We start from the raw sequence: 57671 nt of genomic DNA on the forward strand, positions 1-57671 counted from the left end.
GGGGTTGATCAGCCCGCGTCCGCACCGGAACGCGGCCATGCGGGCGGCTGCAAAAGGAAGGCGGCCCGTGCCCGGCACCCTGCTCGCGACCAGTGACCTGCACATCGGATACGCCGAGAACCGCGAGCACCTCGCGGCCCTCACCCCGGACGACCCGGCCGACTGGCTGATCGTCGCGGGCGACGTGGCCGAGCGCGCCGCGGACGTCGAGTGGGCGCTGAGCACGCTCGCCGAGCGGTTCGCGACCGTGGTGTGGGCGCCCGGCAACCACGAGCTGTGGACGCCGCGCGACGACCCCGACCAGCGCCGCGGCGAGGAGCGCTACCTGCACCTGGTGGAGGTGTGCCGCCGCCTCGGCGTGCACACGCCCGAGGACCCGTACCCGGTGTGGCGCGGCGCAGGCGGCCCGGTGCAGCTGGTGCCGCTGTTCCTGCTGTACGACTACACCTTCCGTCCGGACGGCGCGTCCACCAAGGAGGAGGCGCTGGAGATCGCGCACAAGGCCGGGATCGTGTGCACCGACGAGTACCTGCTGCACCCGGACCCGTACACCGGGCGGGACGAGTGGTGCCGCGCCCGCGTCGCCTACTCCGCGCGGCGGCTGGCGACCCGCGACACCGACCTGCCGACCGTGCTGATCAACCACTGGCCGCTCGTCCGGGAGCCGACGCGCGTGCTGCGCTACCCCGAGTTCGCGCAGTGGTGCGGGACCGAGCTGACGGCCGACTGGCACCTGAAGTACGACGCGGCGGCCGTGGTGTACGGGCACCTGCACATCCCCCGGACGACCGTGTACGACGGCGTCCGGTTCGAGGAGGTGTCGGTGGGCTACCCGCGCGAGTGGAAGCACCGGGGCGGGCCCGCCAGGCCGCGTCCGGTGTTCCCCGGCGCCCTCTCCTAGGCGGACGGGCATGATCGAGAAGTTGCTGCCGGACGCCGTGGCGGTCGTGGAGGAGTTCGGCGCCCCCGAGGACGCGCCGCTGCTCCCGGGCGAGGAGGCCGCGGTCGCGCGGGCCGTGGACAAGCGGCGGCGCGAGTACGCGTCGGTGCGGGCGTGCGCGCGCCAGGCCATGGCCGGCATCGGCCTGCCGCCGGCCGCGCTGCCGCCCGGTGAACGCGGAGCGCCGACCTGGCCGGCGGACGTCGTGGGCAGCATGACGCACTGCGACGGGTACCGGGCGGCGGCGGTGGCGCATGCGGCGGCGGTCGCGGCCGTCGGCATCGACGCCGAGCCGCACGCGCCGCTTCCGGACGGCGTGTTCGAGGCGATCGCGCTGCCGTCCGAGGCGTCCCGGCACGCGGCGCTGAGCCGCACGAGCCCCGGCGTCTACTGGGACCGGTTGCTGTTCAGCGCGAAAGAGGCCGTCTACAAGGCGTGGTTCCCGAAGACGCGGCTCTGGCTGGACTTCGAAGGGGCCGACATCACGCTCGTCCCGGACGGGACGTTCGCCGTCCGCATCGTGCGCCCGGCCGGGCCCGGCGAGGGTCCGCTGCCGGTCGGCTACTCCGGCCGCTGGCTGGTCGCGGACGGCCTGGTCGCCACGGCGATCGCCGAACTCGCATAACGGACCCGAAAACGCCGATTCGCGCCCGTCTCCTCGGATGCGGTAACCGCCCATCGACACTTTCCGCGCGCCCCGGAGGCGTCCGCGTTAACGCCGAATAAAATTGCGAAACAAGTTCATGTCGGCGTGGCGCACATCACAGTCGCCGATCTTACAATTAACCCGACCCATGTTGGGCGACGGTAACATCCGGCGGTACTTCCCCGCGCACCCCCGGCCACGTGCGGCTGATCACCGACCGTGCCGCCACCGGCACGCGCCTTTCGTTGCCGGAATGCGGACCGGGCGCGCCGCAGTGGTCGGCACGGTTAACCACTGTTGCGGTCAGCGGACTTGACCACTGGGCGACAAGGGGCCGCTAGGGGTGACCCCCCGCCCCCTAGGGGTACCCGGAGCACAACGCGGCGAATAATCTGCTCCCGGAGCGACAAAAGAATGGCCTTGTCCCTCAGTTGAATGACAGGTTCGATGTCCGGATCCGGCCACCACCGGAATTCGGCTCCCGGTTCGCGATCCGGCAAGGGGTAGCGCAGCGGTGTTGGTGGAGCGCACAGGAATTCTGGAACGACTCGACGAACTGATGGACCGGTCCGCGGCCGGCCGCGGCGCCCTCGCCACCGTCACCGGGGCGACCGCGATGGGGAAGACCGCCCTGCTGCACGCCCTCGCGGAACGCGCCACCGCCGCCGGACGGACCGTCCTCGGCGCGGCGGGCTCGCCGCACGAGGCCGGCGTCCCGCACGGCGTGCTCAGCCAACTCCTGCACCCGGCGCACGTCCACGACCTCGGCGATCCGGCCGATCCCGCCGGTCCCGCCGGTCCTACCGGTCCCGCCGAGGACGAGGCGGCCGTCGCGGCCCGCGCGCACCGGATCATCGCCGGGCTGGCCGCCGAGCGGCCCGTCCTGATCACCGTGGACGACGTCCAGCACGCCGACCCCGCGTCCCTGCTCGGCCTGCTGCACCTGGCGCAGCGGCTCCCCCGGCTGCCGGTCACGCTGGTGGTCGCGCTCGGCGAGACCGTGGACGAGGAGCCGCCGCGCGTCCTGCACGACCTGCTGTCCCGGCCGAACGCCCAGCGCTTCCACCTGGAGCCGCTGTCCCGCGCGGGCGTGCGCGACCTGGTCGCCGCGCGGGTCTCGGGCGTCCCGGCCGACCGGTACGTCGCCGAGGTGCACCGGCTGAGCGGCGGCAACCCGCTGCTCGCGCGCACGCTCGTGGACGAGGGGATGCCGACCGGGCACGTCTTCCACCAGACGATCCTGGCGTGCCTGCACCGGCTCGGCCCGAGCGCGCTGCGCGTCGCGCGCAGCGCCGCCCTGCTCGACGCCCCCGCGCGGCCCGCCCTGGTCGGCCGGCTCAGCGGCCTCGACCCCGTCCTGGCGGGCCGGTTCCTGCGGCTGCTGACCGGCGTCGGGGTGCTGGACGGCGGGCTGTTCCGCAGCCCGGGCGTCCGGCAGGCGGTGCTGGCCGAGACCCCGCACGAGGAGGCGACGCTGCTGCGGCACCGCGCGGCCCGGCTGCTGCACGACGACGGCGCGGGCACCCCCGCCGTCGCCGAGCACCTGCTGCAGGCGGGCCCGCTGCGCGAGGACTGGGTGCCGCGCACCCTGCGGGACGCCGCCGGCCGCGCCCTCGCCGAGGGCGACGTCGCGCGCGGCCTGCGCTGCCTGGAGCTGGCCGAGGAGAGCTGCTCGCGGGACGCGCAGCGCGCGTCGGTGCGGGCGCAGCGGACGGCCGTCCGGTGGCAGTCGCGGCCCGCCGAGTCGGCGCGGCACTTCCTCGCGCTCAAGCAGCCGGTCGCGTCCGGGCTGCTGTCCGGACCCGAGGCGCTGCCGGTCGCCGAGGGCCTGCTGTTCCACCTGCACTTCGACGACGCGATGGAGGTCGTCGACCGGGTCGAGGGCCGCGCGGGCGAGCCGGGCGCGGCCGACGGCGAGCTGGCCGAGACGCTGGACAACACCCGCCAGCTCCTCGCGTCCGACTTCCCCGGCGTGAACGAGCGGGCCGGACGGTCCCAGCCGTCCGCGCCGCCGCTGGTCACGGCCGCCTCGTCCGCGCGCGCCCGCAACGCCCTCAACCTGGTGCTGGAGCGCGGCGCCGACGAGTACGCCGTCGCCGTCGCCGTCCGGGCGCTGCAGGACAGCCTGACCCGGCCGTCCTGGACGCCGCGCGGCTTCCCGTCGGCGCTGCTGGCGCTGTGCTACGCAGAGCGCATCGAGGACGCCGCCGAGTGGTACGAGCGGTTCCAGGCCGACATGGAGCGCCGCGACGCGCCCGCCTGGCGCGCGATCCTGGACTGCATCGGCGCGCTGATCGCGCTGCGCCGGGGGCGGCTCGCCGACGCCGTCCGGCTGGCGGAGGCGGCGCACGCCCGGCTGTCCGGGCCGCGCTGGAACCTCGGCGCCGCCGCCGCGGTCGCCGTGCTGGCCGAGGCGCACACGGCGATCGGCGACCACCAGGCCGCCGCGCGGCGGCTGGCGGAGGAGCCCCCGCCGGAGCTGTTCCTGACCCGCACCGGCCTGCACTACCTGTACGCGCGCGGACGCCACCACCTCGCCACCGGCGACACCGCCATGGCGCTGTCGGACTTCCTGGAGTGCGGCGCGCTGATGCGCCGCTGGAACCTCGACACCCCCGCGATCGCGCCCTGGCGGCTCGGCGCCGCCGAGGCGTGGCTGCGGCTCGGCGACCGCGACCGGGCCGCCCGGCTCGTCGAGGAGCAGCTCGCCGAACCCGACACCGGGCTCGTCCGCTCGCGCGGGATGGCGCTGCACGCGCTGGCGTCCGTCCGCCCGGCGGCCGAGCGGCCCGCCCTCCTGCAGGAGGCGCTCCGGCTGGTGGAGGCGGCCGGAGCGCGGTACGAGGCGGCGGCCGTCCTCGCCGACATGAGCCGCACCTACCAGCGGCTCGGGGAGAAGGGACGCGCCAGGACGACCTCGCGGCGCGCCTGGCGGATCGCCAAGAGCTGCCATGCCGAGGCCATGTGCCAGGCGCTGCTGCCATCCGCCTCGCCGCGCAGCGTCGGCGCGGGACGCACCGGACCCGGCCGCTCGCAGGGCGGCCCGCGCGGCGCCGCGGCGCGCGCCGAGCAGAGCACGTTCGCCAAGCTCAGCGACTCCGAGCGGCGGGTCGCGGTGCTCGCCGCGCAGGGCTACACCAACCGCGAGATCGCCGACCGGCTGTTCATCACGGTCAGCACGGTCGAGCAGCACCTCACCCGCGTGTACCGCAAGATGGGCATCCGCAACCGCGAGCAGCTGCTCGAAGGCGCGCACGCCGACAGCTCGGAGGCGGTGTGAGCCGCGGGACGAGCGCGGCACGCTAGCCGAGCGGCTCGGGCTCGGGCCCGCCCGGGTCCAGGACGCCGCCGACGATCACGGGCAGGAGGAAGTCGGTCACCGCGTTCGCCACGTGCGGGAGGTGCTCGTGCAGGATGCGCGGCCCGCCGGGGAAGATCCTGAACTCGAACGCCCCGGTGGTGTGCCCGGCCCACGCCAGGACGTCCGCGACCCGCGCCCTGGGGTCGCGACTGGCGCCGAGCGCGAGAATCCCCGCCCGCACCTTGTCGTCCTCACCGCAGGTGTAGAGGTCTGCCGGCGCGCGCGGCGCCCGAACAAGCTCCAGGTGCCGCTCCGCCTCGTGGACCTCGGCCTCATGGCAGCAGTCCGCCTCGCTATGGCCGGGGTCGTGCCGACACTCCGCATCGCGATGGCCGGGGTCGTGGCGGCACTCCGCATCGCGATGCCCGGGCTCGTGGCGGCAGTCCGCGTCGCGGTGGCCGGGGGCATGGGGGGCGGGGGTGTGGTGGCATTCGGCGCCGGTGAAGCGGGTGCGGCGGCCGCGTGCGCGCAGGGGGACGACGTCGGCGAGCGGCCCGGCGGCCTCGTCGTCCGCCCCTGGGAGGTGCGGTCCTTCGGGGACGTCCAGGCGGAAGAGGGACGGGGCGCGGCAGCCCGCCGCGAACACCGCGACCGGTCCGGCGCCCGGGCCGCGCTCCAGGCGGCGGGCGATCTCGAAGGCCAGCACCGCTTCCGTCCCGTGCCCGAACAGGACCAGCGGACGGTCGGTCAGGCCGCGCAGCGCCGCCGCGGCCCGGTCCGCGCGCTCGGCCGTGCCGCGCATGGGCGGGCCGCCGATCCGGTGGTCGGCGTCCGGTTCGTCCACGGCCGCCACGTCGATCGAGGGCGCGAGCATCTCGGCGAGCGCGCGCAGCCGCTCCGGGCACAGGTCCCGGTCGGGCAGGCACACCAGCAGCACCTTGCCGCGTGAGTCGCCGCGCAGCCCGCGGACGACGGCGCGATCGGGCGGGCCAGGCCGATCCGGGACGCCGGGCTGATCGGGGACGCCGGGCCGGTCGGGGTGGTCGGGGGCGTTCGGGGCCATCGGGCGGGGTCCTTCACATGCGCGGGGCTGGGGCGGCTCGCGTGGTCGGCGAGCCCCAGGCCCCGGGCGGACGGTACGACCGGGGCCGCACCCAGCCCGGCGCCGGCGGGGACGCCGCGCCGTCGGGCGCACCGCCCGCATTCCGCGCCCGGACGACGGCCAGCACCGCAACGGTCAACGCCGCCAGCTCCTCGTCGCTGGGCGCGCCGCGCACCACCCGCAGCAGGGGCTCGTCCGCCCGCGCGGCTCCCGTCACCGGCGCGGCTCCTGTCCTCGGCGCGGCTTCCGGCATCGGCGCGGCGCTCACAGCGGCAGGTTGCCGTGCTTGCGGGACGGCAGCGGCGCGTCCTTGGTGCGGAGCATCGCCAGCGACCGGATCAGCACCCGGCGCGTGTCGGCGGGGTCGATCACGTCGTCCACCAGGCCGCGCTCGGCGGCGTAGTAGGAGTGCATCAGCTCCTGCTTGTACTCCTTGATGCGCTGCGCGCGGGCCTCGTCCGGGTCGGGCGCGGCGGCGATCTCGCGGCGGAACACCACGTTCGCCGCGCCCTCGGCGCCCATCACCGCGATCTCGTTGGTGGGCCACGCGAACGACAGGTCGCAGCCGATCGACCGGGAGTCCATCACGATGTACGCGCCGCCGTACGCCTTCCGCATGATGACCTGGACGCGCGGGACGGTCGCGTTGCAGTAGGCGTACAGCAGCTTGGCGCCGTGCCGGATGATGCCGCCGTACTCCTGGTCCTTGCCGGGCAGGAAGCCCGGGACGTCCACGAGGGTCACCAGCGGGATGCTGAACGCGTCGCAGAACTGGACGAACCGCGCGCCCTTCTCGCTCGCCGGGATGTCCAGCACCCCCGCGTACACCGACGGCTGGTTCGCGACGACGCCGACGACGTGGCCGTCCAGCCGGGCGAGCGCGCAGACCAGGTTGGTGGCCCAGCGCGCGTGCACCTCGAACACCTCGCCGTCGTCGACGATCTCGCGGATCACGTCCCGCACGTCGTAGGACTGCTTGGGGTTGGGCGGGACGAGGTCGAGCAGCGCGTCGCAGCTCCGGTCGGCCGGGTCGGCGGTGAACGCGACGGGCGCCAGCTCGCGGTTGTTGGCCGGCAGCATCGACAGCAGGTAGCGGACCTCGGCGAGGCACTCGGCCTCGTCGTCGCAGACGATCGCCGCGACGCCGGAGACCGTGCCGTGCATCTCCGCGCCGCCCAGCTCCTCGTGCGTGATGCTCTCGCCGGTGACGGCCCCGACGACGTCCGGGCCGGTGATGTACATCTGCGCGGTCTCCCGCACCATGAACACGAAGTCGGTCAGCGCCGGGGAGTAGGTCGCGCCGCCCGCGCACGGGCCGAGCACCACGCTGATCTGCGGGATCACCCCGGACGCCTTGACGCTGCGGCGAAAGATCCCGCCGTACCCGGCAAGCGCGGTGACGCCCTCCTGGATCCGCGCGCCCGCGCCGTCGTTCAGCCCGACCAGCGGCGCGCCCGCCGCCTCGGCCAGGTCCATCAGCTTGTGGATCTTGGCGGCGTGCGCCTCGCCGAGCGAGCCGCCGAACACCCGGAAGTCGTGCGCGTAGGCGAACACCGTCCGGCCGTTGACCAGGCCCCAGCCGGTGACCACGCCGTCGGTGGCGGGGCGGCGGTCCTCCAGGCCGAACCCGGTCGCGCGGTGCCGGCGCAGCTGCTCGACCTCCTGGAAGCTGCCCGGGTCGAACAGCAGCTCCAGCCGCTCGCGGACGGTCAGCTTCCCCTTGGCGTGCTGCCGCCGGGTCGCCTCGGGCGACGGGCCGCGCTCGGCCTCGGCCTTCATCTCGCGCAGCTCGGCGACGCCCGACCGCATGTCGGCCGGACTCCCCGCCCCGGCGGCCGGGGCGCCCGCCTTCAGGGCGTCCGCCTCCGGCGCGTCCGCACCAGCGACCATCGTCATGCGGCTCCTCCTCACGTGGCGTGACCCGGGCCCCGGACGGCGTCGCCGGGCGGATCGGTCGATCGAGGTCCACCGTCGCCGCGCGTCCCGCGCCCGCACAACCCCTCTGAGCACGGGTTAGGGGAGGCTAGGGGTCACCTCCCCGCACGGCGGCGCCGGGCGCGCGAGCACGCCGGGGGACGTGGACGGGCCTAGGGGGCGCTACGGGTAGCGACCGGAGCGCGGCGGGGCCGACGATCGGCCTTCGGGGCGCGTTCCCGCGCCGTCCCATCTCGCCCGCTTCCATCCCGTCCTGCCATCGGCTCGTCCTTTCACCATCCCGTTCCGTCACCATTCGCGCGAGGGAGGCGCTCGCCGCCATGTCGAGTGATCTTGTCCACGGCTCCGGGCCCGTCCCCGGCGCACAGGCCGAACCGGCCGCCACGGGCGCACGGCCCGGCCAGGGCGCCGTCGCGATCGTCGGCATCGCGTGCCGGCTGCCGCAGGCCGCCGGGACCGGCGCGTTCTGGGAGCTGCTGCGCGACGGCCGGAACGCGGTCACCGAGGTCCCGCCGGACCGCTGGGACCCGGACGCGGTGCTGCCGGACGCGCCCGAGCGGCACCGCGCCGGGCTGCGGCACGGCGGCTTCCTGGACCGGGTGGACGGCTTCGACGCGGCGTTCTTCGGGATGTCCCCGCGCGAGGCCGTGGCGACCGACCCGCAGCAGCGGCTGTTCGCCGAGCTGGCCTGGGAGGCGCTCGAAGACGCCGGGATCGTCCCGTCCGCGCTGCGCGACAGCGCGACGGGCGTGTTCGCGGGCGCGATCGCCGCGGACTACATGGCGCTCGCGCGGCGCGGCGGCGCGGTCACCCACCACTCGCTGCCCGGCCTGAACCGCGGTGTCATCGCCAACCGCGTCTCCTACGCGCTGGGCCTGCGCGGGCCGAGCCTCGCGATCGACTCGGCGCAGTCGTCCTCGCTGGTCGCGGTGCACCTGGCCGCCGAGAGCCTGCGCAAGGGCGAGACGACGCTGGCGCTGGCGGGCGGCGTCGCGCTGAACCTCGCGCCCGAGGGCGCGGAGATCGCCGGACGGTTCGGCGGGCTGTCCCCCGACGGCCGCTGCCACACCTTCGACGCCCGCGCCAACGGCTACGTGCGCGGCGAGGGCGGCGGCGTGGTCGTGCTGAAGCCCCTGGCGGCCGCGCTGGAGGACGGCGACCCGGTGTACGGGGTGATCCTCGGCAGCGCGGTCAACAACGACGGCGCGACCGACGGGCTGACCGTCCCGAGCGCGGAGGCGCAGGCGGAGGTGCTGCGCGCGGCCTGCGCGGACGCGGGCGTGGACCCGGCGTCGGTCCCCTACGTCGAGCTGCACGGCACCGGCACCCCGACCGGCGACCCGCTGGAGGCGGCCGGGGTCGGCGCGGTGTACGGCGCGGCGCGCCCGGCCGGATCGCCGGTGCTGGTCGGCTCGGCGAAGACGAACGTCGGGCACCTGGAGGGCGCGGCTGGCATCGTCGGGCTGATCAAGACCGCGCTGAGCGTCCGGCACCGGGAGATCCCGCCGAGCCTCAACTACGAGACGCCGAACCCGCGCATCGACCCCGAGGCGCTGAACCTGCGCGTCCAGACCTCGCACGGCCCGTGGCCGGACGGCGCGCCCGTGCTGGCCGGCGTCAGCTCGTTCGGCGTCGGCGGGACGAACTGCCACATCGTCCTCGGCGGCACCCCGGAAGCCGCGGACCAGGCGCCGGAAGGCGCGCGCGGTGCTGCGGAAAGCGTGGGTGTGGACGCGTCGGACGAGGCACCGCGGGTGCCTTGGACGGTCTCGGGGCGCACGGCCGCCGCGCTGCGGGAGCAGGCGGCCCGGCTCGGCGAGGTCGCGTCGCGGCACCCCGCTTACGACACCGCGTGGTCGCTGGCCACCACGCGCACGCACTTCGAGCACCGCGCGGTCGTCCTCGGCCCGGACCACGCCGCGCAGCTCGCCGCGCTCCGGGCCGGGGACGAGGCGCCGGGCCTGGTCACCGGCGTCGTCCGCGACCGCGGCAAGGTCGCGTTCGTCTTCCCCGGCCAGGGCTCGCAGTGGGAGGAGATGGCCCGCGAGCTGCTGCGCACGTCGGCGGTCTTCCGCGCGTCGGTCGAGGCGTGCGACGCCGCGCTCCTCCCGCACACCGGCTGGTCGCTGACCGCCCTGCTCGAAGGGGACGCGGACGCGCCGTCGCTGGACCGCGCGGACGTCGTCCAGCCCGCGCTGTTCGCGATGATGGTGTCGCTCGCGCGGGTGTGGGAGTCGCTGGGCGTCCGGCCGGACGCGGTCGTCGGGCACTCGCAGGGCGAGATCGCCGCCGCGCACGTCGCCGGCGCGCTCGGCCTGGCCGACGCGGCCCGGATCGTGGCGCTCCGCAGCCGGACGATCATGGCGCTGGCGGGCACCGGCGCGATGGCGTCGGTGCCGCTGCCCGCCGCCGAGGTCGCCGCGCTGATCGCGCCCTACGGCGACCGGCTGAGCGTCGCGGCCGTCAACGGCCCCGGCACGTCGGTCGTCGCCGGGACCCCGGACGCCGTCTCCGAGCTGCTGGCCTCGTGCGAGGCGTCCGGCGTGCGCGCCAAGGCCGTCCCGGCCGTGGACTTCGCCTCGCACTCGCCCGCCGTTGAGGCGATCCGGGACGAGCTGCTCGACCAGCTCGCCGAAGTGACACCGCTGCCGTCGGACGTAGCGTTCTACTCGACGGTCACCGGCACGGCCGTGGACACGACCACCCTCGACGCCGAGTACTGGTACTCCAACCTGCGGCAGCCGGTGCTGTTCGAGCCGACCGTGCGAGCCCTCGCGGACGCCGGTTTCGGCACGTTCGTGGAGTCCAGCCCGCATCCGGTCCTGACGCTCGGCCTCGGGCAGACGCTGCCGGACGCGCTGATCGTCGGTTCGCTGCGGCGGCGCGAGGAGTCCTGGCCCGCCCTGCACACCTCGCTCGCGCAGCTGCACGTCAACGGCGTGGACGTGGACTGGACGGGGCTGTTCACCGCCGGTCCGGCCCGCCGCGTGCCGCTGCCGACGTACGCTTTCCAGCGCGAGAGCTACTGGCCGGACGTGACGTCCGACTACGAGGCGGTCGCGCCCCGCGTCGAGGGCGTGCCGCGCGTCGGGGTCGCGTCGCGCGTCGGGGTCGAGGCCGTGCAGGCGGCCGAAACCGGTCCGACCTGGGCCGAGCGGCTGGCGGCGCTTCCGGAGGACGAGCGGCGGCGCGAGGCGCGCGAGCTGGTCCGGCTCCGCACGGCGATCGTCCTCGGGCACCTGAGCGCCGACACCGTGGACGCCGACCGGGCGTTCCGCGACCTCGGCATGGACTCGTCCATGGCCGTGCAGCTGCGCGACCGGCTGGCCGACGCGACCGGCCTGGCGCTGCCCGACACCCTGGTCTACGACCACCCGAGCCCGGACGCGCTGGCCCGGCGGCTGTGCGAGCTGGTCGTCGCGTCGGGCCCTGCCGCCCCGCTCGCCGCCGCGCCCGCCGCGGACGAGGCCGACCCGATCGTGATCGTCGGGATGGCGTGCCGCTACCCCGGCGGCGCGCGCTCGCCCGAGGACCTGTGGCGGCTCGTCGCGGACGGCGCGGACGTCGTCGGCGGCTTCCCCGAGGACCGCGGCTGGGACCTGGACGCCCTCTACTCCCCCGAGCCCGGCGTCCCCGGACGCACCTACACCCGCCACGGCGGCTTCCTGGACGGCGCCGCCGACTTCGACGCCGAGTTCTTCGGCCTGAACCCGCGCGAGGCCGCGGCCATGGACCCGCAGCAGCGGATGCTGCTCACGGTCGCGTGGGAGGCGTTCGAGCGCGCCGGGATCGACCCGTCCGGGCTGCGCGGCAGCCCGACCGGCGTGTTCGTCGGCGCGATGGCCCAGGAGTACGGCCCGCGGCTGGCCGAGGGCGGCGACGGCCTCGGCGGCTACCTGCTCACGGGCAGCACGGTCAGCGTGGCGTCGGGGCGGATCTCCTACGCGTTCGGGCTGGAGGGCCCGGCGGTCACGATCGACACGGCCTGCTCGTCGTCGCTGGTCGCGCTGCACCAGGCCGCGCAGGCGCTGCGGAGCGGCGAGTGCTCGCTGGCGCTGGCGGGCGGTGTGACCGTGATGTCCACGCCGGGGATGTTCGTGGAGTTCGCTCAGCAGCGCGGGCTGTCGCCGGACGGCCGCTGCAAGTCGTTCTCCGCTTCGGCGGACGGCACCGGCTGGTCCGAAGGCGCTGGCCTGCTGCTCCTGGAACGCCTGTCGGACGCGCAGCGCAACGGGCACCGCGTGCTCGCGGTCGTGCGCGGCTCGGCGATCAATCAGGACGGCGCGTCCAACGGGCTGACCGCGCCGAACGGACCGTCCCAGGAGCGGGTGATCCGCCAGGCGCTCGCGAACGCCGGCCTGTCGCCCGCCGACGTGGACGCGGTCGAAGCGCACGGGACGGGCACGACGCTGGGCGACCCGATCGAGGCCCAAGCGCTGCTCGCCACCTACGGACGCGATCGCGAAGAGCCGCTGCGCCTCGGGTCGATCAAGTCGAACATCGGGCACACGCAGGCCGCCGCGGGTGTCGCCGGGATCATCAAGATGGTCGAGGCGATGCGGCACGGCGTCCTGCCGCGCACGCTGCACCTCGACGAGCCGTCGCCGCGCGTGGACTGGACGTCCGGCCGGGTCGCGCTCCTCGCCGGGGCCGAGGCGTGGCCGGAGGCGGACCGTCCGCGGCGGGCGGCCGTGTCGTCCTTCGGCATCTCCGGGACGAACGCCCACGTCATCATCGAGCAGCCCGCCGAGGACGACCCGGCTGAGGAGCCGCGTTTCGACGGGCCCGTCCCGTGGACGCTGTCGGCGAAGACGCCGGAAGCCCTGCGCGAGCAGGCTCAGCGCCTCCGCGACCACGTGGACGCGCGGCCCTCGCTGCACCCGGCGGACGTCGCGCGTTCCCTGGACGTCACGCGCGCCACGTTCGAGCAGCGCGCGACCGTCGTCGGCGCTTCCCGCGAGGAGCTGCTCGACGGCCTGGCGGCGCTGGCCCAGGGGCAGCCGTCCCCGGCGGTCGTTTCGAGCGTCACGTCCGGGAAGGTCGCGTTCGTCTACACCGGTCAGGGCTCGCAGCGCTCGGGCATGGGACGCGGGCTGTACGAGGCGTTCCCCGCGTTCGCCGCCGCCCTGGACGAGGTGTGCGAGCACATCGACCTGCCGGTCAAGCAGATCATGTTCGCCGCCGACGACGCGCGGATCAACGACACCCTGTACACGCAGACCACGCTGTTCGCGCTCCAGACCGCGCTGACCCGGCTGCTCGCCGGGTTCGGCGTCACGCCGTCGCACGTGGCCGGGCACTCGATCGGCGAGATCGCCGCCGCGCACACCGCCGGCGTCCTGTCTCTGCGGGACGCGGCGCGGCTGATCACCGCTCGGGCGTCGCTCATGCAGGAGTTGCCGTCCGGCGGAGCGATGGTCGCCGTCCGGGCGTCCGAGGCGGAGGTCGCGCCGCGGCTCACCGCGCGGGTCGCGATCGCCGCGGTGAACGGCCCGGACTCGGTCGTCCTGTCGGGCGCGGAGGACGAGGTGGCGGCCATCGCGGACGGCTTCGCGGCCGAAGGACGCCGTGTCCGGCGCCTCACGGTCTCGCACGCGTTCCACTCGCCGCTGATGGACCCGATGCTGGAGTCGTTCCGGGCCGAGATCGAAGGGTTTGAGTACGGCGAGCCGCATATCCCGTTCGTTTCGACGCTGGCCACCGACCGCGCTTTCGACGCGTCCTACTGGACCGACCACGTTCGCGGGACCGTCCGGTTCCATGACGGTGTGGAGGCGCTGGGCGCGCTCGGTGTCACGTCGTTCATCGAGATCGGGCCGGATGCCGTGCTGACGGCGCTCGTCCGTTCGGCGCTGCCCGAGGCGGACGCCGTCCCCGTCCTGCGCCGCGACCGTTCCGAGCCGCTGTCCCTGGTCACCGCGCTCGCGCACCGCGCCGAGACCGACTGGACGCCGCTGCTGACCGGCGCGCGCGTGGTCGATCTGCCGACGTATGCGTTCCAGACGCGCCGCTTCTGGTTGGACGCGCCGTCTTCGTCCGGTTCGGTGGCGGGTCTCGGGGCGGACGCGGCCGGGCATCCGCTGCTCGCGGCCGTCAACGACCTTCCGGACGGCGGTCGCCTGTTCACCGGACGGCTCGCCGCGTCCACGCACGGCTGGCTGTCCGACCACACCGTCCTCGGCAACGTCCTGCTGCCGGGCACCGCGTTCGTCGATCTCGCGCTTCACGCGGCGGGCGCCGACGGCGAGGTGTCCGAGCTGACGCTGCACGCGCCGCTACCGGTTCCGGCGCGCGGTGGTGTCCGGGTGCAGGTGGCGGTCGGCGCCGACGACGCCGGACGGCGCGAGTTCACCGTCCACTCCCGTCCGGAGGGTGCGGAGGGCACGTGGACGAACCACGCGTCCGGCACGCTCGTCCCCCGGAGCGCGGCTGAGGCCGAGGCGCTCCCGGCGGCCTGGCCTCCGGCCGACGCCGTCGAGGTGAACCTGTCCGACGCGTACGAGCTGCTCGCCGACCGCGGCTACGAGTACGGGCCGGTATTCCAGGGGTTGCGGGGGTTGTGGCGCCGCGGCGACGAGCTGTTCGCCGAGGTGCACGGGCCGGAGGCGGACGCTTCGTTCGGCGTCCACCCCGCCTTGCTGGACGCCGCGCTGCACGCGCTCCTGCTGGACGAGGCGCCGGACGCGCCGGTTCGCGTCCCGTTCTCGTGGCGGGACGTCCGGCTCGACGCGTCCGGCGCGAGCGTGCTGCGGGCGCGCCTCACCCGGACCGGGCCCGACTCCGTGGCCGTCCGCGGTTTCGACGCGTCCGGCGGGTCGGTTGTTTCGGTCGGGTCGCTGACCCTGCTTCCGGTCGCGTCCGAGAAGCGGCCCGACGCGCTCTTCGAGGTCTCCTGGCCGGAGGTCGAGATCGGCGGGACGGCGGCCGAGGCGATGGTCGCCACGCCGTCCTCGCTGCACGACGCGCTGGCGTCCGTCCAGACCTGGCTGGCCGACGAGCGGAACGGCGACGACCGGTTGGCGGTCGTCACGCGCAACGCGGTCGCGGTTTCGGATTCCGACGAGATCGACACCGAGCTGGCACCCGTGTGGGGCCTGCTGCGGTCGGCGCAGTCGGAGAACCCGGGACGGATCGTCCTGATCGATGTTGACGGGACCGACGCGTCCGCCGAGGCGCTGCCTGCCGTCCTGTCCGGGGACGAGCCGCAGGTCGCGCTTCGCGACGGCCGCACCCACGCGCCGCGCCTGGCCCGCGCCGTCTCGGAGTCGCCGGCGCGGCGCACGTTCGACGGGACGGTCATGATCACGGGCGGGACGGGCGCGCTGGGTGCGCTCGTCGCCCGGCATCTCGTCGAGGCCCACGGCGTCCGGCACCTGCTGCTGGTCAGCCGCCGCGGCCCGGCCGCCTCGGGCGCGGCGGAGCTGGAGGCCGACCTCACCGCGCGGGGCGCGACCGTCCGGATCACCGCGTGCGACGTCGCCGACCGCGAGGCGCTCGCGTCGCTGCTCGCGTCCGTCCCGGCGGCGCACCCGGTGACCGCCGTCGTGCACACGGCCGGCATCCTGGACGACGGCCTGCTGGCATCGCTCACCCCCGAGCGCCTGGACGCGGTCATGCGCGCCAAGGCCGACGCCGCACTCAACCTGCACGAACTGACCCGCGACCTGTCGGCGTTCGTCCTGTTCTCCTCGATCGCCGGGATCGTCGGGAGCCCGGGGCAGGCCAACTACGCCGCCGCCAACGTGGCGCTCGACGCGCTGGCCGCGCGGCGGCGCGCCGAGGGGCTGCCCGCCACGTCCATCGCCTGGGGCTTGTGGTCCGACGCGGGCGGCATGGCCGCTGGCTTGTCCGATAGCGAGCGCGCTCGCTGGGCCCGCGCGGGCGTCCTGCCGATCTCGTCCGAGCTGGGCCTGTCCCTGCTGGACGCGGCCTTGGCGGACGACCGTCCGGCCGTCGTCGCGACCCGCCTGGACCTGGCCGCGCTGCGCGCCGAGGCCCGCGCCGGGACGATGCCGCCGCTGTACCGCGGGCTGGTGCGCGTCCCGACCGCTCGTCCCGCGGCCGACACCGGCGACGCGCTCGGCCTGGTGCGGTCGGCGGTCGCGACCGTCCTCGGGCACGGCTCGCCCGACGGCCTGGACATCGCGCGCTCGTTCCGCGACCTCGGCTTCGACTCGCTCACGGCCGTCGAGCTGCGCAACCACCTCAACGGCGTGACCGGCCTCCGGCTGCCCACGACGCTGATCTTCGACTACCCGAACCCGTCCGCGCTCGCCTCGCACATCGAGTCGGAACTGTCCGGGACGCGGCGTCCGGTCGCGGCCCCGGTCGCCGCGGAGGGCGCCGCTGCCGGCGACGATCCGATCGTCATCGTCGGGATGGCCTGCCGCTACCCCGGCGGCGCGCGCTCGCCCGAGGACCTGTGGCGCCTCGTCGCGGACGGCACGGACGCGATCTCCGGCTTCCCCACCGACCGCGGCTGGAACATCGAGGAACTGTACGACCCGGACCCGGAACGCGCCGGAACCTCGTACGCGCGCGAAGGCGGCTTCCTGCACGACGCCGCCGACTTCGACCCGGCGTTCTTCGGCATCGCGCCCCGCGAGGCCCTCACGATCGACCCGCAGCAGCGGCTGCTGCTGGAGGTCGCCTGGGAGGCGTTCGAGCGCGCCGGGATCGACCCGTCCGGCCTGCGCGGCAGCCGCACCGGCGTGTTCACCGGCATCATGTACGACGACTACGGCGCGCGGCTCCGCCCGAACGCACCGACCGGCTTCGAGGGCTATGTCGGGAACGGAAGCATGCCGAGCATCGCGTCCGGCCGCGTCTCCTACACCTTCGGGCTGGAGGGCCCAGCCGTCACCATCGACACGGCGTGCTCGTCCTCGCTGGTGGCGCTGCACCTGGCGTCCCAGGCGCTGCGCAACGGCGAGTGCACACTGGCGCTCGCCGGCGGCGCGACCGTGATGTCCACGCCTGCGACGTTCGTCGAGTTCAGCCGCCAGCGCGGGCTGTCGCCGGACGGCCGCTGCAAGTCCTTCTCCGCGTCGGCGGACGGCACCGGCTGGTCTGAGGGCGCAGGTCTCCTGCTTCTCGAACGCCTGTCGGACGCCCAGCGCAACGGGCACCGCATTCTTGCCGTCGTGCGCGGCTCGGCGATCAACCAGGACGGCGCGTCCAACGGGCTGACCGCACCGAACGGGCCGTCCCAGGAACGCGTCATCCGCCAGGCCCTCGCGAACGCCGGCCTCTCGCCTTCGGACGTGGACGCCGTCGAGGCGCACGGCACGGGCACCACGCTCGGCGACCCGATCGAGGCCCACGCCCTGCTCGCCACCTACGGCCAGGACCGATCCGAACCGCTGCGCCTCGGCTCGATCAAGTCGAACATCGGCCACACGCAGGCCGCCGCCGGCGTCGCCGGAATCATCAAGATGGTGCAGGCCATGCGGAACGGCCTGCTCCCCCAAACCCTGCACGTGGACTCGCCGTCCCCGCACATCGACTGGGAAGCAGGACAGGTCGAGCTGCTGCGCTCCTCAACCCCGTGGCCCGCGACCGACCGTCCGCGGCGCGCCGCCGTGTCGTCCTTCGGGATCTCCGGCACCAACGCACACGTCATCATCGAGCAGCCCCCGGCCGCCGAGCCCTCGGCTCCCGCCGAAGCCACCGGCCCGATCCCGTGGCCCCTGTCGGCCCAGTCTTCGGAAGCGCTTCAGGACCAGGCCCGCCGCCTGCTCGACCACGTGACCGAGCACCCGAACCTCCCGGCCCCCGACATCGCCCACTCCCTGGCGTCCACGCGCACCAAGTTCGACCACCGCGCCGCCGTCGTCGGCGCGGACCGGGACGTCCTCATCGCCGGCCTGACCGCCCTGTCGCAGGGCGCGACGTCCCCCGCAGTCGTCCAAGCCCAGGTTTCCCCAACCGACAAGGTCGCCTTCCTCTACACCGGCCAGGGCTCCCAACGCCCCGGCATGGGACGCGAGCTCTACGAGACCTTCCCGGTCTTCGCCGAGGCCCTGGACGAGATCTGCGAACACTTCGACCTGCCCATCAAGCAGGTCATGTTCGACACCACCGGCACCGAGATCAACGACACCCTCTACACGCAAACCACGCTGTTCGCCTTCCAGACGGCGCTCACCCGCCTCCTGGCGAGCTTCGGCGTCACACCGTCCCACCTCATCGGCCACTCCATCGGCGAGATCGCCGCCGCCCACACCGCAGGCGTCCTGTCCCTCCTGGACGCCGCGCGCCTGGTCACCACCCGCGCGAAGCTCATGCAGAGCCTCCCGCCCGGCGGCGCGATGATCGCCGTCCAGGCAACCCCAGAGGAGGTAACGCCCCACCTCTCCCCCGACCTCTCCATCGCCGCCATCAACGGCGCAACATCGACCGTCATCTCCGGCGCCGAGACCGCCGCCACGGACCTGGCCGCGCACTTCACCGCCCAAGGCGTCAAAACCCGCCGCCTCACGGTCAGCCACGCGTTCCACTCCCCCCTGATGGACCCGATCCTGGAAACCTTCCGCGCGCAAACAGCCGACCTCACCTACAACACCCCGCAAACCCCCCTGATCTCGAACCTCACCGGAAGGGCCACCGAGCCCCAGGGCGCGGACTACTGGACCGACCACATCCGAGGCACCGTCCGCTTCCACGAGGGCATCAACACGCTGGCCGCCGAAGGCGTGGCGACCTTCATCGAGATCGGCCCGGACGCGATCCTCACGTCCCTCACCCAGTCCGCCCTCCCGGACGCGGCCGTCGTCCCGACCCAACGCCGCGACCGCCCGGAACGGCTCACCCTCATCCGATCCCTGGCCCAAGCCGAAACCCACGGCGTGGACGTCACCTGGACCCCCGTCCTCCCCGGCGCCCGCACCACCGACCTGCCGACCTACGCCTTCCAGCGCCGCCGCTACTGGCTGGACGCCCCCGACGCGTCCGGCACCGCCTCCGGCCTGGGCCTGGAGCCGGCCGCCCACCCCCTGCTGTCCACCGCGACCGAACTCCCCGACGGCACCCACCTGTTCACCGGCCGCCTGAGCCAAAGCGCCCACCCCTGGCTGAACGACCACGTCGTCATGGGCACGGTCATCCTCCCCGCAACCGCCCTGGTCGAACTGGCCCTCCACGCCGCCCAAACCGTCGCCCTGGACGAACTGGCCGAACTCGTCCTGAACGCCCCGGTCACCTTCGGCACCGAAGGCGCCGCCCTGCTCCAACTCGTCCTCACCCCCGAGGACGAAACCGGAGCCCGAACCCTAACCCTCCGCTCCCGCACCGACGAGTCCCACTCCTGGACCCAAAACGCCACCGGCACCCTAACCAAAACCCCCACCCCGGCCCTGTCCTGACCCACGCCCGTTCTTCCTGGTGGAAGCCGCACCCGTGCGGCTTCCACCACACCTGGACGGCGAGCTGGCGGGCCAGTCGGTCGGCGTTCGGGGGGCTAGCCGTCAGCGGTCAGGCGGGCGGAGGCGAGAGTTTGGGGGCCAGGGCGTCGAGGAGCCAGGTCAGGCCGGTGGTGAAGGTTTCTTCGGCGTCGATGTGCCTGCCGTCGTGGACGGCTTTGGCGAGGGTCGGGAAGCGGCCGCTGGCCAGCATTCTCGTCAGGTGGGGGCCGTGGGCCTGTTGCCATTCGTGTTTTGAGAGGCCGGTGGCGCGTTCGGCTCGGAGGTTGGCGGTCTCGCGTCTGATGGCGCCGGTGACGTAGGCGCTGACGGTTTCGACGGCGCGCATGATGGTGTCGATGTCGGCGAGGCCGTCGAGGGCGGACAGGGCGGCCTCGCCTACGGCCATCGCGTTCGGGCCCAGGGTGGGGCGGCCGCCGAGGAGGTCGGCGAGCCATTCGTGGCGGAGGGCGGCCTGCCTGGTTCGGACGGCGTGGCCGTGCAGGGCCTCGCGCCAGTCGGTGGGTTCTTCGGCGGGGAGGATTTCGGCGTAGACCTCGTCCAGCATGAGGTCGAACAGCTCCTGCTTGGTGGAGATGTAGCCGTAGAGGCGCATCGGGCCGACGTCCAGGCGGGCGGCGACCTTGCGCAGGGACACCTCGTCGAGGCCGCCCTCGTCGGCGAGGGCGATGGCGGCGGCGACGATCCGGTCCCGGTCGAGGGGCGCGGGGCGGGTCGGCGGCTCCGGACGGTCCCAAACGGTCATGGCTCCTACCGTACTGTTGCGATACAGCGTATTGGCGAAATACAGTGTATCGACATGAGACATCGTATCGCGGTGGTCGGGGGCGGTCCCGGCGGGCTGACCCTTGCGCGCGTTCTGGACCGGCTGGGGCAGCCCGTCACGCTGCTTGAACGTGATTCCTCGCGGGATGCCCGTCCTCCGGGCGGGACGCTGGATCTGCACAAGGGGCTGGGGCAGCTCGCGATGGAGAAGGCGGGGCTGGCGGCGGAGTTCCGGGCGCTCTCGCGGCCCGAGGGGCAGGCCATGCGCATCTTGGACCCGGACGGGACCGTCCTGCGCGACTGGCCCTATCGCGAGGACGACGAGGCCAACCCCGAGATCGACCGCGGGCAGTTGCGTGACCTGCTCCTTGGACCGCTTGATGTTCAGTGGGGACGCGGTGTGGAGCGCGTGGTGCCCGGGGACGGCGTGCTGGTTCGTTGCGCGGACGGTCAGGAAGAGGCGTTCGATCTCGTCGTCGGCGCGGACGGTGCGTGGTCACGGGTTCGTCCGGCGGTCACGTCCACGACGCCGCACTACACGGGGATCACGGCGGTCGAGACGTCCCTGGACGGGGTCGATGCCCGTTACCCGGAGCTCGCGGAGCTGATCGGCGACGGTTCCATGGGGGTTTACGGTGCGAGCCGGTCGATCGTCGCTCAGCGGAACAGCGGCGGTCACGTCAAGGTGTACGCGCGGTTCCGCGCGCCGCTGGACTGGCACACGGAGTTGGACGACGCCGAAGCCGCGCGGTCGAGTCTGCTGGCCATGTTCGACGGCTGGGCCGCTCCCGTCCTCGACCTGCTTCGCCACGGGAGCGCGTTCGTCCAACGTCCCTTGTACGTCCTGCCGGTGGGGCACACCTGGACGCACGTGCCCGGGGTGACACTCTTGGGCGACGCCGCGCATCTGATGCCGCCGCTGGGGGCGGGTGCGAACCTCGCGATGCTGGAGGGCGCCGAACTCGCGGAAGCCATCGCCGCAGCCGACGGACCTGCTGAACTGGACGAGGCCGTCCGCGCCTTCGAGGAGCGGATGTGGGCGCGCGCCGGCAAGTGGGCGGAGATCACGACGGCCGGACTGGAACGCCTCGTGAGTCCGGACCCCGCACAGGCCATCGCCGTCTTCGACGAAGTCCACGCATCGTGAAAGAGAGGCGATGTCCATGGATTAGGCGCAGGGGCTAATCGAGCGACAAGGGCTTGCCGCGGTGATTGTCTGAGGTCACTGCCCAGCGGGGGATGAAACCGGGCCCGGCCGTCGTCGCGTCCGCTCCCCCGTTTCCATGAATGGAAAGGAACGGACACGATGACCGTGCGCCGGAAGCTGACCCAGACATTGCTCGTACCCGCCGTCACGCTCGGGATGCTCGCCACCACCACGGCCGCATTCGCCGCGTCCGGCCCCGGAAAGGGCCCGGCCCCCAAGCACCGCGAGGTGCAGCGCGGAATGAACGTGACCGGATTCAACGCGGCCGTCGCCAAGGCCCACGGTTTCAAAATCGTCACCTACAAGAACGGCGACCAGCAGTCCGTGCCGATCAACCCGCGATCGCACCTGAAGAAGAGCCCGATCCTGCGCCGCGGGATGCACGCGCTGTCGAACACCGACTACGACGAGATCAGGGGCAACTGCGGCGTCGCGTGGATCCGGGTCACCCAGACCGCCGTGTGGCAGGTGGCGCTCGTCAGCGGCTTCAGGGACACGCCCGAGATCGCCTACGACTGGAGCTGGACGGTCAAGCTCAGCGACCAGTACGGCACTTCTCACCAGACCGCAGGCGGCGCGATGTGGGGAACCCAGGCGTCCCGCATCTGGCAAAACCTCACCCAGAAGGGCTGGACGTTCGACTGGGTCGACGGCGGCACCGCGATTCTGATCGACGGAAGCATCTGCACCGCCGCCCGACCGAGCGTCTCCATCAGCGGACTCGGGTGACCTTTTTCACTCCTCACTCAATCACCGAATCCCGTCCGGCTGATGAAGCCGGGCGGGATTCGGCAGTGTGCCGTTCACCAAAGGAAAGTAGTGTGGGATGCATGAACGCCGCCGCCTGGCAGGGGCCGCCCCGAAATGTGCTGGGGCATCCGGCGCGTATCCAGCAGTTCGTCGCCAGGAGTGACCACGCGATCGTCGCGCTTCAGCATGCCATCGCGTTCCCCGAAGGATGCCGCCTCGGCCTCCAGGTCGCCGTCCGGCGCGGCGTGATGGACAGCGCTTCCTGGTCGCGATTGGTCGACGACTACAAGCTCGCAGACCCCAACTTCGTGCCGGACGATGCGGACCTCAAGTTCGGCGTCCACTTTCCCGACGGCACAAGGGCGACCGCCGTCGGCAACGCCTTCCGCGGCTGGGCGCATCCCACCGACCGTCCGCAGGCTCCCATGCTGGTCGAAACCGGCAGCACGTCCAGCAGCAGCGACCAGATCTACGAAAGCGAACGGCAACTCTGGCTCTGGCCCCTCCCCCCGCCCGTCCAGTTCGAGTTCGTCATCGAATGGCGCCGCCTAGGCATCGACACCACCCTGGCACCACTCAACGGAACCGCCATCGTCCAGGCCGCAGCACAAGCCCAGCCCTACTGGCCATAACCAGGACTCCGAGGACGTAGCCCCGGCCAGCGCTCCTGAAGCACCGGCACAGCGGTGGAGGTCACACATAGACGGGGGTATTTTTTTGTTAGGGTTGCGATCTTGGTTGGTCGGCGGTGGTCGGGAGGACGTGGGTGGAGCCGCTTCGGGCCGGGGATCCGGCCTGGGTCGGGGGGTTCCGGATCGTGGCCCGGCTGGGCGCGGGCGGGATGGGGACGGTCTTCCTCGCGCGGTCGCCGGGGGCGCGGCTCGCCGCGGTGAAGGTCGTCCGCGCGGAGTTCGCCGGGGACGAGGGGTTCCGCGAGCGGTTCCGGCGGGAGATCGAGGCCGCGCGGCGGGTCGGCGGGGCCTACACCGCGCCGGTGCTGGACGGGGACGCCGACGCGCGTGAGCCGTGGCTGGCCGTCGCGTTCGTGCCGGCGCCGACGCTCGGCGAGGCCGTCAAGCGGTTCGGGACGATTCCGGAGCCCGCGCTAAGGGCGCTGGGCGCGGGGCTGGTCGAGGCGTTGCAGGCCGTCCATGCGGCGGGGCTCGTCCACCGCGACCTGAAGCCGGGCAACATCCTGCTCGCCGAGGACGGCCCGAAGGTCATCGACTTCGGCATCACCCGAGCGCTGGACGCGTCGCGCCTCACCGGCACCGGAGGCATGGTCGGGACGCCGGCGTTCATGTCGCCGGAGCAGATCAGCACCGGGGACGCGAGCGCCGCGTCGGACGTGTTCTCGTTGGGCGGGGTGCTCGTCTATGCGGCGACCGGGAGCGGGCCGTTCAGCGAGGGGGATCCGGCGTCGCTGCTGTACCGGGTGATGTACGGGGAGCCGCAGCTGGATGGCGTGCCCGGTTCGCTGCGCGCATTGGTGGCGGCGTGCCTGGATAAGGATCCGGCGAAGCGTCCGGAACTCTCGAAGGTGCTCGACGCGCTGGCGCCCGGGGATCCGGCGGCGCTGGTTTCGATGGCGCTCCGCCAGGACGTCGCGGCGCGGCAGCAGGAGGCGACGGCCCTGGCGAGCATGCCGGTCACCGCGCCGCCGCCCCTGCCGCGCGTCAAGGAGCCGGGACGCCGTCATGCCCTGAAGCTGGCGGCGGTCGCGGCCGTCGGCGTGGTGGGTGCGGGCGCCGGGACCGCGGCCTGGGCGATGTCGCGTCCGACCCCGAAGAAGGCGAAACCCGCGCCCCGGGTGACGGGTCTCGTGTCCGCGCCTCCGCCCGTGTGGGACGCCGTGTGGCCGCCGAACTTCGCGGACCGCTCCGGCCTCTCGGTCGCACTGGCCGGGGACATGGTGGTGTGGCGCGGGCGCTCGGGCATCGTCGGCATGGACGCCGCGTCCGGGGAGCAGCGCTGGGCGTTCGAAAAGAAGACCGGCGACACGTTCGGCCCCGGCTACCGCGTCTTCGGGAACACGGTCGTGGCGCTGAGCGCTGAGGGGCTCCTCAAGCCGCACGACCAGGGCCCGCCGGCCGTGTACCTGATCGACGCCGCATCGGGAGTGCCGAGGCAGGTCCCGCTGCCCGGCGACATCGACAAGCCGTCCGACGCGTTCGGGATCATCGGCGGCACCGTGTTCGTGTCCGCCGCACTGCCCGGCGACTCGGACCGGAAGACGGCCCTCGCCGTGGACGCCGCCTCCGGACGCGTCCTCTGGAGCTACCCGACCGGCGGCAAGGACGTCTTCGGCATCGCGGACGGCGTCGCGCTCTACCTCTGCACCGCCTCGAAGGTCATCGCGCTCGACCCGGCCGGCGGGCGGCCCCGCTGGTCCTACACCTGGTACACCGGCCCTACGCCCAAGTCCACCGCGTACCCGCTGGTGCTCGGCGACGGGATGCTGTACTTCTGCGCCACCGGCAGCTCGTCCCTCCAGGCGATCCGGACGCAGAACGGGACGCCCGCCTGGAAGAAGGACCTCGTCCAGCGGCCCGTCACCACAGTCGGGGCAAACGTGATCACGGTCGGCGACAACGGCTTCCACGCCTACGACCAGGCGACCGGCGCGGCGCGGTGGCAGCAGACCACCAGCCCGGCCAGCATCGACGACCTCTTCGGATCGACCGCCGGATCCGCGCGCCTGCTCGCCGCCGAGTTCGCCGACGAAACGCGCCTGTCCGACGACGCCAGGCAGGGCGGTTTTTATGTCGCGGCCACCGGCGGCGGTCCTTCGTGGGCTCATTGGGGGCCCACCTACTTCAACACCGGCTGGAGCCTGGCCACGTCCGACACCTCGGTTTTCGCGACGGACAGCAGGCGGCTGTACTGCTTCCGCGGAGGAGCATGATGGCCGCGCTGGAGCCCGACGACCCGCGGCGGATCGGCCGCTACCGGGTGCTGGGGCGCCTCGGCGAGGGCGGCATGGGCCGCGTCTACCTGGGCGCCTCCCCCGCCGGACGCGCCGTGGCCATCAAAGTGGTCCGTCCGGAACTGGCGGGCGACCCGGCGTTCCGCGCCCGGTTCCGCGCCGAGGCGGAGGCCGCGCGGAAGGTCAGCGGCGCGTTCACCAGCCCGGTCCTGGACGCCGATCCGGACGGTCCCGTCCCCTGGCTCGCCACCGCCTACGTCAACGGCCTGAACCTCAAGGACGCCGTCGACCGGCACGGCCCCCTGCCCGAACCGCTGCTGCGCAAGCTCGGCGCGGGCCTCGGCGAGGCGCTGGTCGCCATCCACCGGACCGGCCTGCTGCACCGCGACCTGAAACCGGCGAACATCCTGCTGGCCAAGGACGGCCCGCGCGTCATCGACTTCGGCATCAGCCGCGCCGCCGACGGGACGCGCCTCACCTCCGAGGGCCAGGTCGTCGGGTCGCCGGGGTACATGTCGCCCGAGCAGATCCGGGGCGAGCAGGTCACCGCGGCCGGGGACGTGTTCGCCTTCGGCGCGGTGCTCGCGTTCGCCGCCTCGGGCCGTCCGCCGTTCGGGGTCGGGCCCGTCCACACCGTCCTGCACCGGACGCTGCACGAACCGCCCGACCTGGACGGCGTGCCCGAGTCGCTGGCGGCGATGGTCGCGGCGTGCCTGAGCACCGATCCCGGACGCCGTCCGCCCGCGACGCTCCTACCGCAACTGCTGGCCGCAGGCCCGCTGGAGGACGGCTGGCTCCCGCACCCCCTCGACCACGAGCTGCAGGAACGCGAGCGCACTCTCGTCCTCGACCTGCGCACGGTCGCCCGCTCCACGACCCGCCGCCGCCTCCTGATCGGCGGAGCCGCGGCGGCCGGGCTCGCAGCGGTCGGCGGCGGCACGGCGGCCGCGCTCGCCGGAACATCCCAGGACAGACCACGACCACTCCCCCGCCTCCTGTGGCGTGCGACCACACCGACAGGCGGCGACATCGCGGCCCCGCAGGTCTTCTCCCGGACCGTCGTCGTGTTCGGCTATGTCGCCAAGTCGGCCGCTTTCGACGCGTCGAACGGCCGCCTGCTGTGGTCGGGCAAGATCGACAGCAGCGCGGCCGACGAGAGCCTCCTCTACTCGCGTCCCAGCAAGGACGGCGGCTATGCGGCGCTCGATCCCTACTCGCGAGCGCAGCGCTGGAGCGTTCCGCTGCCACCGGGTTTCGACATCCGGAGCGTCGCGGGCCCGACCGACGGCCTGCTCGCGCTCGCCGACGCCAAGGGGACGGTCATCGGCGTGGACGTCCGCACCGGGCGCCAACGCTGGACGCACCAGGGCCCTTCCGACACGAGCGTCCAGGGAATCCAGGGCGGCAGCGTCATCGCCGTCGCCGACCGCAACGACGGCGCGACGCACTACGGCACCGTCCTGGCATTCGACGCCGCGACCGGCGAAGTCCGCTGGACCCGTCCGTACGTCACCAACGGCTTGAGCATCCGCGGCGGCGGAGACCTGTTCTTCAGCGGCCAGCCCGGAAGGCGCCTCGAAGCCCTGTCCGCAGCCACCGGCAGGACGGCCTGGGGCGCCGACATCCCGGACGACCTCGGCATCCTCACCCCGTGGGTCACCACCGCGGACGGCATGGCCTACCTGGGCGGCACCCAGATCAACGCCTGGGACCTCGCCACCGGCGAGCGGAAATGGACCTACGAACCGTCCGCGTCGAAAAACCAGGACCGCACCTTCCTGGCGAACGGCAAGCGCGCCTACACCCTCGACAACCGCAAACTGCTGGCCCTGGACTCGCGCACCGGACGCCGCCTCTGGACGGCCGACACCCCCGCCGCCGACAACGCGCCCCTCCTCGCCATCGGCGGCATGATCTGCACCGCCGTGGCCGGAACGACCGGCCCCGGCCTGTACTGCTGGGACGAGCAGACCGGCCGCCTCGTCTGGAGCCACCCGCTGGACTCGTCCTCCGGCGACCAGTGGCTCCTGACCAACACCGGCGAGACCATGGTCGCGCTACTCGACTCGTCCCTGGTCGCCTTCCACGTCCCTCGCCGCTAAGGACGCAGCGCGAGCTTCCCCGTGGTGGCACGCCCTTCCAGCTCGGCGAGCGCCTTGGAGCCATCGGCCAGGTCGTGAACGGTAGGCCGCGACGGCTCCAGGACCAGGTCGGCGCCCAGCTCGCGCACCAGGTCGTGCTTTCCGGACGACGCGGTGGCGATCACCGTCGCGCCGTAGTGCTTGGCCATGCGGACGGCGGCCTGGCCGGTGCCCCCGGCGGCGGTGACGCGGACCAGCACCTCGCCCGGTCCCGGGTCCGGCGCCGGGGCGTCGGTTACCAGGCGCAGGGCTTCCGGGCCGTTCAAGGACGTCTGCTGCAGCGCGCGCACGGTCGGCTCCCTATTTGTTTGTCGATCGACAAACAAATAGTCGCACGGTGCCCCGGCGCAGGTCAACGTAGACTCGGCGGGAGGACGGGCCGGGGTGGAGCGGCGCTCGACCGGGGACAGGGAGGCACTCGATGGCACCTCGCGGCAGGCCGCGCACCTTCGATCCCGACACCGCCCTGCGCCAGGCGCTCGACGTGTTCTGGGAGCGCGGCTACGAGGGCACGTCGCTCAACGACCTGGCCCAGGCCATGGGCATCGCCTCGGCGAGCATCTACGCCTACTTCGGCAGCAAGCAGGACCTGTTCCGCAAGGTCATGGCGCTGTACGGGGCGACCGCGGGCGAGCCGCCGCGGCGCGCGCTGCGCGAGCACGCCGGGGCGCGCGAGGCGGTGCACGCCATGCTGCGCGCCACCGCCGACCAGATCACCGGCGCGGACACGCCGCACTACTGCATGCTGGTCCTCGCCGCGCCGACGGGCGCGGTGGAGAACCACGACGTCCGGGAGTTCCTGGCCGGCATCCGGCGCGACGTCCGCGCCGCGATCCGGGACCGGCTCGAACGCGGCGTGGCCGACGGCGACCTGGCCGTCCCGGACGGAGGTGTCGACGGCCTCGCCCGCTATTACGCCACGGTGGTGCAGGGCCTCAGCATCCAGGCCCGCGACGGCGCCACGCGCGAGGAACTCGAAACGGTCATCACCTGCGCGATGGCCGCCTGGGACGCCCTCGCGGCGCCGATCGCTACGCCGTGAGCGCGGGAGCCAGGCGTCCGGCGTTGTAGTCGGCGACCAGCTGCCGGACGGTCTCGCGCGCGCAGGACTTGTTGGTGCCGATGAAGCCGGTCGGTCCGCGCTTGATCCAGCCGGTCACGTACGTGCCGGGGACGGGCTCGCCCGCGTCCATGACGCGTCCCTTGTCGTTGGGGACGACGGCCCGATCGTCGTCGAACGGCAGGTCCGGCAGCGGACGCGCCCGGTAGCCGATGGACGACAGGACCAGGCCCGCCTTCAGGTGCTCGGCCTCGCCCGACGCGCGGGTGAAGGTCACGCCGGTGTCGGTGATCTCGGCCGGGCTCAGGAAGTAGCGCAGGGTGACGCGGCGCCCGGCGGTCGGCTCGCTGGGGAGCGCGGCGATGGTGCGGTGCTTGAGCGACGCGTCGTCCAGGCCCGTGAGGTCGGCGGACGGCACGACGACGTCCGCCACGGACGTGAGGCCGACGAGTTCGGCGAGGGTGAACGCCGAGTGGGCCGGCCCCCGGCGGCCCACCACGACGACTTCCTCGATCGCGCTCGCCCGCAGCGCCTCCAGGGCGGGGCGCGAGATCGGCGTGGACGCCAGCGACTCCGGCGAGGCCGTCAGGATGCGCGCGACGTCCAGCGCCACGTTCCCGTTACCGATGACCACCGCGCGCGGGTGCGCGAGGTCGAACTCGTGGTGCGCGTGGTCGGGATGGCCGTTGTACCAGGCGACGAACTCGGTGGCGGTCGCGATGCCGGACGCGCCGGGGACGTCCAGCCGCCGGTCGGACGACGCGCCGGTCGCGTAGACGACGGCGTGGTGGTCGCGGAGCAGGTCGGCGTGCGTGACGTCCTTGCCGATCTCCACGCCGAGGTGGAGGTGGAAGCCGTCCTCGCGGGAGATGCGGTCGAAGACCTCGGTGACCTGCCGCGTCCTGGCGTGGTCGGGCGCGACGCCCGTCCGGACGAGGCCGTAGGGCGAGGCCAGCCGCTCGTAGACGTCCACCCGCGCGCCCGGGATCGTCAGCAGCTCGTCGGCGGCGTACATCGCGGACGGCCCGGACCCGACGACCGCCACCCGCAGCGGCTCGCGCTCCGCCACCTGCAGCGGCTTCTCGTGCGGGGCCAGGATCGTGCGCCGCGTCCGGCCGCCCTTGTAGAAGTCGGCGTTGATCTCCAGGAAGGGCAGCTGCGCCTCGTCCAGCTTCCCGGCGGGCTTGATCGCCTCGACCGGGCACGCGGTCACGCACGCCCCGCAGTCCACGCAGGCCGCGGGGTCGATGTACAGCATCTCCGCGGTGCCGAAGTCGGGCTCGTCCGGGGTGGGGTGGATGCAGTTCACCGGGCAGGCGTGGACGCACGAGGCGTCGTTGCAGCAGGACTGCGTGACCACGTGGGGCATGTCGGGGCGTTCTTTCCGGTCAGGCGGCGGGGAGCGCGCCGGGCAGGCGGCGGTGCGCGCCGGAGGTCAGGCGGCGGTAGTGCGCGCGGGGCGGTGCGGTTCGCCGCGGAAGCGGGACGGGCGGCCGTCGATCTTCAGCGCCTTCCACAGCCGGGTGGCGACCGGGTTCATCAGGCCGAGCTCGTCGGCGAGCATCCGGACGTCGCCGAAGTAGCTCCGCATGATGTCGCGGGAGGCAGGGCTGTCCCAGAACGCCTCCTTCATCACCGACTTCGGGATGTCGAACTTCTTCTCCAGGTCGCGCGGCGGCGACATGATGGCGCCCGCGAGCCAACGCATGATGATCGGGTAGGCGAGGGAGGTCGCGCCCTTGCCGAGCTTGCCCTGCCGCTTCACCTTGTCGTGCAGGAAGCGGTGCGCGAAGGAGATGTGCCGGGCCTCCTCGGCGATGTGGATCTCCATGGTGCGCAGCACGGCCGGCGGCCGGTTCTCGCTGTCCCGGATCGCCTCCTTCTGGAAGTGGTCGATCGGCTCCTCGCCCGCCAGGATGCCGATGAAGAACACGATCGGCAGGTAGGCGCCCAGGTGCCAGAAGTGCGAGGTCGCGCGGTAGTCGGTGCGCATCCCGGGGACGGCCAGGCCGGTCCGGTTGACCAGCTCCTGGAACATCTGGATGTGGTTGCACTCCTCGGTCATCTCGTGGAGGCAGTAGCGGAACTCCGGCGTGCCGTTCGGCAGCCGCATCGCGTACTGCATCATGCCGCGGATGAGGACGCTCTCGAACTGGAGCCCGACCTTCTGGATGTTGGCGATCCGCCACATCCCGATCTCGATCCGCCGCTTCTCCGGCTGCGCCTTGTACCAGGGGTGCGCGCCCAGCGGGTCGCACTCGGGCAGGATCCAGCGCGGGTCGTCGGGGTCGATCTGGAACTCCGGGGAGTCCCAGTCGATGTCGAGGTAGGGGTCGAAGCGGCGCGCCACCGAGCCCTCCGAGAGAACGCGCAGCGTGTCCCGGTACTCCTGATCGATCTTCACGGCCGCCTCCGCCCACGAGGTCGTTTACAGTTCGTGGGTCGACTGTAAGTACCCGATCACTTGCAGGTCAAGACGCGAAGATCGTCCGACCCGGTGATGTGGGACACTCGGACCGGCACGAGCGTGAGGAGGTCGGGGTGGCGTCGGGGGTGGCGGGGCCGCGCGGCGACGCGTCCGGCGGCATGCGGCAGCGGATCCTGGACGCCGCGGCCGAGTGCCTGATCGAGGGCGGGTTCGCCTCCGGGCGCATCCTGTCGGCGATCGCCCGCAAGGCGGGCATGTCCCGGCCGACGCTCTACAAGTACGGCGGGACGGTCGAGGACATCCGCCGGGCCCTGGTCGAGCGGGAGCTGACCCGGTTCCTGGAGGCGCTCGCGCCGCGCCTGGAGGGCATGACCTGGTCCCGCGAGTACGCCACCGACCTTCTCGTCTTCGTGGTCGGCTACGCGCGCGGCCACACCCTGCTGAACGCGGCCCTCCGGGACGTCCCGGAGATCGTCCTGCCCGAGTTCACGCTGAACGCCGAGGGCACGATCCGGCGCATCTCCGAGCTGGCCGCGCCGATCGTCCAGCGGCACATCGACGCGGGCGCGATCCCTCCGGTGGACGTGGGGATGTTGACCGACGCGCTGTTCCGTATCACGCTGTCGATCGTCCTGATCCGCGGCCCCTACGACTTCGACGACCCCGAAGTCCTGCGCCGGCACCTGCACGGCGCCCTGGGGATGCTCGCCGAACTCTCCTGAGCCGGACCCAAGCTCAATTGGACGATTCATTCTCTTGAATCGTTCGTGTTTGTAGGCGTAGGTTGTCGCCATGAGCGCACCGCAGCCCCTGACCATCGCCGAGGAGCTGCGCGGTGCCGGCCTCCGGGTGACGGCCGCCCGCGTCGCGCTGCTCGAAACCGTCCGGACCGGCGACCACCTCGGGGTCGAGGCCCTCGCCTCCGGCGTCCGCGACCGGGTCGGGCACATCTCCCTGCAAGCCGTCTACGAGGCGCTGCACGCGCTGACCGCCGCCGGGCTCGTCCGCCGGATCGAGCCCGCCGGGAGCCCGGCGCGCTTCGAGGGCCGCGTCGGCGACAACCACCACCACATCGTGTGCCGCTCCTGCGGCGCGGTCGCCGACGTCGACTGCGCCATCGGCCCGGCGCCGTGCCTCACCCCCTCCGACGACCACGGCTTCACGATCGACGAGGCAGAGGTCACCTTCTGGGGCCTGTGCCCCGACTGCTCTGCCGCCCAGAACCCCCCAGCCGCTCAGAACCCCGCAGCCGCTCAGAACTCCTCATCGGCCTAGTTTCCGAAGGGTGCCAACCATGTCTGAGAACCAGAACACCAGCGGCGAATGCCCCGTCGCGCACACCCGCGCCCCCCACCCCACCCAGGGCGGCGGGAACCGCCAGTGGTGGCCCGAGCGCCTCAACCTGAAGATCCTCGCCAAGGACCCGGCGGTCGCGAACCCGCTCGGCGAGGACTTCGACTACGCCGCCGCGTTCCAGACCCTCGACCTTCCCGCGGTCAAGCGCGACATCGCCGAGGTGCTGACCACCTCCAAGGACTGGTGGCCCGCCGACTTCGGCCACTACGGGCCGTTCATGATCCGGATGGCCTGGCACAGCGCCGGCACCTACCGCATCCACGACGGGCGCGGCGGCGCCGGCTCCGGCCAGCAGCGGTTCGCGCCGCTGAACAGCTGGCCCGACAACGGCAACCTCGACAAGGCCCGGCGGCTGCTGTGGCCGGTGAAGAAGAAGTACGGCTCGGCGCTGTCCTGGGCCGACCTGCTCGTCCTCACCGGGAACGTCGCGCTGGAGAGCATGGGCTTCCCGACCTACGGGTTCGGCGGCGGCCGCGAGGACGCCTGGGAGCCCGACGAGGACGTCTACTGGGGCCCGGAGAGCACCTGGCTCGGCGACGAGCGCTACACCGGCGACCGCGAGCTGGAGAACCCGCTCGGCGCCGTCCAGATGGGCCTGATCTACGTCAACCCCGAGGGCCCGAACGGCACCCCCGACCCGCTGGCCGCGGCCCGCGACATCCGCGAGACGTTCCGCCGGATGGCGATGAACGACGAGGAGACCGTCGCGCTGATCGTCGGCGGCCACACCTTCGGCAAGACGCACGGCGCGGGCCCGGCCGAGAGCGTCGGCCCGGCGCCCGAGGGCGCGCCGATCGAGCAGCAGGGCCTCGGCTGGAAGAGCACGCACGGCACCGGCAAGGGCGGCGACGCGATCACCAGCGGCCTGGAGGGCATCTGGACGACCACGCCGACCCAGTGGGACAACTCCTTCCTGGAGATCCTCTTCGGGTACGAGTGGGAGCTGTTCCAGAGCCCGGCGGGCGCCAACCAGTGGCGTCCGAAGGAGGGCGCCGGCGCCGGCACCGTGCCCGACCCGTTCGACGCGGAGAGGAAGCACGCGCCGACGATGCTCACCACCGACCTGGCGCTGCGCGTCGACCCGGTGTACGAGCAGATCAGCCGCCGGTTCCTGGAGAACCCGCAGGAGCTGACCGACGCGTTCGCGCGCGCCTGGTACAAGCTGACGCACCGCGACATGGGACCGGTCGTCCGCTACCTCGGCCCGGAGGTGCCGGCCGAGGAGCTGATCTGGCAGGACCCGCTGCCCGCGCGGACCGGTGAGCTGATCGACGACGCGGACGCCGCCGACCTCAAGGCGCGCATCCTCGGCTCCGGGCTGACCGTCCAGCAGCTGGTGTCCACCGCGTGGGCGGCGGCCTCCTCGTTCCGCGGCAGCGACAAGCGCGGCGGCGCGAACGGCGCCCGGATCCGGCTCCAGCCGCAGATCGGCTGGGAGGTCAACGAGCCCGACAAGCTCGCGGGCGTGCTGCGCACGCTGGAGGGCGTCCAGGAGGCGTTCAACTCCGGCCGCACCGACGGCAAGCACGTCTCGCTCGCCGACGTCATCGTGCTCGGCGGCGCGGCGGGCGTGGAGAAGGCCGCCAAGGACGCCGGCATCGAGGTCTCGGTGCCGTTCACGCCGGGCCGCGTGGACGCCTCGCAGGAGCAGACCGACGTCGAGTCGTTCGAGAACCTGGAGCCCGCCGCCGACGGCTTCCGCAACTACCTCGGCAAGGGCCTGCGGCTCCCGGCCGAGTACCTGCTGGTCGACCGGGCCAACCTGCTGACGCTGAGCGCGCCGGAGATGACCGCCCTGGTCGGCGGGCTGCGGGTGCTCGGCGCCAACTTCCAGGACTCGCAGGTCGGCGTGCTCACCGGCACGCCCGGGAAGCTCACCAACGACTTCTTCACCAACCTGCTCGACCTGGACACCGAGTGGCGGGCGACCGGCGACGGCAACCTCTTCGAGGGCGTGGACGCCGAGACCGGCAAGGTCCGCTGGACCGGCAGCCGCGTCGACCTGGTGTTCGGTGCGAACGCCGAGCTGCGCGCGATCGCCGAGGTGTACGCCAGCGACGGCGCGAAGGAGAAGTTCGCGGCCGACTTCGCCAAGGCGTGGGCCAAGGTCATGGACCTCGACCGGTTCGACGTCCGCTGACCCTCGCGTGAGCGTGGACTGACGCCGGCGCAGGCACGAATCGAACGGCGTCCGGGGCACCCCTGCCCGGACGCCGTTCGCTCGTCCGCCGCCTGCCTAGCCGAAGCGCAGGGGCGAGAACGGGACGGCCGGGTTGGGCACGGCCGTGTCGGTGAGGTACCCGGCCATGGCCTCCGCGGTGACCGGGCTGAGCTGGACGCCCATCCGGAAGTGCCCGGAGGCCAGGAACACGTCCGGGACGTTCGTGGGGCCGATGACGGGCAGGTCGTCCGGGGAGCCGGGCCGCAGGCTCGCGCTCATCTCGGCGAAGCGCAGGTTCCCGACCCCCGGCAGGACGTCGGCGGCGCGGGCCAGCAGCTGGCCGGTCCCGGCGGCGGTGACGACCTCGTCGTAGCCGCGCTCCTCGTAGGTCGCGCCGATGACCAGCTCGCCGTCCAGCCGCGGGACGAGGTACAGCGACGAGCCCTTGGACAGGGCCCGCGCGGTCAGGTTCAGCAGCGGCGGGTCGGAGTGCAGCCGAAGGATCTGCCCCTTGACCGGCCGGATCTCCGGGATCGCGCCCTTGGGCAGGCCCTCGATGTGGTGCGTCCAGCAGCCCGCCGCGAGCACCAGCCGATCGAACGGGACGGCGCTGCCGTCGCCGAGGATGACGGTGTGGCCGTCCACCCGGACCACGCGCTCGCGCAGGACGGTCCCGCCGAGCTTCTTCAGCGCGGTCTGGAGGGACGCGGTCAAGACGCGCGGGTCGACCGCGCCGTCGTCCGGCGACAGCAGGCCGCCGAGCGCCGGGGCGAACGCGGGCTGCAGCCGCGCGACGTCCTCGGCGGTGACCTTCTCGACCGCGATGCCGAGGTCCTCCTGGAACGCGAACTGGTGGTCCAGGGTGTGCAGCGCGTCGTAGTCGAACGCGGCGTCGAGCACTCCGTCCCGGCGGTACCCGGACGGCGCGAACTCCTCCAACTCCGCCGCGAACGACGGGTACAGGTCGCGGGACGCCAGGTACAGCGCGAGCAGTTTCGGCTGGTCGTAGAGCTGCTCGTTGCCGGGCGGGAGCATCCCCGCCGATACGTGCGAGGCCTTGCTGGCGGGGGCGGGGTCGACCACGGTGACCGACAGGCCGCGCTGCTGCGCGCGCCAGGCGGTCGCCAGGCCGATCACGCCGCCCCCGGCGATGACGACGTTCACTCCATGCCTTCCTGATTCACTGCGCGCCTTCCTGGAGGAGGCGCCGCAGGTGGGTGGCCAGGCCCGCGGGCGTCGGGTGGTCGAAGGTGAGGGTCGCCGGGAGCCGCAGCCCGGTCGCGGCGGACAGCCGGCGGCTGAGTTCGAGGTTGCCGAGCGAGTCGAGCCCGGCGGCGCCGAACTCGCGGTCGGGATCGACGTCCTCCAGGCCGTCGTGGCCGAGGACGGTGGCGGCCTCGGCGCGGACGAACTCCAGCGCGGCCAGGTCGCGCTCGGCCTCGGGCAGGTCGGCGAGGCGGCGGCGCAGCGCGTCGGTGGCGGTCTGCCGCTCGGCGCGGGCGGGCGCGAGGTCCGCGAGCACGGCCGGCACGTCGTCCCCGGAGAGCGCGGCCTCGTTCAGCCGGACGGGCGCGAGGACGGCCTCGTCGCGCGCGAGCGCGGCGTCGAACAGCGCGAGGCCCTGCTCGTGCGCGAGCGGCGCGAGCCCCGAGCGCCGGACGCGGTTGAGGTCGGCGGCCGACAGGCCCGATCCCATGCCGCCGTCGTCGGCCCACAGGCCCCAGGCGAGCGAGACGCCGTGCAGGCCGAGGGCGCGGCGGCGGTGCGCGAGCGCGTCCAGGACGACGTTGGCGGCGGCGTAGTTCGCCTGCCCGGAGTTGCCGATCAGCCCGGCGACCGAGGAGAACAGCACGAACGCGCAGTCCGGGTCGCCGATCAGCTCGTGCAGGTTGAGCGCGGCGTCCACCTTGGGCTTCAGCACGCGGTCCAGGCCGCGCGGGCTGAGCGCGCCGACCGTGGCGTCCGCGACGACCCCGGCCGAGTGGATCACCGCGGACGGCGCGGGGATGCCCGCCAGGACGCGCTCCAGCGCGGCGCGGTCGGCGGCGTCGCACGCGATCACCTCGGCGCGCGCGCCGAGGCCCTCCAGCTCGGCGACCAGCTCGGCCGCGCCGGGCGCGGCGGGCCCGCGGCGGCTGAGCAGCACCAGGTGCCGGACGTCGTGCCGCGTCACCAGGTGGTGGGCGAACACGCGGCCGAGCGCGCCGGTGCCGCCGGTGAGCAGGACCGTCCCGGACAGCGACGTCCGCTTCGGCGCGGGCGGGCAGCGGACGAGCCGGGGCCGCGACAGCGCGCCCTGCCGGATCGCCAGCTGCGGTTCGCCGGTCGCGGCGGCGGCCACGAGCGCGCGGCCCGAGCTCTCCGCGTCGTCGGCGTCCACCAGGACGAACCGTCCCGGATGCTCGGACTGCGCGGCGCGCAGCAGGCCCCAGACCGCCGCGCCGGGCAGGTCGGCCAGGTCCTCTTCGGGACGCGTCGCGACCGCGCCGCTGGTGACCAGCAGCAGCCGCGCGCCCGAGAGCCGGTCGTCGGCGAGCCACTCCTGGACGAGCCCGAGCGCGCGCTGCGCGGCCGACCGGACCGGCGCGTCCTCGTCGGTGCAGGACACCACGACGACCTCGGGCATCGGCCGGCCGTCGCGCAGCGCCGCGTCCAGCGCGCGCAGCGAGGGGTAGGCGTCGAACGGGCGCCGCGCGGCCTTCAGCCCGCCGGTGACGCCCAGGTGGTCGGTGCCGAGGAACGCCCAGGACCGGCGCTCGGCGGACGGCCCCGGCATCGGGACGGCCTGCCAGGTCAGCCGCAGAAGCCGGGTGCTCTGCGCGGCCGCGTCGAGCTGGTCGGCGGTGACCGGCCGCAGGACCAGGCCGTCCACGCTGGCGACCGGATCGCCGTCGGCATCGGTCAGGGTCAGCGCGGCCCCGCCCTCGCCCTGGACGGTCCGGACCCGCACGGCGCGCGCGCCCGCCTTGTGGACCCGGACGCCGCGCAGCGCGAACGGCAGCATGGTGTCGCCGCCGTCCAGGCCGGGGACCAGGGCGGTCTGCAGCGCGGCGTCGAACAGCGCCGGGTGCAGCAGGTAGCCGTCGCCGCCGGCGCCGTCGAGGCCGGCGTCGGCGTGCACCTCCGTGCCGTCCGTCCAGACCGAGCGCAGGCCCCGGAAGGCCGGCCCGTATCGCAGTCCCCGCTCGGCGAGGCGCCCGTACAGGCCCTCGGTGTCGATCTCGGCGGCCCCCTGGGGAGGCCCCGCTGCCGTGGTCATCCGACGTCCTCCGGTCAGATCGCGGGCGGGTTGGTGATGGCGGCGGCGACCTCGCCGTGGCTGTCGCCGCCGTGCTCGTCCCAGTAGCGGCACTTGGTCCGCAGGATCACCAGCGGGTCGCGCAGGTCGTTGCCGTCCCACTCGGCGATGTCGGCGACCTCGATCTCGCCGTGGAAGAACCGGCCGCGCATGGACGCGCGGAACGCGCTCTTGAAGTCGGTGATGAACACGTCGCCGAGCTGCCGGTGCCAGAACTCCTCCAGCGTCCAGCGCGAGAACGGCTCGATCATCGACTCCTTCACCGCCTTGGCCATCAGGTAGTAGGCCATCTGGTTGAAGCAGATGTTGAACTCGACCGAGTTGAAGTGCCCGGTGTCGTCGATGTAGCAGGACTCGGGGATCTCGAAGGTGCAGGCCCCGACCAGCCGCCCGCCGTCGAGCGGGTCGCCGCTGAGGGTGATCTCGATCGAGGTCAGGTACTCGCACCGCTTGGCCCGGTAGGGCGTCAGCACCCGGTGCAGCAACTCCTGGTCGGTGGGGTACACGCGCTGTCCGGTGTGTTCCAGCAGCTCGGTCATGCGCTCTCTCCTGATCGTTGCGCGGCGCGCAGCAGGTCGGCCACGCTCATCGTCTGGAACTCTTCGGTCGGGTCGGGCTCCGGCTCCGCGGCGGGCGCGGACGCGTGCGCGGGCTCGGGGGCCTCGGGGAACAGCTCGTCCAGGAGGTGGCGGGTCAGGGCGAGGGCCGTGGGGTGGTCGAAGACGAGGGTCGCGGGGAGGCGCTCGCCGACGGTCTCGCCGAGGCCGTTGCGGAACTGGACGGCGGCGAGCGAGTCGAAGCCCATGTCGCGGAAGGACCGCTCGGGGTCGACCTCGCCGGGACCGCCGTAGCCGAGGGTCGCGGCGGCCTGGGCGCGGACGGCGTCCAGCAGCGCCTGCTCGCGGCGGGCCGGGGACATCGCCGCCAGCCGGTCGCGCCAGCCGCCGGCGGGTTCGGCGGCGGTCGCGGTGTCCACGACGCGGCGGGCCGGGCCGCGGACGAGGTCGCGCAGCGGGTACGGGACGTCCGCGCGGGACATTCCGGTCAGGTCGAGCCGGACGGGCGCGAGGAACGCGCGGTCGAGCGCTCCGGCGGCGTCCAGCAGGGCCAGGCCGTCCTCGGACGCGATCGGCAGGACGCCATCGCGCTTCATGCGGGCGAGATCGGTGTCGTCGAGCGCGCCGGTCATGCCGCTGGCCTCGGCCCACAGGCCCCAGGCGAGGGATTGCGCGGGCAGACCGTTCGCGCGGCGGTGCGCGGCCAGGCCGTCGAGGAAGGCGTTGGCGGCGGCGTAGTTGGCCTGGCCCGCGCCTCCGGTGACGCCTGCGGCCGAGGAGAACAGGACGAACGCGGTCAGGTCCTGGTCGGCGGTGAGGTCGTGCAGGTGGAGCGCCGCGTCCGCCTTGGGCCGCAGGACGGCGGCGAGCCGCTCGGGCGTCAGCGAGGCGAGGATGCCGTCGTCCAGGACGCCCGCCGTGTGCACGACGCCGCTGAGCGTGCGGCCCTTGAGCAGGGACGCGAGGGCCTCGCGGTCGGCGGCGTCGCAGGAGGCGATCTCCACGCGCGCGCCGAGTTCGGTCAGCGCGTCCGCCAGGTCGGACGCGCCGGGGGCGTCCGGGCCGCGGCGGCTGGTGAGCAGCAGGTCGGTGACGCCGTGCGCGGTGACCAGGTGCCGGGCGACGAGCGCGCCGAGCGTCCCGGTGCCGCCGGTGATCAGGACCGTCCCGGGGCCGAAGGCGCTGGCGGGCTTGCCGGTCCGCTCCCCCGCGACGCGAGTAAGGCGCGGACGGTACGGCACGCCAGAGCGCACCGCGATCTGCGGTTCGCCAGTCGCCAGCGCGGTTTCCAGATCGGTGTCGGAGTCGGTGTCTGAGTCGGAGTCGGAGTCGATGAGGACGATCCGGCCCGGGTTCTCGGTCTGCGCGCTGCGGACGAGGCCCCAGACGGCGGCGCCGGCGAGGTCGGTGACGTCCTCGTCGCGGACCTGGACCGCGCCGCGCGTGACGACGGCGAGGACGGCGTCGTCCCGGTCGTCCGCCAGCCACGACTGGATCCGCTCCAGCGCCGAAAGGGTCTCGGCGTGGACGGCCTCGGCGCTCGTCCCGGGCGTGCTCCGGTACACGACCGAGGCCGGTGTTGCGGCGGTCGTTTCAGCTGGGGTCCAGGTCAGCTCGAACAGCGCGTCGTGGGTGGTGTCGGTTCCGGCGGACGCGGCGGGCCGCAGCACGAGCGACTCGACCGTGGCGACGACGCGTCCGGAGGTGTCGGTGAGGCGCAGTGCCACCTCGTCCTCGCCGAGCTTCGTCATCCGCAGGCGGAGCGCGGCGGCTCCGGTGGCGTGCAGGTCGATGCCCGTCCAGGCGAACGGGAGGGTGACGCGGCCGGGGTCGTCGGCAAGCAGCGCGGTGGCGTGCAGCGCGGCGTCCAGCAGGGCCGGGTGCAGGCCGAAGCCGCCCGGATCGGCGTCCAGGACGAGATCGGCGAAGACCTCGTCGCCTGCACGCCAGGCGGCGCGCATCCCCTGGAACACCGGGCCGTAGGCGAGGCCGTCCGTCCCCTCGTAGAAGCCGGTCAGGTCGATCGGTTCGGCATTCTCGGGCGGCCACACCACGGCCTCGGCGGCGGCTACGGCGTCGGTGGCGGGTTCGGCGGCGGCGTCGGCAAGGCGTCCGACGGCGTGCCGGGTCCAGGGGCGGTCGGCCGGGGCGTCCTCGGGACGGGAGTGGATCGTGACCGTGCGCAGGCCGGCGTCGACGGCGACCTGGATCGCCACGCCGCCGCGCTCGGGCAGGACGAGCGGGGCCTCCAGGGTCAGGTCGGCGACGCGTCCGCGTCCGGCCTCGTCCCCGGCCCGTACGGCCAGCTCGACGAACCCGGTGCCGGGGAACATCGCGTTCCCGCCGACGACGTGGTCCGCGAGCCAGGGCTGCGCGGCGAGCGAGAGGCGGCCGGTGAGCAGCACTCCCCCGGTCCCGGCGACCGGGACGGCGGCACCGAGCAGCGGGTGCCCGGCCGCGACCTGCCCGATGCCGGACGCGTCGCCGGTCCGCTCCGGGACGTCCAGCCAGTAGCGCTTGCGCTGGAACGGGTAGGTCGGCAGGTCCACGCGGCGGGCGCCGGTGCCGGCGAACACGGTCTCCCAGTCGACCGTCGCGCCGCGCACGTAGGCCTCGGCGAGCGCGGTGGTGAAGCGGCGCGGCCCGCCCTCGTCGCGGCGGAGCGTGCCGATGAGCGCGGGGCTCGCCCCGGCGTCGTCGGCGGTCTGCTCCAGGCCGAGCAGCAGCCCGGGGTGCGGGCTTGCCTCGACGAAGATCTCGAAGCCGTCGGCGAGCAGCGCCCGCGTGGTCTCCTCGAACCGGACGGTCTGCCGCAGGTTGGTGTACCAGTACTCGGCGTCCAGGCCGGCGGTGTCGAGCGGCGCGGCGGTGACGGTCGAGTAGAACGGCACGGACGCCGTCCTCGGGGCGAGGCCGTCCAGTTCGGTGAGGATGCTGTCGCGGATCTGCTCGACGAACGCCGAGTGCGAGGCGTAGTCGACCGGGATGCGCCGGACGCGCACGTCGTCGGCTTCGAGGCGGGCCTTCAGCTCGTCCAGGGCGTCGGGGTGCCCGGCGACGACGGCCGACCCGGGGCCGTTGACGACGGCGAGCTGGAGGCGTCCGTCCCAGGCGGCGAGGTGCTCGGCGATGCGGTCGGCGGGCAGCGCGACCGACATCATGCCGCCGCTCCCGGCGAGTTCGCGGCCGATGATCCGGCTCCGGAGGGCGACGACGCGCGCGCCGTCCTCCAGGGACAGGCCACCCGCGACGCAGGCGGCGGCGATCTCGCCCTGCGAGTGCCCGACGACGGCGGACGGCTCGACCCCGGCCGCGCGCCACGCCTCGGCCAGCGACACCATCACCGCCCACAGGACGGGCTGGACGACGTCCACGGCGTCGAGCGAGGGCGCGCCGTCCGCGCCGCGCAGCACGTCGAGCAGGTCCCACTCGACGTAGGGTTCGAGGGCCTTGGCGCATTCGTTGAGGCGGGCGGCGAAGGCGGGCGAGTGCTCCAGCAGCTCGACGCCCATGCCCTGCCACTGCGAGCCCTGGCCGGGGAAGACGAACACGGCCCGGTCGTCGCCGCGCGGCGTGCCGCGCACGACGGTGTCGGACTTCTCGCCCGCGGCGAGCGCGTCGAGCCCGGCGAGCAGGCCGTCGCGGTCGGCATCGACGATCACGGCCCGCTGCGCCAGCGCGGCACGGCCGCGGACGAGCGAGGCGGCCACGTCCAGCTCGTCTGCGTCGCTGCGGAGCAGCGACGCGATCTGCGCGGCCTGGTCGCGAAGAGCGCCGGGCGAGGCCGCCGACAGGTTCAGCGGCACGACCGGCGGACGGTCGCCGCGCGTTTCGGGCACCGCGGCGGGCGGCGCCTCCTCCAGCACGACGTGCGCGTTGGTGCCGCTGACACCGAACGAGGACACGCCGGCGCGGCGCGGGCGCCCGAGGGCGGGCCACGGCCGGGCCTCGGTGAGCGTCTCGACGGCGCCCTCGGTCCAGTCGATGTGCGGGGACGGCTCGTCGGCGTGCAGCGTGCGCGGCAGGGTGCCGTGCCGCATCGCCTCGACCATCTTGATCACGCCCGCGACGCCGGCGGCGGCCTGGGTGTGCCCGATGTTGGACTTCACCGAGCCGAGCCACAGCGGGTCGTCGCCCGCGCGGTCCTGCCCGTAGGTGGCCATGAGCGCCTGCGCCTCGATCGGGTCGCCGAGCGCGGTGCCGGTGCCGTGGCCCTCGACGGCGTCCACGTCGGCGGGGGTGAGCCCGCCGACCGCGAGCGCCTGCCGGATGACGCGCTGCTGGGACGGCCCGTTCGGCGCGGTCAGCCCGTTGGACGCGCCGTCCTGGTTGACCGCGCTGCCGCGCACGACCGCGAGGATCGGGTGGCCGTTGCGCTTGGCGTCGGAGAGGCGTTCGAGCAGGAGCATGCCCGCGCCCTCGCCCCAGCCGGTGCCGTCGGCGGCGGCGCCGAACGCCTTGCAGCGCCCGTCCGCGGCCAGGCCGCTCTGCAGGCTCATGTCCACGAACGTCTCGGGCGTGGCCATCACGGTCACGCCGCCCGCGAGCGCCAGCCCGCACTCGCCGGTCCGCAGCGCCTGGACGGCCCAGTGCAGCGCGACCAGCGAGGACGAGCACGCGGTGTCGACGGTGACGGCCGGGCCCTCCAGGCCGAGGGTGTAGGCGACGCGTCCGGACGCGACGCTGCCCGCGCTGCCGTTGCCGATGAAGCCCGCGACGTCCTCGGGGATGCTGCCTAGGCGCAGCGCCCAGTCGTGGTACATCACGCCGGCGAACACGCCGGTGGCGCTGCCGCGCAGGCTCGCCGGGTCGATCCCGGCGCGCTCCAGGGCCTCCCAGCTGGTCTCCAGCAGCAGCCGCTGCTGGGGGTCCATCGCGAGGGCCTCCTTCGGGCTGACGCCGAAGAACCCCGGGTCGAAGTCGGCGGCGTCGTGCAGGAAGCCGCCCTCGCGGACGTAGGTGGTGCCGAACCGGCCGGGCTCGGGGTCGTAGATCTCGTCCATGTCCCAGCCGCGGTCGGTGGGGAACCCGCTGATCGCGTCGGTGCCGCCCGCGACCAGGTCCCACAGCTCGGCGGGTGAGGTGACGCCGCCGGGGTAGCGGCACGCCATCCCGACGATCGCGATCGGCTCGTCCGCGGTCGTCCGGGCCGGACGCTCGGTGCGCGCGGGCTTGGCGGCGCCCCGGACCTTCTCCAGCAGGTGGTCGGCGAGGGCGCGCGGCGTCGGGTGGTCGAAGATCAGCGTGGAGGTGAGGCGGAGGCCGGTCGCGGTGCCGAGCGCGTTGCGCAGCTCGACGGCGGCCAGCGAGTCGAAGCCGAGGTCGCTGAAGGCACGGCGCGGGTCGACCGCGGACGCGCCGTCGTGGCCGAGGACGGAGGCGACGCGTCCGCGCACGAGGTCCAGGACGATCCGGTCGCGGTCGGCCTCGGACTTCCCGTCGAGACGGTCGGCGAGCGTCCCGGTTCCGGGGGCCCGCGTGGCCGAGGCGGCCCGGCGGGCGGGTGCGCGGACGAGGCCGCGCAGCATCGGCGGCACGCCGTCCGGACGGGTCCGGAGCGCGGCGGCGTCGAAGCGCAGCGGGACCAGCGCGGGCACGTCGGTCCGGAGCGCCCGGTCGAGCAGGGCGAGGTTCTCCTCGGGGCCGAGCGCGGGCAGGCCGGACCGCTCGGCGCGGCGGAGGGTGACCTCGTCCAGCAGGGCGCCCATGCCGACGTCGCCCGCCCACAGGTTCCAGGCCAGGGACGTCGCGGGCAGGCCGGTTTCGGCGCGGTGCGCGGCGAGGGCGTCGAGGAAGGCGTTCGCGGCGGCGTAGTTGCCCTGCCCGGCCGACTCCAGGGTTCCGGCGGCGGACGAGAACAGCACGAACGCCGTCAGGGGCAGGTCGCGGGTCAGCTCGTGCAGGTGCCACGCGCCGTCCGCCTTGCCGCGGAAGACCGTTGCGACCTGCTCGGCAGTGAGCGATCCGGCGAGGCCGTCCGCGACGACCCCGGCCGTGTGGACGACGCCGGTCAGCGGATGCTCGGCGGGGACCGCTTCGAGCAGCGCGGCGAGCGCGTCGCGGTCGGCGACGTCGCAGGCGGCGATCGTGACGTGCGCGCCGAGCGCGGTCAGGTCGGCGGCGAGGTCGGACGCGCCGGGCGCGTCAGGTCCGCGCCGTCCGGTGAGCAGGAGGTGCCGGACGCCGTGCTCGGTGACCAGGTGCCGGGCGACCAGGCCGCCGAGGCCGCCCGTCCCGCCGGTGATCAGGACGGTGCCGTCCGGGGTCCACGGGGACGGGCCGTCCTGTGCGGGCACCCGGGCGAGGCGCGGCACGCTGACCTCGCCGTCGCGGAAGGCGAGTTGCGGCTCGCCCGTGGCGATCGCGGCCCTGATCTCGTGCTCGGGAACCTCGCGGTCGGTGTCGACCAGGACGAAGCGGTCGGGGTTCTCCGACTGCGCCGCGCGGACGAGCCCCCAGACAGGCGCGAGCACCATACTCGCGATGGCGTTCCGGGTGACGATCGCGAGGCGGGCGTCATCGCGCAGCGCGCTCTGGATCAGTTCGAGGACGTGCAGCGTCGCGGCCTGCGCCGCTTCGGCGGGCGTGCCGTCGAAGCGCTCGGGGACGTGGGCGATCTCGATGTCGTCGGCCGTCGTGTCGGGGACGCGCAGCGCGGTCCATTCGACGCGCAGCAGGTCGCCGCCGCGCTTGGCCGTAGCACGCAGACCGTCCGTGTTCACGGGCCGCTGGACCAGCGAGCGGACCGTGGCGACCGGCGCCCCGGTGTCGTCGGTGAGGTCCACCGACACCGCGTCCGGTCCGGCCGGCGCGACGCGGACGCGGACCGACGACGCGCCGGACGCGTGCAGCTCGACGCCGACCCAGGCGAACGGCAACCGCACCTGGCCGTCGTCCGGGCCCTCGGCGGCGTGCAGCGACGCGTCCAGCAGCGCCGGGTGCAGGCCGAAGCGGTCGCCCTCGCCGTTGAGGGCGACTTCGGCGAACACCTCGTCCCCGCGCCGCCAAGCCGCGCGGACGTTCTGGAACGCGGGCCCGTAGGCGTAGCCCTGCTCGGCCTGCCGCTCGTAGAGGCCGGTCACGTCGAGCGGCTCGGCGTCGGCGGGCGGCCACTGGGTCAGCTCGTTCGGGACGGCTTCGGACTCCTCGGCGAGCAGCCCGGAGGCGTGCCGCGTCCACGGGCCGTCGGCGCCGGCCGGTCGGGAGAAGATCTCGACCGGGCGGCGTTCGGTGGCGTCGGCCGCGCCGACGACGACCTGGATCTCGGTGGTCGCGTCGGCTGCGAGCGGCAGCGGCGCTTCGAGGGTCAGCTCGTCCAGGACGGGGTGGCCCGCCTCGTCCCCGGCGCGGATCGCCAGCTCGACGAACGCGGTTCCGGGCAGGACGAGCGAGCCGCCGATGACATGGTCGGCGAGCCAGGTCTGCGAGCGCGGGGACAGACGTCCAGTAAGCACCAGGCCGTCGCTGCCCGCGAGGCTGACGGCCGTGTCGAGCAGCGGGTGCCCGACCGCGCCGGGACGGTCCCCGGCGTCCAGCCAGTAGCGGCGGCGCTGGAAGGCGTAGGTGGGCAGGGCGACGCGGCGCGCGCCGCGCCCGGCGAAGAAGCCGTCCCAGTCGACGGCGACGCCGCGCGCGTGCGCGAGCCCGAGCGCCGTGACGGCCTGCCGCTCCTCGCCGTGCCCGTCGCGCAGGAGCGGGACGAAGGCGGCGGCGTCCGCCGCGTCGCCGTCCAGGCAGTCTCGGCCGAGCGCGGACAGGACGGCGTCGGGCCCGAGTTCGAGGTAGGTGGTGACGCCCGCCTCGTCCAGCCGCCGCATCCCGTCGGCGAACCGGACGGCCTCGCGGACGTGCCGCACCCAGTACCCGGCGTCGTACGACTCGACCGGCTCGCCGGTCAGGTTCGACACGACCGGCACGCGCGGCGGCGCGTACTCCAGGGTCTCCGCGATGCCGCGGAAGGTGTCGAGCATCGGGTCCATCAGGACCGAGTGGAAGGCGTGCGAGACGCGCAGGCGGCGGGTCTTGCGGCCCTGCTCGGCGAAGCGCGCGGCGACGGCCAGCACCGGCTCTTCATCGCCGGACAGCACGACCGACGTCGGGCCGTTCACCGCCGCGATTCCCACGCGGTCGGTGAGGTAGGGCGCGACCTCGTCCTCGGTGGCCTGGACGGCGACCATCGCGCCGCCGGACGGAAGCTCCTGCATCAGCTCCCCGCGCGCGCCCACGAGGAGCGCGGCGTCGGCGAGGGTCAGCACCCCGGCGCAGTGCACGGCGGCGATCTCACCGATGGAGTGGCCGAGCAGGTAGTCGGGCGTGACGCCCCACGACTCCAGGAGCCGGAACAGCGCGACCTCGATCGCGAACAGCGCGGCCTGCGCGTACCGGGTCTGGTCGAGCAGGCCGTCCTGCGGGCTGCCCGGCTCGGCGAACAGCACGTCGCCGAGCGGCTCGTCCAGGTGGACGTCGAGGTGGTCGGCGGCGTCCTGCAGCGCCTTGGCGAACGCCGGGAAGGCGCGGACCAGCTCGCGGCCCATGCCGAGCCGCTGGCTGCCCTGGCCGGTGAACAGGAACGCGGTCCGGCCCTGGTCGGCGAGCGTCGAGCCGGTGACCAGGGCGGACGCGGTCTCGCCGGCGGCGAGGGCGGTCAGGGCGCGGCGCAGCTCGTCCTTGTCGGCGGCGACGATCGCCGCGCGGTCGCGGAGGGCGGCGCGGGTCGTCGCGGCAGAGAAGGCCAGGTCGAGCGGGGTCGTGTCGTCCAGGACGGTCAGGAGCCGTTCGGCCTGGCCGCGCAGCGCGTCCTCGCCCTGCGCCGAGAGGACGACCGGGACGATCCGTTCGTCCTGCACCGGGAGGATCCGGTCGTCCTGCACCGACTCCGGCACGTCCTGAGCGGGCACGTCCCGGGCGGGCGGTTCCTCGATGATGACGTGCGCGTTGGTGCCGCTCGCGCCGAACGACGAGACGCCCGCGCGGCGCGGCGCCTCCCCCGGCTCCCAGGGGGACGGCTCGGTGAGCAGCCGGACGGTCCCGGCCGACCAGTCGACGTGCGGGGTCGGCTCGTCCACGTGCAGGGTGCGGGGCAGGACGCCGTTCCGCATCGCGAGCACCATCTTGATCACGCCCGCGGCGCCGGCCGCGGCGCCGGTGTGCCCGATGTTGGTCTTGACCGAGCCGAGGCGCAGCGGCGCGTCCGGGGTGCGGCCGCGCCCGTAGACGTTGACGATCGCGCGGCCCTCGATCGGGTCGCCGAGAGTCGTGCCGGTACCGTGCGCCTCGACCGCGTCCACCTCGCCGGGGGTGAGCCCGGCGTCGGCGAGCGCGGCGCGGATCACGCGCTGCTGGGCGAGGCCGTTGGGCGCGGTCAGGCCGTTGGACGCGCCGTCCTGGTTGATCGCGGTGCCGCGCACGACGGCGAGCACCGGATGGCCCTCTCGGACCGCGTCCGACAGCCTGGCCAGCACGAACACGCCGACACCCTCGGCGAAGCAGGTGCCGTCGGCGGACGCGGCGAACGCCTTGATCCGTCCGTCCTGCGCCAAGCCGCGCTGGCGGCTGAAGGTGGTGAACGTGCCCGGGCTGGAGATCACGGTGACGCCGCCGGCCAGCGCCAGGCCGCACTCGCCGCGCCGCAGCGACTGGACGGCCAGGTGCAGCGCGGTCAGCGACCCCGAGCACGCGGTGTCGACCGTCAGGGTCGGGCCTTCGAGGCCGAGGGTGTAGGCGACGCGTCCGGACACCACGCTCGGCAGGTTGCCCGCCATGACGTAGCCGTCGAGACCCTCCGGGGCCTCGTGCGTGCGCGGGCCGTACTCGTGCGGCTCGACGCCGATGAACACGCCGGACGGGGTGCCGCGCAGGCGGCCGGGGTCGATCCCGGCGCGCTCCAGCGCCTCCCAGCAGGTCTCCAGCAGCAGCCGCTGCTGGGGGTCCATCGCCAGGGCCTCCTTGGGCCCGATCTGGAAGAACCCGGCGTCGAAGTCGGCGGCGTCCGGCATGAACCCGCCGCGCCGCACGTAGCTCGCGCCGGACGCGGACGGGTCGGGGTCGTAGAGCCGGTCCAGGTCCCAGCCGCGGTCGGCGGGGAAGTCGGTGAGCACGTGCGTGCCGCCGTCGAGCAGCCGCCACAGGTCGTCCGGGCCGGTGACGCCGCCGGGGAACCGGCAGCCGATGCCGACGATCGCGATCGGCTCGTCCAGGGCGGTCCGCGTCGCGGCCGGCTCGTCGGGCTCGTCGGCGGTGCCGCCGAGGACGGCGGCCAGGTGCCGGGCCAGCGCGGACGGCGTCGGGTGGTCGAAGCCGATCGTGACGGGCAGCTCGGCGCCGGGGCGTCCGGCCAGCGCCTCGGCCAGCTCGGCACTGAGCCGCCGGTGCAGCTGGACGAGGCCGAGCGAGTCCAGGCCCGCTTCGAGGAACGGGCGGTCGGCGGCCACGGCGGCGGCGCGGCCGTCGTGGGCGTCCGGATCGGCGTCGCGCAGCACGGCGGCGGCCTGTGCCAGCACGAGGTCCAGCAGCGCGGCGGTCCCCGGCTCGGTCATGTGTGAACTCCGCAAGGTCAGAGGTGATCGGGTTCGGAGGCGAGCGGGTCAGGACGCCGCGAGCGCGGTCAGCGCGGCGCGGTCCACCTTGCCGTTCGTGGTCAGCGGGAACTCCGGCACGACGTGCACGCCCTGCGGGATCATGTAGCCGGGCAGCGCGGCGCGGCAGAACGCCACCAGGTCCCGGGTCGCGGGCGCGGCGTCCGGGCGGTGCGTGACGAACGCGTGCAGCCGCGGGTCGTCGTCCGGGCGCGGCACCAGCAGCGCGACCGCGCCGGTGACGCCGGGGAACGCGCCGATGCGGCGCTCGATCTCGCCCAGCTCGACCCGGTTGCCGCGGATCTGCACCTGCGAGTCGGCGCGGCCGCGGAAGTACAGCTCGCCGCCCGGGCCGCGGGAGGCCAGGTCGCCGGACTTGAACACGACGCGTCCCGAGCGCGGGTCGAGCGGGTCGGGGACAACGGCGCGCCGGGTGGCCTCCGGGTCGTCCCAGTAGCCGGAGAACAGCGACGGGGTGTGCAGGTGGATCTCGCCGACCTCGCCCGGCTCGTCCACGGCCTCGCCGTCCGGGCCGATGAGCGTCATCTCCGCCCCGGCGAAGGCGTGCCCGATCGACAGGCGCGCGGTGTCCTCGGGCAGCGGGTTGGCGACGTCGGTGAAGGAGGCGGCCATCGTCTCGGTCGCGCCGTAGGCGTTGGTGAAGCGGACCTTCGGCAGCAGCTCCTGGACGCCGCGCAGCTCGTCCAGCGGGAAGTCCTCGCCGGAGAACAGGATGCCGCGCAGGCCGTTCTCGCCCAGCTCGGCCAGCACGCCCGGGTCGTGCTTCAGCACCGGGCGCCAGATCGACGGCACGCCGTTGACCTGCGTCGTCCCGGTGTCGCGCAGGTGCGCGGCGAACCGGCGCGGCCAGCTCAGCCGGTCCCGCGGGACCGGGACCAGCGCCGCGCCGTGGCTGAGCGCGAACCCGATGTCGAACAGCGCGAAGTCGAACTGGAGCGGCGAGGTGCTGGCCACCCGGTCGTCGGCGCCGATCAGGTGCTCGGCCTCGGCGCCGCGCAGGAACGCGATGACGCTGCGGTGGCTCATCACCACGCCCTTGGGGCGGCCCGTGGTGCCCGAGGTGAAGATGATGTAGGCGGTGTCGACCGGCGTGACCGCGCGGCGGCGGCGGACGCGCCGCTCGGGCGCGCGCTCGACGGTCAGGCCGTCCGCGCCCGCACCGAAGCGGGCGGTGCCGACGGTCTCGGGGATGCTGGCGCGGGTGCCGTGCGCGGACTGGAGGTGCAGGGCGGGCTCGGCGCTCTTGATGATCGTCTGGAGCCGCTCGTCCGGGGTCTCGGGGCTGGCCGGGATGAACGGCAGCCCGACCGTCGCGCAGGCGAGCAGCGCCGCGACGGCGTCCGCGCCGTTGTCGGCCTCCAGGACCACCCGGTCGCCGACGTCCAGGCCGAGCGTGTCGAGGTCGGCGGCGAGGGTGTCGGCGCGGCGCTCCAGCTCGCCGTAGGTGACGGTCTCGATGCCGCCCTCCGGCGCGGGCTGGATCACGGCCGGCCGCTCCGGGGCGGTCCGCGCGGCGGCCAGCAGGTAGCTCCGCAGGTTGTCCACCGATGCGTGCGCCCGGGCCGGACGTGCTCCATTCGGGCTCATGCCCACCCTCCGATTCGGCCTTCGCCATTCAATACAAGGAGCTTTCTAACAGGGCCGTTCCCGGGGCCACAACCACCCCTAATAGCGGGCGGGCGGGGTTAGGGGGCGTTAGGGGTTATCGGCCGCTCGGAGGCCCGGCGAGACTGACCGCCTGAATGGACGTCCGGCAATGGACTTCCGGATGTTACGCAACGAAAAGGGAATTGAAAAGATGTCGGCGATCGTCTTTCCCGGAATCGGCCCGACGCGGTTCGCCGACGCGGCCCGCTTCCTGGCCGCCAGCCCGTCCGCGCGCCCGCTGGTCGCCGAGGCCGGCCGGGTGCTCGGCTACCCGCTGCTGGCCCGCTACCGCGAGGCCGAGGCGCGCGGTGACCAGGGCGCCTACCCCGAGTCCGCGCGGATCGCGTTCCTGGTCGCGTGCCTGGCGCTGGCCGACTGGGCGGTCGCCGAGCACGACCTGGAGCCGGTCGCCTGCGCCGGCGCCAGCTTCGGCGGGACGGCCGCGGCCGTGTTCGCCGGCGCCGTCCCGTTCGCCGAGGCCATCGCGCTGACCGCCGAGTGGGGCCGCCGTGTGGACGCCTACTTCGAGCATGCGCACCGCGACATCGCGACCCAGTCGTTCGCCCGCGTCGGGCTCGACCACCTGGCCGAGATCCGCGCCGAGCTGGACGCGCAGGGCGAGTGGAACGAGGTCGCCTGCCACGTCGACGACGACTTCCACATGCTGTCGGTGCGCGAGGACGTCCTGGACTGGCTCCAGGCGCGGATCCGCTCGGCCGGCGGCCTGCCGCTGTACGTGATGCGCCCGCCGATGCACTCCACCGCGTTCGCCGAGCTGCGCGCGGAGATCGCCGCCGAGGTGCTCGCGGACGTCCCGTTCAGCGACCCGCGCATCCCGATCGTGTCGGACCACGACGGCTCGCTGGTCCGGACGGCCGAGGGTGTGCGGACGCTGCTGCTGGACGCGGTCACCCGGACCGTCCGGTGGCCGGACGTGGTGGCGACGCTGCGCGGCATGGACGTCTCGCGGGTCGTCGTCGCGGGCCAGGACGCGCTGTGGGGCCGGGTGGACGTGATGACCCGGTCGTTCGAGGTGGTCGCGGTCAAGCCGGAAACGGCGATGCGACCGCGCCGGCGCAGCGCGATCGCATAGCGGTCTCCGAGGCGTCCGGCGCGGTCGGCGCAGGGCCGCGCGGGTCTTTAAGCGCGGTCAGCGCAGGGCGGCGAGGGTCTTCCAGAGGGTCGCGGGGGTGGCGAAGTTGGCGACGTCGAGGGCGTCGTCCACGAACCGGACGCCGTACGCGTCCTCCAGCCCGGAAAGCAGCGCGACCATTCCCATGGAATCGAGCCCGAAGTCATGCAGGCCAAGGTCGGCGGAGAATTCCTCGTCCGGCCCCAGCAGCGGAAGGTGTTTGCGGAGGATCTGCTCGAACGGCTCGTCCCACATGCGGGCTCCCCTGATTTTCCCGGCGTTCACCGAATGGTCTGCGACGACCACAACCTAGGTCCCGCTCTCCGGCGGCCGACACCCCTTAGACACCCCTTTTCTCGGAGGAGGAGCAATGACCCGGACACCCGTAGCGGGGAGCGGGCTGCACGAGAGGTTCCTGCGCGGCCTGGCGCTCGCGCCGGACCGGACCGCGATCCGCGCCGACGACGGGAGCCTCACCTACGCGGAGACGCACGAAGCGGCGCTGCGCCAGGCGGGCGCGATCGCCGCGCACGGTTCGCCGCGTGCGGTGGCGGTCCTGGCGTCCAAGAACCTGACCGCGTATGTCGGGCTGCTGGCGGCGCTGTACTCGGGCGCGGCGGTCGTCCCGCTGAACCCGCGGTTCCCGGCCGAGCGCACCCGGTACATGCTGGAGGTGTCCGGCGCGTCCCTGGTGATCGCGGACGAGGACGGGCGCGCGGCGCTGGCCGGCACCGGCCTCGACCTGCCCGTCCTCGCGCCGGGCGGGACACCGCTGGCGGAGCCGCGCGCGGTCGCGGCGTCCGATGTCGCGTACGTCCTGTTCACCTCGGGCTCGACGGGCCGTCCGAAGGGCGTGCCGATCACGCACGGCGCGAACGCCCACTACTTCGCGCTGATGGACGAGCGGTACGACTTCGGCCCCGACGACGTGTTCTCCCAGACCGTCGACCTGAACTTCGACTGCGCGATGTTCGAGCTGTTCTGCGCCTGGGGTAACGGCGCGGCCGCGCACGCGATCCCCGCCGCCGCGTACCGGGACATGCCGGCGTTCTTCGCCGACCGGCGGATGACGGTGTGGTTCTCGACGCCGAGCGGCATCGCGTTCGTCCGGAAGATGGGCGGCCTGGCGCCCGGGGCGATGCCGACGCTGCGCTGGAGCTTCTTCGCAGGTGAGGCGCTGCTGTGCGCGGACGCCGCCGACTGGCAGGCCGCCGCCCCGAACGCCGTCGTCGAGAACCTGTACGGGCCGACCGAGCTGACCATCACCGTCACCGGCCACCGCTGGTCGGCGGACGCGTCGTCCGCGCGGGCGGTGAACGGCGTCGTCCCGATCGGGGCCGTCCACCCCGGGCACGACGTCCTCCTGCTGGACGGATCGTCCGACGAGGGCGAGCTGTGCATCGCGGGCCCGCAGATGACGCCCGGCTACCTCGACCCGGCCGACAACGAGGGCCGGTTCCTGGAGCGCGACGGGCGCCGCTGGTACCGGACGGGCGACCGCGTCCGCCGTCTCCCGGGCGGCGAGCTGCTGTACCTCGGCCGGCTGGACGCGCAGGTGCAGGTGCACGGCTGGCGGGTGGAGCTGGCCGAGGTCGACCACGCCGTCCGGCAGTGCGCGGGCGTGCAGAACGCGGTCACCGTCACCCGCCCGGACGCCGACGGCGCGCTGGAGCTGGTCGTCTACTACACCGGGGAGCGGACGGCGCCCGTCGCGCTGCGCCGCGAGCTGGCGCGGCACCTGCCCGAGGGGATGCTGCCGCGCGTCTTCCGGCACGTCACCGAGTTCCCGCTGAACTCCAACCGCAAGGTCGACCGCGGACGCCTCGCCCAGCAGGCCGCCGCGGACGCCGGCTAGGAGTCAGACAGTGAGGGCGGGGCCGTCGGAGGAGCGGCCGACGCTCTCGACGATCGCCCGGAGCGCCTCGGCGAGTGAGGCCCCGGTCGGGGCGCGGTCCGGGTCGATGAGCCACTGCGTCATCGCACCGCTCAGCAGCGCGTGGTAGAACTGCCCGACCGCGGCCTCGGTGCGCTCGGGCAGCTCCGCGCCGTCCAGCAGCAGCACGACCAGGCCGCGCTGCGCGCGCTGCTGCGCCTCGGCGAAGAACGCCCGGACCTCCGGGACGTGGTCCAGCTGGGTGATCGCGTCGAACTGCGCGCTCCACAGCGGGCGGTGCCGCTCGAACAGCTCGATCACCCGGGTCCAGGTGCGCTCGAACCGCCCGATCGGGTCGGCGGGCAGGTCGCCGACGTCGGCGAGCGCGGCCTCCAGCTCGTGCCCCCACTCCTCGGCCGCCGCCATGATCGCCGCGTTGAGCAGCGCCTCCTTGGAGCCGTAGTGGTAGCCGATGGACGCCAGGTTCGCGCCCGACGCCTCCACGATGTCCCGCGCGGTGGTGCGGGCGTAGCCCTTCTCGTACAGGCAGCGCTTCGCCCCGGCCAGCAGGTCCTCCCGGTGTCCCATGGCGGGAGTGTAACCGGTCGGCCATAGATCTGTCTTAGACGCTCGTCCTATACACAATCTGTCATAGACAAATCTATAAGACAGATCTAGAGTCGGCCGTATGACCGGTAACGAAGCACGAGCGGGTCGCAGGGAGTGGATCGGTCTCGCCGTCCTCGTCCTGCCGGTCCTGCTGATCTCGATGGACATGACGGTGCTGTACTTCGCGGTGCCGTTCCTCAGCGCGGCCCTGGAGCCGAGCGCCACCCAGCAGCTGTGGATCGTGGACGTCTACGCGTTCCTGCTCGCCGGCCTGCTGATCACGATGGGCACCCTCGGCGACCGCGTCGGCCGCCGCCTCCTGCTGCTGGTCGGCGCGGTCGCCTTCAGCGCCGCGTCCCTGGCCGCCGCCTACGCGGGCGACGCGGCGATGCTCATCGCCGCCCGGGCCGTCATGGGCGTCGCGGGCGCGGTCCTGGCGCCGTCCACCCTCGCCCTGATCCGCAACATGTTCCGCGACCCGGGCCAGCGCCGCACGGCCATCGCCGTCTGGACGGCCGGCTTCTCCGGCGGCGCGGCCGTGGGCCCGATCGTGTCGGGCCTGCTGCTGCAGAAGTTCTGGTGGGGCTCGGTCTTCCTGATCAACCTGCCGGTGATGGCCGTCCTGCTCGTCCTCGGCCCGATCCTGCTGCCGGAGTACAGGGACCCGAAGCCGGGGCGCTTCGACCTGCCGGGCGCGCTGCTCTCCCTCGCGGCCGTGCTGCCGATGATCTACGGCATGAAGAAGCTGGCGACCGACGGCTTCTCCTGGCCGCCGACCGCGATCCTGATCGCCGGGGTCGTCGCGGGCGCGCTGTTCGTCGTCCGGCAGCGGACGGCCCGCGACCCGCTCATCGACCTGGCGCTGTTCCGCAACCGCGGCTTCAGCGCGTCCATCCTGGTGAACCTCTTCACGCTGTTCGCGATGGTCGGCTTCGCCCTGTTCTCGACGCAGTGGCTGCAGCTCGTGAACGGCCTGAGCCCGCTGAAGGCCGCCCTCTGGTCGCTCCCGGCGCCGGTCTCGGTCGGGGTCGCGACGTCCATCGCGGCGGCCCTGGCCAAGAAGGTCCGCGCGGCCTACATCATCGGCGGCGGGCTGGTCATCGCCGCGGCGGGCTTCGCGATCATGACCCAGCTCAAGGCCGACTCGAACCTGGCCGTGGTCGTCACGGGCGCGACCGTCCTGGCCGCCGGAGCCGGTGTCGCGCTCACCCTCACCGCCGACATGATCGTCTCCGCCGCTCCCCCGGAACGCGCCGGAACCGCGTCCGCCCTTGCCGAAACCAGCAACCAGCTGGGCGGCGCGCTGGGCGTGGCGATCCTGGGCAGCATCGGCACCGCCATCTACACCCGGGACGTCGCGGGCTCCGTCACGGGCCTGCCCCCAGCCGCGCGCCATGCCGCCAAGGGCACCCTGGGCGGCGCGAAGGAAGTCGCGGCCCACCTTCCCGCCGACCAGGGCCGCCACCTCCTGGACGTCGCGAAGGACGCCTTCACCCACGGCATGACCATCAACGCCTGGGCAGGCGGAGCCCTCATGCTCGTCGGCGCCACGGCCGCCGTCCTGTTCCTGCGCACGGTCAAGCCCCCCGCTCCCCCGTCCGCCCCCGAGTCCCCGAAGCCGGAGACCGTCTCGCAGAGCTGAACCCGTGGGCCCCGCGCACATCCGCGCGGGGCCTCTTTCTGTACGCCGAGGGACGTAGGCGCCAAGCCTCCCGCAGTACGACGACGGTCGCCATGCCCGCCTCCCACGATGGTGCGACGTTCATCGCCGGTCGGGGAGGGATTGCTCTGTGCTGACGTCCCAGCGCACCGCCGAGGAAGTCGCGAAAACAACGCAGCGCCCTCGGCTCCGGAAGTGGTCGCGGCGGCTGCTCGTGGCCGTGGTGGGCCTGATCGTCACCGCCACCCTCTTCAGCCTCGGGTACAACGCGGCAACATCCGGACGCGCGCGCCTGCCCGCTGACCTGCGGTTCGTCTCGGCGGACGGGATCCGCACCCGGTACCGGACGTGGGGTTCCAGCGGGCCGCCGATCGTCCTGGTGCACGGCGCCGCCGAGTCGTCCGACACCTGGGGCCGGTTCGCGGACCTGCTCGCCGCCGGCCACCGCGTCTACGCCCTCGACCTGACCGGCTGGGGATACAGCGAACGGCGCGGGCCCTACGACGCCGACCGCGAGGCGGCGCAGCTCCTCGGCCTCCTCGACGCCCTCCACCTGGACCGGGCCACCCTCGTCGGCCACTCCACCGGCGCCGCCGTCGTCGCCGCGGCCGCCCTACACGCCCCCGCCCGCGTCAGCGGCCTGGTCTTCCTCGACGGGACGGTCTGGACACCGGCGCCGGAGCCGGCGCGGCGGACATCCAGCGCATCGTCCCGAACCCCTACCGGACGACCGTCCTGCGGCTCGCCGTCCGCTCGGACTGGCTGATCCGCTCGATCTACAACTCCCAATGCGGCCCGCTGTGCCCGCGCCTGGACGCCGCGGGCGTGGACCGGTGGCGGCGACCCTTGCAGGTCAGCGGCGCCGAGAAGGCGATCTGGAGCATGCGGGGCATCGTCGGTGTGCCCAGCGCCCGCCTGGCCGGACTGGCCCGGCTCACCGTCCCGAAAGCGGTGGTCTTCGGAGGCGACGACGACGTGTTCTCCCGTGCGTCGCCCTACGACACCGCCCGGCTGATCGGCGCCCCGGCCCCGACCGTCATCCCCGGCGCCCGCCACCTGTCCTTCATCTCCCACCCCGAGCAGGTCGCCGCCGCGATCGCCGCCGTCCGCTGAGGAACCCATGACCGCCGCCCCTCGCAAAGCCTGCCTGACCTGGCTGATGTTCGCCGTCGCGGCCGTCTTCGGCGCCGTCCTGGTCGGCCCCTACCTGCTGCTCGACATCAGCTCAAGCCGCGTCGACGTCTCCAGCAAGGCCCATTACGCCCTGCTCGTCGGGCACATCTTCACGGCCTGCGTCGCCCTCGTGCTGGGGCCGCTCCAGTTCGTCCCCGCGATCCGGGCGCGCCGGGCCGTCCACCGCAGGATCGGCCGCCTCTACCTGTTCGCCGGGGTCCTGCCGTCCTCGGTCGCCGCCGTCCCGGTGGCCCTGCTGTCCGAGCACCTGCTGACCCGCATCGGCCTGAGCATCCCGGCCGTCCTGTGGCTCGTCACCGGCGTCCTCGCCTACCGGGCCGCGCGCCGCCACGACTACGTCCAGCACCGGAACTGGATGATGCGCAACTACGCGCTCACGTTCCTGGCCGTCACGTCCCGCGTCCTGGTGCCGCTGATGCTCCTCAGCACGCTCCCCTTCACGACGTCCGGCCCCATCGCCGGCAAGGCCCAGTCCCTGACCGCCCTGGGCCAGGCCACCGGCTGGATCATCAACCTCGTCCTCGCGGAAACCCTCATCCGCCGTGGCAGGACCGGCGGGAACGCGACCCGACCCGCCCCGGGAGCGCAACGCACTCAGGAGCGGGCCGGTTGACGATGGCTAGCCGCGCGCGGGGTAGACCGGGCGGCCGTCCTCGGTCCAGGTGACGCCCTTGTTGCGGCACAGGCAGAAGGGGTGGCCGATCGGGTCGGTGAAGATCCGCCAGCCGTAGCCCTCCTCGTTGATGAAGTCCTTCTGCAGCGTGGCGCCGAGGTCGAGGACGCGGCGCTGCTCGGCCTCGATGTCGTCCACCTCGAAGTCGAGGTGGTACTGCTTGGGGTGCTCGCTGTCGGGCCACTGCGGGGCGCGGTAGTCGTCCACCCGGATGAAGGCCAGCTCGATCTCGCCGAACTGGACGCCGGCCCAGTCCGCGTGGCTGCCGGCCTTGATCGGACGGCCCGTCACCTCG

At 73.8% G+C, this 57671-nt stretch carries 34 protein-coding genes (1 of these 34 only partly in view); 19 read left to right on the forward strand and 15 right to left on the reverse strand.

All coding sequences use genetic code 11. The features are described from left to right. Nucleotides 1–37 precede the first annotated feature (37 nt). From FHU30_RS39725 to FHU30_RS39735, 3 genes are all read left to right on the forward strand, one after another. Nucleotides 38–901, forward strand: a complete 864-nt coding sequence (locus tag FHU30_RS39725; protein WP_253883022.1) for a metallophosphoesterase family protein — start codon at nt 38–40, stop codon at nt 899–901. A gap of 10 nt (nt 902–911) precedes the next feature. Then, nucleotides 912–1565, forward strand: coding sequence for a 4'-phosphopantetheinyl transferase family protein (locus FHU30_RS39730; RefSeq protein WP_253882874.1), 654 nt, complete (start codon nt 912–914; stop codon nt 1563–1565). A gap of 541 nt (nt 1566–2106) precedes the next feature. Continuing rightward, nucleotides 2107–4866 carry an AAA family ATPase gene (locus FHU30_RS39735; RefSeq protein ID WP_253883023.1) on the forward strand — a complete coding sequence of 920 codons (2760 nt, stop codon included), beginning with the start codon at nt 2107–2109 and terminating at the stop codon, nt 4864–4866. Nucleotides 4867–4888: 22 nt separating this feature from the next. Here FHU30_RS39735 and FHU30_RS39740 read toward each other — a convergent pair whose 3' ends face one another. The 3 genes from FHU30_RS39740 to FHU30_RS39750 are packed head-to-tail and all read right to left on the reverse strand — an operon-like array spanning nt 4889 to nt 7798. Next, nucleotides 4889–5950 (reverse strand): thioesterase II family protein, encoded by a 1062-nt coding sequence (locus FHU30_RS39740; protein ID WP_253882875.1) that lies wholly within the window; start codon nt 5948–5950, stop codon nt 4889–4891. Nucleotides 5951–5963: 13 nt separating this feature from the next. After that, nucleotides 5964–6206 (reverse strand): acyl-CoA carboxylase subunit epsilon, encoded by a 243-nt coding sequence (locus tag FHU30_RS39745; RefSeq protein WP_253882876.1) that lies wholly within the window; start codon nt 6204–6206, stop codon nt 5964–5966. 47 nt (nt 6207–6253) lie between these two features. Further along, entirely contained in the window at nt 6254–7798 is a 1545-nt protein-coding gene (locus FHU30_RS39750) for an acyl-CoA carboxylase subunit beta (RefSeq protein WP_372504046.1), read from the reverse strand. Between the two features lie 446 nt (nt 7799–8244). On the opposite strand from FHU30_RS39750, the gene FHU30_RS39755 reads away from it, so the two are divergent. Continuing rightward, nucleotides 8245–19287, forward strand: a complete 11043-nt coding sequence (locus FHU30_RS39755; RefSeq protein WP_253882877.1) for a type I polyketide synthase — start codon at nt 8245–8247, stop codon at nt 19285–19287. A gap of 109 nt (nt 19288–19396) precedes the next feature. On the opposite strand, the gene FHU30_RS39760 is transcribed toward FHU30_RS39755, so the two are convergent. Next, nucleotides 19397–20089, reverse strand: coding sequence for a TetR/AcrR family transcriptional regulator (locus FHU30_RS39760; RefSeq protein WP_253882878.1), 693 nt, complete (start codon nt 20087–20089; stop codon nt 19397–19399). Nucleotides 20090–20143: 54 nt separating this feature from the next. On the opposite strand from FHU30_RS39760, the gene FHU30_RS39765 reads away from it, so the two are divergent. The 5 genes from FHU30_RS39765 to FHU30_RS39785 all read left to right on the forward strand — a co-directional run bounded on the left by FHU30_RS39765 (nt 20144) and on the right by FHU30_RS39785 (nt 27094). Further along, complete coding sequence (locus FHU30_RS39765) at nt 20144–21256, forward strand: FAD-dependent oxidoreductase (RefSeq protein WP_253882879.1); 1113 nt, start codon at nt 20144–20146, stop codon at nt 21254–21256. Nucleotides 21257–21415: 159 nt separating this feature from the next. Continuing rightward, the gene (locus tag FHU30_RS39770; RefSeq protein ID WP_253882880.1) at nt 21416–22045 is read left to right on the forward strand and encodes a hypothetical protein; all 630 of its coding nucleotides are present in this window, start codon (nt 21416–21418) and stop codon (nt 22043–22045) included. Between the two features lie 101 nt (nt 22046–22146). Further along, nucleotides 22147–22698, forward strand: a complete 552-nt coding sequence (locus FHU30_RS39775; RefSeq protein ID WP_253882881.1) for a hypothetical protein — start codon at nt 22147–22149, stop codon at nt 22696–22698. A 134-nt stretch (nt 22699–22832) separates the two neighbouring features. Continuing rightward, on the forward strand, nt 22833–24971 hold the full coding sequence (locus tag FHU30_RS47470) for a protein kinase domain-containing protein (RefSeq protein ID WP_253882882.1): 2139 nt from the start codon (nt 22833–22835) through the stop codon (nt 24969–24971). Continuing rightward, complete coding sequence (locus FHU30_RS39785; RefSeq protein WP_253882883.1) at nt 24968–27094, forward strand: protein kinase domain-containing protein; 2127 nt, start codon at nt 24968–24970, stop codon at nt 27092–27094. Before FHU30_RS47470 ends, FHU30_RS39785 begins: the two co-directional genes overlap by 4 nt. On the opposite strand, the gene FHU30_RS39790 is transcribed toward FHU30_RS39785, so the two are convergent. After that, complete coding sequence (locus tag FHU30_RS39790) at nt 27091–27423, reverse strand: zinc-binding dehydrogenase (protein ID WP_253882884.1); 333 nt, start codon at nt 27421–27423, stop codon at nt 27091–27093. The two genes, FHU30_RS39785 and FHU30_RS39790, sit on opposite strands and share 4 nt — an antisense overlap. 131 nt (nt 27424–27554) lie before the next feature. Here FHU30_RS39790 and FHU30_RS39795 point away from each other — a divergent pair, with 131 nt between their 5' ends. After that, the gene (locus FHU30_RS39795) at nt 27555–28175 is read left to right on the forward strand and encodes a TetR/AcrR family transcriptional regulator (RefSeq protein ID WP_253882885.1); all 621 of its coding nucleotides are present in this window, start codon (nt 27555–27557) and stop codon (nt 28173–28175) included. Here the strand turns inward: FHU30_RS39795 and FHU30_RS39800 are convergent. Together FHU30_RS39800 and FHU30_RS39805 are read right to left on the reverse strand one after the other, a co-directional pair. After that, nucleotides 28165–29562: an FAD-dependent oxidoreductase gene (locus FHU30_RS39800; RefSeq protein WP_253882886.1), complete on the reverse strand. Its 1398-nt coding sequence runs from the start codon at nt 29560–29562 to the stop codon at nt 28165–28167. The two genes, FHU30_RS39795 and FHU30_RS39800, sit on opposite strands and share 11 nt — an antisense overlap. 66 nt (nt 29563–29628) lie before the next feature. Beyond that, on the reverse strand, nt 29629–30597 hold the full coding sequence (locus FHU30_RS39805; protein ID WP_253882887.1) for an AurF N-oxygenase family protein: 969 nt from the start codon (nt 30595–30597) through the stop codon (nt 29629–29631). Between the two features lie 137 nt (nt 30598–30734). On the opposite strand from FHU30_RS39805, the gene FHU30_RS39810 reads away from it, so the two are divergent. The 3 genes from FHU30_RS39810 (at nt 30735) to katG (ending at nt 34117) form a co-directional block, all read left to right on the forward strand. Continuing rightward, nucleotides 30735–31343 (forward strand): TetR/AcrR family transcriptional regulator, encoded by a 609-nt coding sequence (locus tag FHU30_RS39810; RefSeq protein WP_253882888.1) that lies wholly within the window; start codon nt 30735–30737, stop codon nt 31341–31343. A 70-nt stretch (nt 31344–31413) separates the two neighbouring features. Then, the gene (locus tag FHU30_RS39815; RefSeq protein WP_253882889.1) at nt 31414–31896 is read left to right on the forward strand and encodes a Fur family transcriptional regulator; all 483 of its coding nucleotides are present in this window, start codon (nt 31414–31416) and stop codon (nt 31894–31896) included. Between the two features lie 19 nt (nt 31897–31915). Continuing rightward, a complete protein-coding gene (katG, locus tag FHU30_RS39820; RefSeq protein WP_253882890.1) occupies nt 31916–34117 on the forward strand; it encodes a catalase/peroxidase HPI in 2202 nt (733 codons plus the stop codon). A gap of 96 nt (nt 34118–34213) precedes the next feature. Here katG and thiO read toward each other — a convergent pair whose 3' ends face one another. From thiO to FHU30_RS39845, 5 genes are read right to left on the reverse strand one after another with little or no spacing between them, the layout of a single operon-like run. Further along, nucleotides 34214–35302 carry a glycine oxidase ThiO gene (gene thiO / locus FHU30_RS39825; RefSeq protein ID WP_253882891.1) on the reverse strand — a complete coding sequence of 363 codons (1089 nt, stop codon included), beginning with the start codon at nt 35300–35302 and terminating at the stop codon, nt 34214–34216. 16 nt (nt 35303–35318) lie between these two features. Further along, complete coding sequence (locus FHU30_RS39830) at nt 35319–37397, reverse strand: type I polyketide synthase (protein ID WP_253882892.1); 2079 nt, start codon at nt 37395–37397, stop codon at nt 35319–35321. 14 nt (nt 37398–37411) lie between these two features. Then, nucleotides 37412–37975, reverse strand: coding sequence for an FcoT family thioesterase (locus FHU30_RS39835; protein WP_253882893.1), 564 nt, complete (start codon nt 37973–37975; stop codon nt 37412–37414). After that, on the reverse strand, nt 37972–48528 hold the full coding sequence (locus FHU30_RS39840; protein WP_253882894.1) for a type I polyketide synthase: 10557 nt from the start codon (nt 48526–48528) through the stop codon (nt 37972–37974). The genes FHU30_RS39835 and FHU30_RS39840 overlap by 4 nt, the downstream gene beginning before the upstream one ends. A gap of 48 nt (nt 48529–48576) precedes the next feature. Then, nucleotides 48577–50175, reverse strand: a complete 1599-nt coding sequence (locus tag FHU30_RS39845) for an AMP-binding protein (protein ID WP_253882895.1) — start codon at nt 50173–50175, stop codon at nt 48577–48579. Between the two features lie 211 nt (nt 50176–50386). Here FHU30_RS39845 and FHU30_RS39850 point away from each other — a divergent pair, with 211 nt between their 5' ends. Beyond that, the gene (locus FHU30_RS39850; RefSeq protein ID WP_253882896.1) at nt 50387–51328 is read left to right on the forward strand and encodes an ACP S-malonyltransferase; all 942 of its coding nucleotides are present in this window, start codon (nt 50387–50389) and stop codon (nt 51326–51328) included. A gap of 57 nt (nt 51329–51385) precedes the next feature. On the opposite strand, the gene FHU30_RS39855 is transcribed toward FHU30_RS39850, so the two are convergent. Continuing rightward, nucleotides 51386–51622 (reverse strand): acyl carrier protein, encoded by a 237-nt coding sequence (locus tag FHU30_RS39855; RefSeq protein ID WP_253882897.1) that lies wholly within the window; start codon nt 51620–51622, stop codon nt 51386–51388. Between the two features lie 115 nt (nt 51623–51737). On the opposite strand from FHU30_RS39855, the gene FHU30_RS39860 reads away from it, so the two are divergent. After that, nucleotides 51738–53222, forward strand: a complete 1485-nt coding sequence (locus FHU30_RS39860) for an AMP-binding protein (RefSeq protein ID WP_253882898.1) — start codon at nt 51738–51740, stop codon at nt 53220–53222. A 3-nt stretch (nt 53223–53225) separates the two neighbouring features. Here FHU30_RS39860 and FHU30_RS39865 read toward each other — a convergent pair whose 3' ends face one another. Continuing rightward, complete coding sequence (locus FHU30_RS39865) at nt 53226–53828, reverse strand: TetR/AcrR family transcriptional regulator (RefSeq protein ID WP_253882899.1); 603 nt, start codon at nt 53826–53828, stop codon at nt 53226–53228. Nucleotides 53829–53928: 100 nt separating this feature from the next. Here FHU30_RS39865 and FHU30_RS39870 point away from each other — a divergent pair, with 100 nt between their 5' ends. The 4 genes from FHU30_RS39870 to FHU30_RS39885 all read left to right on the forward strand — a co-directional run bounded on the left by FHU30_RS39870 (nt 53929) and on the right by FHU30_RS39885 (nt 57316). After that, entirely contained in the window at nt 53929–55491 is a 1563-nt protein-coding gene (locus FHU30_RS39870) for an MFS transporter (RefSeq protein ID WP_253882900.1), read from the forward strand. 148 nt (nt 55492–55639) lie between these two features. Beyond that, nucleotides 55640–56275 carry an alpha/beta fold hydrolase gene (locus tag FHU30_RS39875; protein WP_253882901.1) on the forward strand — a complete coding sequence of 212 codons (636 nt, stop codon included), beginning with the start codon at nt 55640–55642 and terminating at the stop codon, nt 56273–56275. A gap of 80 nt (nt 56276–56355) precedes the next feature. Beyond that, entirely contained in the window at nt 56356–56622 is a 267-nt protein-coding gene (locus tag FHU30_RS39880) for an alpha/beta fold hydrolase (protein ID WP_253882902.1), read from the forward strand. 7 nt (nt 56623–56629) lie between these two features. Further along, nucleotides 56630–57316 (forward strand): DUF2306 domain-containing protein, encoded by a 687-nt coding sequence (locus FHU30_RS39885; protein WP_253882903.1) that lies wholly within the window; start codon nt 56630–56632, stop codon nt 57314–57316. Between the two features lie 6 nt (nt 57317–57322). Here the strand turns inward: FHU30_RS39885 and FHU30_RS39890 are convergent, their stop codons facing one another. Beyond that, on the reverse strand, nt 57323–57671 hold the 3' portion of the coding sequence (locus tag FHU30_RS39890) for a VOC family protein (RefSeq protein ID WP_253882904.1). It continues 65 nt past the right edge of the window; only the last 349 of its 414 coding nucleotides appear in the window; its start codon lies beyond the right edge, outside the window — the gene reads right to left on this strand; its stop codon occupies nt 57323–57325.

Source organism: Actinomadura rupiterrae (genome assembly GCF_024172125.1).
In the GTDB taxonomy this organism is placed as follows: Bacteria; Actinomycetota; Actinomycetes; order Streptosporangiales; family Streptosporangiaceae; genus Spirillospora; species Spirillospora rupiterrae.

Bases quoted from the DNA above. Each gene is read 5' to 3' on its own strand.
- FHU30_RS39725 (WP_253883022.1), top strand. From the start codon at position 38: ATGCGGGCGGCTGCAAAAGGAAGGCGGCCCGTGCCCGGCACCCTGCTC.
- FHU30_RS39730 (WP_253882874.1), top strand. From the start codon at position 912: ATGATCGAGAAGTTGCTGCCGGACGCCGTGGCGGTCGTGGAGGAGTTC.
- FHU30_RS39740 (WP_253882875.1), bottom strand. From the start codon at position 5,950: ATGGCCCCGAACGCCCCCGACCACCCCGACCGGCCCGGCGTCCCCGAT.
- FHU30_RS39750 (WP_372504046.1), bottom strand. From the start codon at position 7,798: ATGCGGTCGGGCGTCGCCGAGCTGCGCGAGATGAAGGCCGAGGCCGAG.
- FHU30_RS39755 (WP_253882877.1), top strand. From the start codon at position 8,245: ATGTCGAGTGATCTTGTCCACGGCTCCGGGCCCGTCCCCGGCGCACAG.
- FHU30_RS39760 (WP_253882878.1), bottom strand. From the start codon at position 20,089: ATGACCGTTTGGGACCGTCCGGAGCCGCCGACCCGCCCCGCGCCCCTC.
- FHU30_RS39765 (WP_253882879.1), top strand. From the start codon at position 20,144: ATGAGACATCGTATCGCGGTGGTCGGGGGCGGTCCCGGCGGGCTGACC.
- FHU30_RS39770 (WP_253882880.1), top strand. From the start codon at position 21,416: ATGACCGTGCGCCGGAAGCTGACCCAGACATTGCTCGTACCCGCCGTC.
- FHU30_RS39775 (WP_253882881.1), top strand. From the start codon at position 22,147: ATGAACGCCGCCGCCTGGCAGGGGCCGCCCCGAAATGTGCTGGGGCAT.
- FHU30_RS39785 (WP_253882883.1), top strand. From the start codon at position 24,968: ATGATGGCCGCGCTGGAGCCCGACGACCCGCGGCGGATCGGCCGCTAC.
- FHU30_RS39795 (WP_253882885.1), top strand. From the start codon at position 27,555: ATGGCACCTCGCGGCAGGCCGCGCACCTTCGATCCCGACACCGCCCTG.
- FHU30_RS39800 (WP_253882886.1), bottom strand. From the start codon at position 29,562: ATGCCCCACGTGGTCACGCAGTCCTGCTGCAACGACGCCTCGTGCGTC.
- FHU30_RS39815 (WP_253882889.1), top strand. From the start codon at position 31,414: ATGAGCGCACCGCAGCCCCTGACCATCGCCGAGGAGCTGCGCGGTGCC.
- katG (WP_253882890.1), top strand. From the start codon at position 31,916: ATGTCTGAGAACCAGAACACCAGCGGCGAATGCCCCGTCGCGCACACC.
- FHU30_RS39830 (WP_253882892.1), bottom strand. From the start codon at position 37,397: ATGACCACGGCAGCGGGGCCTCCCCAGGGGGCCGCCGAGATCGACACC.
- FHU30_RS39835 (WP_253882893.1), bottom strand. From the start codon at position 37,975: ATGACCGAGCTGCTGGAACACACCGGACAGCGCGTGTACCCCACCGAC.
- FHU30_RS39840 (WP_253882894.1), bottom strand. From the start codon at position 48,528: ATGACCGAGCCGGGGACCGCCGCGCTGCTGGACCTCGTGCTGGCACAG.
- FHU30_RS39845 (WP_253882895.1), bottom strand. From the start codon at position 50,175: ATGAGCCCGAATGGAGCACGTCCGGCCCGGGCGCACGCATCGGTGGAC.
- FHU30_RS39850 (WP_253882896.1), top strand. From the start codon at position 50,387: ATGTCGGCGATCGTCTTTCCCGGAATCGGCCCGACGCGGTTCGCCGAC.
- FHU30_RS39855 (WP_253882897.1), bottom strand. From the start codon at position 51,622: ATGTGGGACGAGCCGTTCGAGCAGATCCTCCGCAAACACCTTCCGCTG.
- FHU30_RS39860 (WP_253882898.1), top strand. From the start codon at position 51,738: ATGACCCGGACACCCGTAGCGGGGAGCGGGCTGCACGAGAGGTTCCTG.
- FHU30_RS39865 (WP_253882899.1), bottom strand. From the start codon at position 53,828: ATGGGACACCGGGAGGACCTGCTGGCCGGGGCGAAGCGCTGCCTGTAC.
- FHU30_RS39870 (WP_253882900.1), top strand. From the start codon at position 53,929: ATGACCGGTAACGAAGCACGAGCGGGTCGCAGGGAGTGGATCGGTCTC.
- FHU30_RS39885 (WP_253882903.1), top strand. From the start codon at position 56,630: ATGACCGCCGCCCCTCGCAAAGCCTGCCTGACCTGGCTGATGTTCGCC.